The 57,671-nt window shown below is 36.7% G+C and carries 52 protein-coding genes and 3 other annotated features (1 of these 55 running past the window's edge); of the genes, 45 read left to right on the forward strand and 7 right to left on the reverse strand.

The window, feature by feature from the left end:
• Window positions 1–146: 146 nt before the first annotated feature.
• Window positions 147–452, reverse strand: a complete 306-nt coding sequence (locus ACFYKX_RS24455) for a YtpI family protein (RefSeq protein WP_389364508.1) — start codon at window positions 450–452, stop codon at window positions 147–149.
• 268 nt (window positions 453–720) lie between these two features.
• Here ACFYKX_RS24455 and ACFYKX_RS24460 point away from each other — a divergent pair, with 268 nt between their 5' ends.
• Window positions 721–1,653, forward strand: a complete 933-nt coding sequence (locus ACFYKX_RS24460) for a DHH family phosphoesterase (protein WP_389364510.1) — start codon at window positions 721–723, stop codon at window positions 1,651–1,653.
• Between the two features lie 53 nt (window positions 1,654–1,706).
• Here the strand turns inward: ACFYKX_RS24460 and ytrI are convergent, their stop codons facing one another.
• A complete protein-coding gene (ytrI, locus tag ACFYKX_RS24465) occupies window positions 1,707–2,207 on the reverse strand; it encodes a sporulation membrane protein YtrI (RefSeq protein WP_389364512.1) in 501 nt (166 codons plus the stop codon).
• Window positions 2,204–2,542: a YtrH family sporulation protein gene (locus tag ACFYKX_RS24470; RefSeq protein WP_389364514.1), complete on the reverse strand. Its 339-nt coding sequence runs from the start codon at window positions 2,540–2,542 to the stop codon at window positions 2,204–2,206. Before ACFYKX_RS24470 ends, ytrI begins: the two co-directional genes overlap by 4 nt.
• A gap of 284 nt (window positions 2,543–2,826) precedes the next feature.
• On the opposite strand from ACFYKX_RS24470, the gene dnaE reads away from it, so the two are divergent.
• The 8 genes from dnaE to ACFYKX_RS24510 all read left to right on the forward strand — a co-directional run bounded on the left by dnaE (window position 2,827) and on the right by ACFYKX_RS24510 (window position 14,159).
• Window positions 2,827–6,192 carry a DNA polymerase III subunit alpha gene (dnaE, locus tag ACFYKX_RS24475; RefSeq protein WP_389364516.1) on the forward strand — a complete coding sequence of 1,122 codons (3,366 nt, stop codon included), beginning with the start codon at window positions 2,827–2,829 and terminating at the stop codon, window positions 6,190–6,192.
• 150 nt (window positions 6,193–6,342) lie between these two features.
• On the forward strand, window positions 6,343–7,581 hold the full coding sequence (locus ACFYKX_RS24480; RefSeq protein ID WP_389364518.1) for an NAD(P)-dependent malic enzyme: 1,239 nt from the start codon (window positions 6,343–6,345) through the stop codon (window positions 7,579–7,581).
• A 70-nt stretch (window positions 7,582–7,651) separates the two neighbouring features.
• On the forward strand, window positions 7,652–8,218 hold the full coding sequence (locus tag ACFYKX_RS24485; RefSeq protein ID WP_449257608.1) for a FadR/GntR family transcriptional regulator: 567 nt from the start codon (window positions 7,652–7,654) through the stop codon (window positions 8,216–8,218).
• A 362-nt stretch (window positions 8,219–8,580) separates the two neighbouring features.
• Complete coding sequence (gene accD, locus ACFYKX_RS24490; RefSeq protein ID WP_389364522.1) at window positions 8,581–9,450, forward strand: acetyl-CoA carboxylase, carboxyltransferase subunit beta; 870 nt, start codon at window positions 8,581–8,583, stop codon at window positions 9,448–9,450.
• Window positions 9,444–10,421, forward strand: a complete 978-nt coding sequence (gene accA / locus ACFYKX_RS24495; protein ID WP_389364524.1) for an acetyl-CoA carboxylase carboxyl transferase subunit alpha — start codon at window positions 9,444–9,446, stop codon at window positions 10,419–10,421. The genes accD and accA overlap by 7 nt, the downstream gene beginning before the upstream one ends.
• A gap of 378 nt (window positions 10,422–10,799) precedes the next feature.
• Entirely contained in the window at window positions 10,800–11,759 is a 960-nt protein-coding gene (pfkA, locus tag ACFYKX_RS24500) for a 6-phosphofructokinase (RefSeq protein WP_389364526.1), read from the forward strand.
• 123 nt (window positions 11,760–11,882) lie between these two features.
• Window positions 11,883–13,643: a pyruvate kinase gene (gene pyk, locus ACFYKX_RS24505; protein ID WP_389364528.1), complete on the forward strand. Its 1,761-nt coding sequence runs from the start codon at window positions 11,883–11,885 to the stop codon at window positions 13,641–13,643.
• A 129-nt stretch (window positions 13,644–13,772) separates the two neighbouring features.
• On the forward strand, window positions 13,773–14,159 hold the full coding sequence (locus ACFYKX_RS24510; RefSeq protein WP_389364530.1) for an FxsA family protein: 387 nt from the start codon (window positions 13,773–13,775) through the stop codon (window positions 14,157–14,159).
• Window positions 14,160–14,223: 64 nt separating this feature from the next.
• On the opposite strand, the gene ytvI is transcribed toward ACFYKX_RS24510, so the two are convergent.
• Window positions 14,224–15,342 (reverse strand): sporulation integral membrane protein YtvI, encoded by a 1,119-nt coding sequence (gene ytvI, locus ACFYKX_RS24515; RefSeq protein WP_389364532.1) that lies wholly within the window; start codon window positions 15,340–15,342, stop codon window positions 14,224–14,226.
• Window positions 15,343–15,605: 263 nt separating this feature from the next.
• Between ytvI and ACFYKX_RS24520 the strand changes: the two genes are divergently transcribed.
• From ACFYKX_RS24520 to ACFYKX_RS24640, 25 genes are all read left to right on the forward strand, one after another.
• Window positions 15,606–16,067 carry a DUF441 domain-containing protein gene (locus ACFYKX_RS24520; RefSeq protein WP_389364534.1) on the forward strand — a complete coding sequence of 154 codons (462 nt, stop codon included), beginning with the start codon at window positions 15,606–15,608 and terminating at the stop codon, window positions 16,065–16,067.
• A gap of 503 nt (window positions 16,068–16,570) precedes the next feature.
• Window positions 16,571–17,689, forward strand: a complete 1,119-nt coding sequence (gene citZ / locus ACFYKX_RS24525) for a citrate synthase (RefSeq protein WP_389364535.1) — start codon at window positions 16,571–16,573, stop codon at window positions 17,687–17,689.
• A 130-nt stretch (window positions 17,690–17,819) separates the two neighbouring features.
• Window positions 17,820–19,088, forward strand: coding sequence for an NADP-dependent isocitrate dehydrogenase (gene icd, locus ACFYKX_RS24530; RefSeq protein ID WP_389364537.1), 1,269 nt, complete (start codon window positions 17,820–17,822; stop codon window positions 19,086–19,088).
• Between the two features lie 82 nt (window positions 19,089–19,170).
• Complete coding sequence (gene mdh, locus ACFYKX_RS24535) at window positions 19,171–20,109, forward strand: malate dehydrogenase (RefSeq protein ID WP_389364539.1); 939 nt, start codon at window positions 19,171–19,173, stop codon at window positions 20,107–20,109.
• Window positions 20,110–20,246: 137 nt separating this feature from the next.
• Window positions 20,247–20,723: a MaoC/PaaZ C-terminal domain-containing protein gene (locus ACFYKX_RS24540; RefSeq protein ID WP_389364540.1), complete on the forward strand. Its 477-nt coding sequence runs from the start codon at window positions 20,247–20,249 to the stop codon at window positions 20,721–20,723.
• 157 nt (window positions 20,724–20,880) lie between these two features.
• Window positions 20,881–21,597, forward strand: a complete 717-nt coding sequence (locus ACFYKX_RS24545) for a winged helix-turn-helix domain-containing protein (protein WP_389364542.1) — start codon at window positions 20,881–20,883, stop codon at window positions 21,595–21,597.
• On the forward strand, window positions 21,594–23,366 hold the full coding sequence (gene pnpS / locus ACFYKX_RS24550) for a two-component system histidine kinase PnpS (RefSeq protein WP_389364544.1): 1,773 nt from the start codon (window positions 21,594–21,596) through the stop codon (window positions 23,364–23,366). Before ACFYKX_RS24545 ends, pnpS begins: the two co-directional genes overlap by 4 nt.
• 477 nt (window positions 23,367–23,843) lie before the next feature.
• Window positions 23,844–24,803 carry an FtsH protease activity modulator HflK gene (hflK, locus tag ACFYKX_RS24555; RefSeq protein ID WP_389364546.1) on the forward strand — a complete coding sequence of 320 codons (960 nt, stop codon included), beginning with the start codon at window positions 23,844–23,846 and terminating at the stop codon, window positions 24,801–24,803.
• Window positions 24,803–25,747 (forward strand): protease modulator HflC, encoded by a 945-nt coding sequence (gene hflC / locus ACFYKX_RS24560; RefSeq protein WP_389364548.1) that lies wholly within the window; start codon window positions 24,803–24,805, stop codon window positions 25,745–25,747. Before hflK ends, hflC begins: the two co-directional genes overlap by 1 nt.
• A 125-nt stretch (window positions 25,748–25,872) precedes the next feature.
• A complete protein-coding gene (gene polA / locus ACFYKX_RS24565) occupies window positions 25,873–28,503 on the forward strand; it encodes a DNA polymerase I (protein WP_389364549.1) in 2,631 nt (876 codons plus the stop codon).
• Between the two features lie 17 nt (window positions 28,504–28,520).
• Window positions 28,521–29,351 carry a DNA-formamidopyrimidine glycosylase gene (mutM, locus tag ACFYKX_RS24570; RefSeq protein WP_389364551.1) on the forward strand — a complete coding sequence of 277 codons (831 nt, stop codon included), beginning with the start codon at window positions 28,521–28,523 and terminating at the stop codon, window positions 29,349–29,351.
• Window positions 29,352–29,424: 73 nt separating this feature from the next.
• Window positions 29,425–30,060 carry a sporulation membrane protein YtaF gene (ytaF, locus tag ACFYKX_RS24575; protein WP_389364553.1) on the forward strand — a complete coding sequence of 212 codons (636 nt, stop codon included), beginning with the start codon at window positions 29,425–29,427 and terminating at the stop codon, window positions 30,058–30,060.
• A 92-nt stretch (window positions 30,061–30,152) separates the two neighbouring features.
• Window positions 30,153–30,758, forward strand: a complete 606-nt coding sequence (gene coaE, locus ACFYKX_RS24580; protein ID WP_389364555.1) for a dephospho-CoA kinase — start codon at window positions 30,153–30,155, stop codon at window positions 30,756–30,758.
• A gap of 213 nt (window positions 30,759–30,971) precedes the next feature.
• A complete protein-coding gene (locus tag ACFYKX_RS24585) occupies window positions 30,972–32,000 on the forward strand; it encodes a glyceraldehyde-3-phosphate dehydrogenase (RefSeq protein ID WP_389364557.1) in 1,029 nt (342 codons plus the stop codon).
• Between the two features lie 427 nt (window positions 32,001–32,427).
• Entirely contained in the window at window positions 32,428–32,808 is a 381-nt protein-coding gene (gene speD / locus ACFYKX_RS24590; protein WP_389364559.1) for an adenosylmethionine decarboxylase, read from the forward strand.
• Between the two features lie 235 nt (window positions 32,809–33,043).
• Complete coding sequence (nrdR, locus tag ACFYKX_RS24595) at window positions 33,044–33,502, forward strand: transcriptional regulator NrdR (protein WP_389364561.1); 459 nt, start codon at window positions 33,044–33,046, stop codon at window positions 33,500–33,502.
• 166 nt (window positions 33,503–33,668) lie between these two features.
• Complete coding sequence (locus ACFYKX_RS24600) at window positions 33,669–35,075, forward strand: replication initiation and membrane attachment family protein (protein ID WP_389364633.1); 1,407 nt, start codon at window positions 33,669–33,671, stop codon at window positions 35,073–35,075.
• 7 nt (window positions 35,076–35,082) lie between these two features.
• The gene (gene dnaI / locus ACFYKX_RS24605; protein WP_389364563.1) at window positions 35,083–36,012 is read left to right on the forward strand and encodes a primosomal protein DnaI; all 930 of its coding nucleotides are present in this window, start codon (window positions 35,083–35,085) and stop codon (window positions 36,010–36,012) included.
• Window positions 36,013–36,526: 514 nt separating this feature from the next.
• Window positions 36,527–37,402: a putative sporulation protein YtxC gene (locus ACFYKX_RS24610; protein WP_389364565.1), complete on the forward strand. Its 876-nt coding sequence runs from the start codon at window positions 36,527–36,529 to the stop codon at window positions 37,400–37,402.
• A 65-nt stretch (window positions 37,403–37,467) separates the two neighbouring features.
• Window positions 37,468–37,735: a binding site (T-box leader), on the forward strand.
• Window positions 37,736–37,913: 178 nt separating this feature from the next.
• A complete protein-coding gene (thrS, locus tag ACFYKX_RS24615; RefSeq protein WP_389364567.1) occupies window positions 37,914–39,848 on the forward strand; it encodes a threonine--tRNA ligase in 1,935 nt (644 codons plus the stop codon).
• A 123-nt stretch (window positions 39,849–39,971) separates the two neighbouring features.
• Window positions 39,972–40,100: a sequence feature (ribosomal protein L20 leader region), on the forward strand.
• A 145-nt stretch (window positions 40,101–40,245) separates the two neighbouring features.
• Window positions 40,246–40,749: a translation initiation factor IF-3 gene (infC, locus tag ACFYKX_RS24620; RefSeq protein ID WP_389364569.1), complete on the forward strand. Its 504-nt coding sequence runs from the start codon at window positions 40,246–40,248 to the stop codon at window positions 40,747–40,749.
• Window positions 40,750–40,765: 16 nt separating this feature from the next.
• Window positions 40,766–40,966, forward strand: a complete 201-nt coding sequence (gene rpmI, locus ACFYKX_RS24625) for a 50S ribosomal protein L35 (RefSeq protein WP_066050326.1) — start codon at window positions 40,766–40,768, stop codon at window positions 40,964–40,966.
• Window positions 40,967–40,992: 26 nt separating this feature from the next.
• Window positions 40,993–41,352 (forward strand): 50S ribosomal protein L20, encoded by a 360-nt coding sequence (gene rplT / locus ACFYKX_RS24630; protein WP_389364571.1) that lies wholly within the window; start codon window positions 40,993–40,995, stop codon window positions 41,350–41,352.
• Window positions 41,353–41,466: 114 nt separating this feature from the next.
• Window positions 41,467–41,739 carry a DUF1294 domain-containing protein gene (locus ACFYKX_RS24635; protein WP_389364573.1) on the forward strand — a complete coding sequence of 91 codons (273 nt, stop codon included), beginning with the start codon at window positions 41,467–41,469 and terminating at the stop codon, window positions 41,737–41,739.
• 102 nt (window positions 41,740–41,841) lie between these two features.
• On the forward strand, window positions 41,842–42,414 hold the full coding sequence (locus tag ACFYKX_RS24640; RefSeq protein ID WP_389364575.1) for a TVP38/TMEM64 family protein: 573 nt from the start codon (window positions 41,842–41,844) through the stop codon (window positions 42,412–42,414).
• Between the two features lie 39 nt (window positions 42,415–42,453).
• Here the strand turns inward: ACFYKX_RS24640 and ACFYKX_RS24645 are convergent, their stop codons facing one another.
• On the reverse strand, window positions 42,454–42,867 hold the full coding sequence (locus ACFYKX_RS24645; RefSeq protein WP_389364577.1) for a sigma-w pathway protein ysdB: 414 nt from the start codon (window positions 42,865–42,867) through the stop codon (window positions 42,454–42,456).
• A gap of 148 nt (window positions 42,868–43,015) precedes the next feature.
• Between ACFYKX_RS24645 and ACFYKX_RS24650 the strand changes: the two genes are divergently transcribed.
• Both ACFYKX_RS24650 and ACFYKX_RS24655 read left to right on the forward strand, forming a co-directional pair.
• Window positions 43,016–43,510, forward strand: coding sequence for a dUTP diphosphatase (locus ACFYKX_RS24650; protein WP_389364579.1), 495 nt, complete (start codon window positions 43,016–43,018; stop codon window positions 43,508–43,510).
• Window positions 43,511–43,580: 70 nt separating this feature from the next.
• Window positions 43,581–44,666, forward strand: a complete 1,086-nt coding sequence (locus tag ACFYKX_RS24655; protein ID WP_389364581.1) for a M42 family metallopeptidase — start codon at window positions 43,581–43,583, stop codon at window positions 44,664–44,666.
• A gap of 241 nt (window positions 44,667–44,907) precedes the next feature.
• Here ACFYKX_RS24655 and sspI read toward each other — a convergent pair whose 3' ends face one another.
• Window positions 44,908–45,114 carry a small acid-soluble spore protein SspI gene (sspI, locus tag ACFYKX_RS24660; protein WP_389364583.1) on the reverse strand — a complete coding sequence of 69 codons (207 nt, stop codon included), beginning with the start codon at window positions 45,112–45,114 and terminating at the stop codon, window positions 44,908–44,910.
• A 202-nt stretch (window positions 45,115–45,316) separates the two neighbouring features.
• Between sspI and ACFYKX_RS24665 the strand changes: the two genes are divergently transcribed.
• The 3 genes from ACFYKX_RS24665 to pheT all read left to right on the forward strand — a co-directional run bounded on the left by ACFYKX_RS24665 (window position 45,317) and on the right by pheT (window position 49,942).
• Window positions 45,317–46,069, forward strand: a complete 753-nt coding sequence (locus ACFYKX_RS24665) for a TrmH family RNA methyltransferase (protein WP_389364585.1) — start codon at window positions 45,317–45,319, stop codon at window positions 46,067–46,069.
• Between the two features lie 71 nt (window positions 46,070–46,140).
• Window positions 46,141–46,383, forward strand: a binding site (T-box leader).
• Window positions 46,384–46,446: 63 nt separating this feature from the next.
• Window positions 46,447–47,484 (forward strand): phenylalanine--tRNA ligase subunit alpha, encoded by a 1,038-nt coding sequence (gene pheS / locus ACFYKX_RS24670; RefSeq protein WP_389364587.1) that lies wholly within the window; start codon window positions 46,447–46,449, stop codon window positions 47,482–47,484.
• 43 nt (window positions 47,485–47,527) lie between these two features.
• Window positions 47,528–49,942 carry a phenylalanine--tRNA ligase subunit beta gene (pheT, locus tag ACFYKX_RS24675; protein ID WP_389364588.1) on the forward strand — a complete coding sequence of 805 codons (2,415 nt, stop codon included), beginning with the start codon at window positions 47,528–47,530 and terminating at the stop codon, window positions 49,940–49,942.
• A gap of 105 nt (window positions 49,943–50,047) precedes the next feature.
• Here pheT and rnhC read toward each other — a convergent pair whose 3' ends face one another.
• Window positions 50,048–50,986, reverse strand: coding sequence for a ribonuclease HIII (gene rnhC, locus ACFYKX_RS24680; protein WP_389364590.1), 939 nt, complete (start codon window positions 50,984–50,986; stop codon window positions 50,048–50,050).
• A gap of 185 nt (window positions 50,987–51,171) precedes the next feature.
• On the opposite strand from rnhC, the gene zapA reads away from it, so the two are divergent.
• The 6 genes from zapA to ACFYKX_RS24710 form a co-directional block, all read left to right on the forward strand.
• The gene (gene zapA, locus ACFYKX_RS24685; protein ID WP_389364592.1) at window positions 51,172–51,438 is read left to right on the forward strand and encodes a cell division protein ZapA; all 267 of its coding nucleotides are present in this window, start codon (window positions 51,172–51,174) and stop codon (window positions 51,436–51,438) included.
• 8 nt (window positions 51,439–51,446) lie between these two features.
• Window positions 51,447–51,989: a CvpA family protein gene (locus ACFYKX_RS24690; protein WP_389364594.1), complete on the forward strand. Its 543-nt coding sequence runs from the start codon at window positions 51,447–51,449 to the stop codon at window positions 51,987–51,989.
• A gap of 221 nt (window positions 51,990–52,210) precedes the next feature.
• Entirely contained in the window at window positions 52,211–53,926 is a 1,716-nt protein-coding gene (gene polX / locus ACFYKX_RS24695) for a DNA polymerase/3'-5' exonuclease PolX (RefSeq protein WP_389364596.1), read from the forward strand.
• Window positions 53,927–53,954: 28 nt separating this feature from the next.
• On the forward strand, window positions 53,955–56,312 hold the full coding sequence (locus ACFYKX_RS24700; protein ID WP_389364597.1) for an endonuclease MutS2: 2,358 nt from the start codon (window positions 53,955–53,957) through the stop codon (window positions 56,310–56,312).
• Window positions 56,313–56,602: 290 nt separating this feature from the next.
• Complete coding sequence (locus tag ACFYKX_RS24705) at window positions 56,603–57,010, forward strand: DUF350 domain-containing protein (protein ID WP_389364598.1); 408 nt, start codon at window positions 56,603–56,605, stop codon at window positions 57,008–57,010.
• A 330-nt stretch (window positions 57,011–57,340) separates the two neighbouring features.
• Window positions 57,341–57,671: the start of a long-chain-fatty-acid--CoA ligase gene (locus ACFYKX_RS24710; RefSeq protein WP_389364600.1), read on the forward strand. It continues 1,373 nt past the right edge of the window; the window shows 331 of its 1,704 coding nt (coding positions 1–331); the start codon lies at window positions 57,341–57,343; its stop codon lies off the right edge, out of view.

Genomic DNA, 57,671 nt, shown 5'->3' on the forward strand with positions numbered 1-57,671 from the left:
CGGACTAATCTCTTGTGTTCAACATTACAATAAAGTACATGCTTAGTATAAGATTGAACCGCCGTATACGGGTCCGTACGTACGGTGGTGTGAGAGGTCGGAGGTTCGTCACCTCCTCCTACTCGATGTTGTCGTATTTAAGAGTCTTACTTTTTATAAAGTTGTTCAGCTTCTTTTGCAGCATGAGGTAAATAAAACTGATAAGACTTAATTCCACCCCATACGCTTATTCCACCTATAAGAATAAATACGGCTGATACGATATAGGTTACGGTGGAAGGATTTAAGAATAGCTGGTTTAATCCAAAAATACCAACAAATAACCCTAACGCAATACTTGCCTTAGAAGAAATCCATTTCTTTTCGGCAGGAAGTTTAGATCGATAGGCTTTCACTCTATAGAATACATAAAAAACTAAGGATACAATAATGAACATAACAAAAATAGGCATCTGTTTATTCCTCCAAGTTTCGACAATCTCATTATATTGTAACGAGAATGACAAATAAATTCCACTCCCAGTATAACGGTAATTAAATATACCTTTTCCTGAGATTTTTCTTATAATTAAAAATTGGTAGTATGCTTTCTTTTTCTTTTTCCTTTTTTATGATAAAAAGGAATTAAGTAAATTTTGGAGAATACGTAGAAAACACTATACATATATTCTTGAGGTTATTACTGTACAGAATGATATGACAAATGCCAAGGAGTAGATTATGAAAGAAAAAATATTAGAAACAATAAAACAGTATGAAACAATTATTATCCATCGACATGTACGACCTGATCCAGATGCTTACGGTTCACAGGGCGGATTAGCCGAAATCTTAAAAGCTTCATTTCCGGAAAAGAACATATTTACAGTAGGATTAGAGGAATCTTCCCTTTATTTTTTACGGAGATTAGATGAAATTCAGGATGAGGTTTATAAAGGTGCCCTGGTTATTGTAACCGACACAGCGAATCAAGAACGCATCTGTGACGGAAGATACCGTTTAGGGGATAAGCTTATTAAAATAGATCATCATCCGAATGAAGATCCATATGGTGATCTTGTCTGGGTCGATACGGATGCTAGTTCAGTCAGCGAAATGATCTATGAGTTCTTTTTATTTGGTAAAGATAAAGGGTTAGAAATGTCTGATGAAGCAGCGAGACTATTATATGCAGGGATTGTAGGGGATACTGGACGTTTTCTTTATCCAAGTACCACTGAAAAAACGTTCTCTTACGCTGGCGAGTTAATTAAATTTAACTTTTCTAGAACGGAGCTCTATGACTCCATGTATGAATTAGGCCCTAATGTGATAAAGCTTAACGGATATGTCCTACAAAATTTTGAGATGAGTGAAAATGGAGTAGGCTCCATGATTTTGAGAAAAGAATTGCTAGAGGAATATGATATCAAGCCTTCGGATGCATCTTTATTGGTAAGCACACTTGGAAATGTTGCGGGTATGAAGGCATGGGTATTTTTCATAGAAGAGGACGATCAAATTCGTGTCCGTCTACGTTCTAAAGGACCTGTTATAAATGGAATTGCTCGTAATTATAAAGGTGGAGGACACCCACTAGCTGCAGGTGCGTCTATCTATTCATGGGATGAGGTAAAGAGTGTCATGAATGAACTAGAAGAGGCTTGTAAATAAATATACTTTTATGCAAAGGACCCCACTTTCAAATATAGTGGGGTCTCCCTAAATTAGTCTAGTTTGAGGTTAAGCTGAATCGAAATAGTTGTATAAAATACGATCTCTTTTATCTCAAGCCGATATCTCTTGTCGTTTGCTTTAAAGGTTTTATTTTCTATTACTTTCCTAATCAGTTGACGATTTTTAAAAGCAGTATCAATATCCTTTGCTAATAGCATCTCTATATCTTCTTTTATGGCTTCTTCCATTTCATAGGCGGAAAGAGAGTCTAACTTAAATTTATCTCGATTCGTTATCTTCACCTGAATTTCCTGAACTCTTAGTTGCTCTAAGTTCTTTTTGTTAAGTTCTTGGTAATCATTTTGCCAAATATCTTTTTCTTTTTTTAGGTCTCTAATTTCTTCGGCTTGCTTCTGAATTTCTTTGCTATACTCTTCCTGCCATTCTCCGAATACATAAAGAAAAATACACCAACTAATCATTCCGCCAATGGCCATTCCAGCAAAAAGTCGTTGCCAAGCGGGAAGTCGATAATAAGGTGGGATTCTCATGATGATATATGCTCCTGTGTTAACCAGGTTATAAGCAATGCTCCAGTTTGAGCCCCTCCAAGCGCGGATAGGATTAATAAAAATTGTTTGAAAATGTCTTTTGTTTCCCCTTGAAACAAGCCTCTTTCAAAACTATAGACCGTATCAAAAGTGCCACCAATTGCTGCTACAATGGCCCAGATTCTAATAGAAGAAGAGATTCTAAATATCTCTGTTAACGGTGGTTTTCCTGTAAGAAAAGCTGCAAACCCACCTATTAAGGCTCCTCCAAGTAAAACTCCTAATGCGATAAAATAACTATCAAGTAATAAGGGAAAGAAGGGTTGCGGTTTCATGTAATCATCCTCACTGAAAATTATAGCTCCTGATAATACATCTTATGGACAAACCTACACAAATATGTTTTTGTTCGTCCTCAAATCAGAAGAATGTGAATAAGTACTTTCCTATTCAGAAATTAACATAGCTATGACGTTCCCCTAAAAAAACAGAACATATTTTCTTTTTTTTACATGAAGTTCTATAATGAAAATAAACAAAGGTAGACTTGACCTCTTTTTGGAGAATCAATTTTTTCGATATCTAATTAGAGTAAAAGGTTAAAAAGGGTGTGAATTACATGTCATTTGTTCACCTACATGTATATAGTGCGTATAGCTTGCTATCAAGTACATCCTCAATTGAGGAATTAGTGAAAGAGGCTCATACAAAAGGATTTACAGCAATCGCCCTTACAGATCGAAATGTGATGTATGGAACAGTTGCTTTTTATAAAGAGTGTATGAAGTACGGAATTAAACCAATCATTGGATTAACCGTTGATGTGATTAGTGAGATAGACGAGAGTCAGTCTTACCCGCTTGTTCTATTAGCAAGTAACCAAATTGGGTTTCACAATCTATTAAAAATTACGAGTGTTGTTCAGACAAAATCAAAAAATGGCATTCCAGTTAAATGGCTCAGACATTATTCGAAGGGCCTTATTTCTATAACCCCTGGGATAGAAGGGGAAATAGAACAGTTGTTAGAACGGGATGAGTACGAAAAAGCGAAGGAATGTGCTTTGTTATACAAAAAAGTGTTTGATGATCAGCACTTTTATTTAGCCGTTCATAACCATGGTCTAAAAAGGGAAGAAGTAGTGCTAGAAAAACTTCTAGAATTGTCTACTGATTTAAATCTTAAAGCAGTGGCAACAAATGAAGTTTATTATTTACGCCAAAGTGATAGCTTTGCACATGAATGTCTTTTGGCTGTTAAAAATGGAGATAAACTACAGGATGAACACAGGGAAAGGCTTCAAAGTGATCAATTTTTCCTAAAAACCCCTTCAGAGATGGTCGAACTTTTTTCAAATCTTCCTGATAGTCTAGAAAACTCATTACATATTGCAGAAAAGTGTAATGTGATGATAGAACTTAACGATAGAAAACTTCCGAAATATCCTATTGAGAACGGAATCTCAGCAGATGAGTATCTGAAGGAACTATGCTGGAAAGGTTTCCACGAGCGTTATCAAGAAATTACTGACGAAAAAAAGAATAGGTTGGCATACGAATTAGACGTCATAAGTAAAATGACCTTTTCTGACTACTTTCTGATCGTATGGGATTTTATGAAGTACTCAAGAGATAATGGGATTTTAACGGGACCAGGAAGGGGTTCAGCAGCAGGTTCAATGGTTGCCTATGTATTGTACATAACGGATGTTGACCCAATCGAACATCAGCTATTATTTGAACGGTTTTTAAATCCTGAAAGAATTTCAATGCCCGATATTGATATTGACTTTCCTGATCATAAGCGTGATGAAGTGATTGAATACGTAGCGAAAAAATATGGGGAACTTCATGTTGCTCAAATTATCACCTTTGGAACTCTAGCAGCAAAAGCTGTTATACGAGATCTAGGAAAGGTGTTTGGTTTTAATCCAAAGGAAGTCGACATGCTCTCGAGATTCATTCCGTCTAGACTCGGAGTTACCTTAAGCAAGGCTCTAGAGGAATCCAAAGATCTCCAAACCTTTATTTCTCAATCTCCACAACATAAAAGACTCTTCGAAACGGCCCTAAAGCTTGAAGGTCTTCCTAGACACACATCGACACACGCAGCAGGTGTGGTGATATCAGAGGAACCGTTAGTTGACGCAATACCTATCCAGGCAGGTCATAACAACGTATATTTAACACAATATTCGATGGAGCACCTTGAAAATGTTGGCCTTTTGAAAATGGATTTTCTAGGGCTTAGAAATCTATCCCTAATTGAAACGATTCTAGAGTCTATTTATCGAGTAAAAGGTCAAAAGTTGAACATAAAGTCCATTCCATTGAATGACGAGCGGACTTATGAATTATTAAGTACTGGAGAAACGACTGGCGTTTTTCAACTCGAGTCCGATGGTATGAGAAATGTATTAAAAAAATTAAAACCAACTCGCTTTGAAGATATTGTAGCTGTCAACGCCCTGTACAGACCTGGTCCAATGGAGAATATTCCAGTTTTTATTGACCGAAAACATGGAAGAGAGAAAATCATCTATCCTCATCCTGACTTGAAAGAAATTTTGGAAAACACATATGGAGTCATTGTGTATCAAGAGCAAATTATGCAAATTGCTTCCAAAATGGCGGGCTTTTCTCTAGGAGAAGCAGATCTGTTGAGAAGAGCGGTATCGAAAAAGCAAAAGTCTGTGCTTGATAAGGAAAGAGAACATTTTGTAAATGGAGCATTAGGAAAGGGATATGATCAGAATACTGCAAGTGAAATATATGACTTGATCGTTAAGTTTGCAAATTACGGCTTTAATAGAAGTCATGCCGTGGCTTATAGCTTTATTGCTTATCAACTAGCCTATCTAAAAGCGCATTACCCTCTCTTCTTTATGTCTGCTCTTTTATCCTCTGTAGTTGGAAATGAGGAGAAGATTTCTCAGTATATTCGTGAGTTAAAAGAGATGGATATCTCAATCCTCCCACCATCTATTAATCAAAGCGGGTATACTTTCTTAGTTGAAAAGAAAGCTATTCGGTATAGTTTGTCTGCCATTAAGGGAATAGGGATAACTGCCTTAAGAGAAATATTTTCAGCTCGTAAACAAAAGAAGTTCGAGGATATGTTTGATTTTTGTTTAAGAGTATCCCATAAAGCAGTGAATCGAAAGTCAATGGAAATGCTCATTCACTCAGGAAGTTTTGATGAATTCGGAGAAGATCGTGCTGTTCTATTAGCAAGCATTGATGTTGCCATAGACCATGCACAGTTAGTAAATCCTGATGATTCTAACCAGGGCGATTTATTTTCTGATGATGAATTTTTTCTAAAACCTAAATATGTCACAGTTGACCCTATTAGAACAGAGGATAAGCTAGCTTTTGAAAAGGAAGCGCTTGGGTTATATCTATCAGATCATCCTGTTTCCGTCTACAAAAAGGTAATAAAATCAATAGGTACGAAACATCTATCAGAACTGTCCACAAGTTCCTCGCACGCGAAAGTGGTTGGATATATATCAGATGTCCGGAAGATTCGTACGAAGAAAGGTGATTCTATGGCTTTCTTAGTCATTAGCGATCAAAGCGGTGACATAGAAGCTGTGGTCTTCCCTACTGTTTTTAAAAGGATATCTAATCTTATTGAAAAAGGTAATATTCTTTTACTAGAGGGGAAGGTAGAGGATAGAGAGAGCAAGCCTCAACTTATTATCAACCATCTAAAAGAAATGAAGGATGTTCTTAAAACAGTTCAAAAGCATCAAGGAACATTGTATATAAAAATTGAAAAAGAAAAGGAAACGGCAGATAACTTAAATGTACTGAAGGAATTATTGCAAAAAAATCACGGTCAGGTAGATGTGATCTTATACTACGAAAGTTCAGAGAGAACTGTGCGTTTAGGGGAAAAAGATAGGGTCGTACTTTCAGATGAATTCCTAAGAAGTTTAAGGGAGATACTTGGGGACAATAATGTAATATTCAAGCAATAAATCTTTACAAGTTTATAGGATATGTTATATTTGTCTAAGAGAATAACGTGGTCTGACCACTAGATGTATTTTGTAAAATTCCTTAAGGCCTATGGTAAAATAACGATCGTTTTACGTAGAGAGCCATCCATAATATGAGGAGTGAATAACTTGACTTTACGTGAAGAAGCATTACATATGCATAGAGTTAATAAAGGAAAATTAGAATCTAAGTCAAAGGTTCAAGTAAGAAATGCTAGGGAACTAAGCTTAGCATACTCACCTGGAGTTGCTGAGCCATGTAAAGAAATATACGACAAGCCTGAAACTGTATTTGAATATACGATGAAAGGCAACATGGTTGCAGTAGTTTCTGATGGTACTGCTGTACTAGGTTTAGGAAATATTGGGCCCGAAGCTGCACTTCCAGTTATGGAAGGAAAAGCCGTGTTATTTAAAAGCTTTGCTGGGGTAGATGCGTTTCCTATCTGTTTAAATACAACAGATATAGATAAAATCGTGGAAACAGTGAAATTATTAGAACCTACTTTTGGTGGGGTAAATCTAGAGGATATTGCTGCACCAAATTGTTTTGTGATAGAAGAACGGTTAAAGAAGGAAACCAATATCCCAATTTTTCATGATGATCAGCATGGTACGGCTATTGTTACCGTTGCAGGCTTGGTAAATGCCTTGAAAATTGTCGGTAAAAAGATGAATGAAATTAAAGTTGTTGCTAATGGTGCAGGAGCAGCAGGAATTGCCATTATCAAATTACTATACAGCTACGGTGTTAGAGATATTATTATGTGTGATACGAAGGGCGCGATTTATGAAGGACGCCCTAAAGGAATGAACGACATTAAAGATGAGGTTGCAAAATTTACGAATAGGGATAACCAAGAAGGTAGTTTAGAGGATGTTATTAAGGGTGCAGATGTATTTATTGGCGTTTCCGTCGCAGGAGCATTAACGGCTGAGATGATAAAAACCATGAATAATGATCCTATTATTTTTGCAATGGCCAATCCTACACCTGAAATTATGCCTGAAGAAGCTAAGGGAGCAGGAGCGAAAGTAGTCGGTACTGGTCGTTCAGATTTTCCAAACCAAGTCAACAATGTATTAGCATTCCCTGGTATCTTCCGTGGAGCACTAGACGTTCGTGCAACCCATATCAATGAAGAAATGAAAGTAGCGGCTGTTGAAGCCATTGCAAGTTTAATTGGTGAAGAGGAATTAAGTGAGGATTATGTTATTCCAGGACCATTTGATCCAAGAGTTGCTCCTGAAGTGGCAGCAGCTGTTGCGAGGGCGGCAATGGAAACGGGTGTTGCTCGCATAAAGGTGGATCCTGAAGAAGTAAAAGATAGAACAAGTAGGTTAGCTATTATTGGGAAAAGCGAGTGATTTTTAAACTGTGCATTCACTTCAAAAGGGTTCTAAAGTTTATATAGAAATTGTAAAGCAACTGAGAACAATGATTGAAGAAGATGGCTTAAAGCCTGGTGATAAAATTCCCTCAGAACGAGAACTATCCGAGCGCCTTATTGTCGGGCGCTCCTCCGTTCGAGAGGCTTTACGTGCCCTTGAATTACTAGGATTAATTGAAACGAGACGCGGAGAAGGTACTTTTATAAGGGATTTTCGAGGAAATCAACTCGTACAATTGCTTAGCACATTTATTCTTCAAGACCAAAAAGCAAAGAAGGATGTTACCGAAACAAAAAATTTAATAGAGTTAGATTGCTTACAGTTAGCCATTCAAAGGGATTATGAGGAAGATGAGCTAGTACAACTAAGAAGCTGGGTTGAAACTAACGAGTTCTCAGATGAAGAATTCTTCACAAGAATAGTGAATTTGGCGGATAATCATTTGTTTTATAGGATTTGGATAATTTTAAATGATTATTATAAAGCTCTTAACCTTCAAGAAGTCTCAATAGATAAACAAGTGTATCTTCAGTTAATTGATGCTTTAATGAGTAAAGAAGAGGTAGAGGTCAAGAAGGTCTTTAAGAAAATGAGGAATTTGTCGAATGGTTAACGACAAAATTATACAGTTTTTCTAAGGCTATTATTCTAATATAAATAAGGACAACTTTTTAACAACCTAAATACTTTAGGTTATAGTTTTTTATGTAGTGGTCAGACCACCTTAGTAGATTCTTAGAATAATGACAGACAACATATTGAGCACAAGCATTTATGGACTGAAATGGTTTCCAGAACTAAGGCTTTTTCTAGAAGCAAAGTTTAACTTAGTTATTAAAAGGTAAAACTTGAAGGCTAGCTAAATGCCCAAAAACATAAATGTTGAATTTACATTCCAATTGGGAAGTGTCTGCGAATAAGATATCGATTATCTTAGGAAGTTGTGCTTTTTTAAAACAATGGGGAGGTTTCACCTTGCTAAAAGAGCTATTTACAAAACAAAAAAAGAAAAAATATGCAACGATACCATCTGAAGCTGCAAAACAAGATGTCCCAGAAGGCATTATGGCGAAGTGCCCAAACTGTAAAAAAATCATGTATTCTAAGGAACTAAAGAAAAACCTTAAAGTTTGTATTCACTGTGGATATCATCACTCCATGAATTCAAAGGAAAGGCTTGAAAGTTTTTTAGATGAGGGAAGCTTTCAGGAGCTAAATGCTGGCATGATCTCTGAAAATCCTTTGAATTTTCCAGATTACATTGAAAAACTAGAAAAAGATAGACAGAAGACGCAAATCAACGAGGCGGTTGTTACTGGCTTAGGTCAAATCAATGGATTTAGTGCTGTCGTTGCAGTAATGGATTCAACCTTCCGTATGGGAAGTATGGGGTCTGTTGTAGGTGAAAAAATAACTAGAGCCATTGAAAAAGCTGGAGAACTATCGGTTCCTTTTATCATCTTTACAGCATCTGGTGGAGCAAGAATGCAAGAAGGTGTTCTTAGCTTAATGCAGATGGCAAAGACGAGCGTGGCCTTAAAAAGGTTTAGTGACCAAGGTGGACTTATTATTTCTATTATGACCCATCCGACTACAGGCGGTGTCTCTGCTAGTTTTGCTTCCTTAGGTGATTATAATATTGCGGAACCAGGTGCTTTAATTGGGTTTGCAGGTAGGAGAATTATCGAGCAAACTATTCGAGAAGAACTTCCGGAGGATTTCCAGACATCTGAATTTCTACTAAAACATGGTCAATTAGATGCTGTCATTTCAAGAACAGATCTAAAAGAAAAAATTACTATCATCCTTGACGTACATCAACCTGGAGGTGAACTAGATTGGTAGGAGAGTTAGAATTAGAAAAGCCAATTATCGAACTTAGAAAGAAAATTGCTGAACTTAAGGAGTTCACGGAAACTACAGATGTGGACCTTTCTACAGAGATAGAAAAGTTGGAAACTCGTTTAGAGAAGTTAGAAAAAGATATATATGAAAATATTAAGCCGTGGGACCGAGTTCAAATTGCCCGTCATCCTAATCGTCCTACTACTCTAGATTATATCTCTTATCTTTTTACTGATTTTATTGAGTGTCATGGTGACCGAACTTATGGTGATGATGAGGCAATTGTTGGCGGAATTGGAAAATTTAAAGGTCTACCTGTTACGATCATTGGCCACCAACGTGGAAAGGATACGAAAGAAAACATCCGGAGAAATTTTGGTATGCCACATCCTGAGGGATATCGTAAGGCTTTAAGGCTAATGAAACAAGCTGACAAGTTTCGTCGACCGATCATTTGTTTTATTGATACGAAAGGGGCATATCCGGGCAAAGCTGCCGAGGAAAGAGGGCAAAGTGAAGCCATTGCTAAAAATTTATTTGAAATGGCAAGCCTCAGTGTTCCTGTAGTATGTATTGTGATTGGTGAAGGCGGTAGCGGTGGTGCGTTAGCTTTAGGTGTAGGGAACCATATCCATATGCTTGAGAACTCCACTTACTCCGTAATCTCTCCTGAAGGAGCTGCAGCCATTCTTTGGAAGGATGCTTCCCTTGCTAAGAAAGCAGCGGAATCCATGAGAATCACTGCACCGGATTTAAAAGAACTGGGAATCATTGATGAGATTATACCAGAGGTAAAAGGCGGAGCACATAAAAACGTTAAGGAACAAAGCGAGAGCATTGAAATGATTTTACTGGATTCGCTGAAAGAATTACGACAACTTTCTGAAGAGGAATTAGTTTCTCATCGTTATGACAAATATAAAGCAATGGGAAAATACTCGTTCTTAAATGAATACATCGGGGTCAACTAAAGACGTGCTATCATAAAGCACGTTTCTTTTGTTCTATCAATAAAATTGAAATTTATGAATAATTTTTAAGGGATTTTTGTGTAAAAATTCAAATCATTCCTAATTAAACCGCTTCCAGTTAACGGATAATTGCGTCTATTAACGATTCACCATGATAAAGTTGAGAAGCACCTTTTCTTCATGTTATTTTAGAAATATTCCAAGGTTTTATGTTTATAATAAAAGTGTTGTAGATAAAAAAGCGTGTAAAACTTTAAAACGTTTTGCTTGTTCTGTCTTCTAAGAGACACTTATCTTACTTAAAGAAATACACTTTTAATGATTCTGACAAAACAATTTTACATAACTCAATTATACTAATAACATGAGGTGATTCTTTTGAAGAAAATTGGTGTATTAACGAGTGGAGGAGATTCTCCAGGAATGAATGCTGCAGTACGTGCAGTTGTTCGTAAAGCTATTTTTCATAATTTAGAGGTATATGGTGTATATGGTGGATATGCTGGTCTAATTAGCGGAAACATTAAAAAGTTAGAACTTGGTTCAGTAGGTGATATTATTCACCGAGGTGGAACTGTGTTATATTCAGCAAGATGTGAAGAATTCAAAACAGCAGAAGGTCAAAAGAAGGGTATTGAGTCGCTAAAAAAACATGGAATTGAAGGTCTTGTTGTAATTGGTGGAGATGGCTCTTACCGTGGTGCAAAAGCATTAACTGAGCATGGATTCCCTTGCGTTGGTGTTCCAGGAACGATCGATAACGATATTCCAGGAACTCAGTTTACTATTGGTTTCGATACAGCCTTAAATACTGTTATTGATGCAATTGATAAAATTCGTGATACTGCAACTTCTCATGAAAGGACTTTTATCATTGAGGTAATGGGAAGAGATGCAGGTGATATTGCACTTTGGGCCGGATTAGCTGGTGGTGCCGAAACGATTTTAATACCTGAGGAAAACTATACAATTGATGATATTGTTGGTCCATTAATTAAAGGACATGAGCGTGGTAAAAAGCACAGTATAATCATTGTAGCTGAAGGTGTCGGTAGTGGAGTTGAAATTGGTAAGCAAATCAAGGAGGCAACCAATTTTGATACACGTATTTCTGTACTTGGACATATGCAACGTGGAGGATCTCCAACAGCTGCTGATAGGGTTTTAGCTTCTCGCCTAGGGGCAAGAGCAGTTGAACTTCTTATTGAAGGAAAAGGTGGACGTGCTGTTGGAATTGAAGAAAATAAGCTAGTTGATTATGACATTATTGAGGCACTAGCACAACCGCATGTAATTGATAAAGGAATGTTAAAGCTTTCTAAAGAATTGTCTATCTAATTCAATAAATAGTTATTGATTGTTGATTTATGCTCTAACTACTAGGAGTCTTATCTTTCAAAATTGACTATGATAAAAACGATGGATTAGAAGGAATGTAAATATATCTGGGGGTTACATGATATGCGTAAAACGAAAATCGTATGTACCATTGGTCCGGCTAGTGAAAGTGTTGAGAAGCTTACCCAATTAATAGAAGCTGGAATGAACGTTGCACGATTAAACTTTTCTCATGGTGATCATTTGGAGCACGGCCAACGTATTAAAAATATACGAGAAGCTGCCCAAAAGACAGGAAAAACAGTTGCCATTTTACTGGACACTAAGGGGCCAGAAATACGTACAAACAATATGGAAAATGGTGCAATTGAATTAACTTCAGGAGAAAATATCATTGTCTCTATGGAAGAGGTACTTGGGACAACCGAGAAATTTTCAGTTACATATACAGGACTGATTGATGATGTTCATCCTGGATCTAAGATTCTGTTAGATGATGGGCTCATTGGACTCGAAGTCATTGAAATCGATAAAGCTAAGAATGAAATTCATACGAAAATTTTAAACTCTGGGACATTGAAAAATAAAAAGGGTGTTAATGTACCGGGAGTATCAGTGAATTTACCTGGTATTACTGAAAAGGATGCACAGGACATCTTATTTGGTATCGAACAAGGTATCGACTTTATTGCTGCTTCATTCGTACGTCGTGCATCTGATGTTCTAGAAATTCGTCAGCTACTAGAAGAGCATAATGCAACACATATCCACATTATCCCTAAAATCGAAAATCAAGAAGGAGTAGACAAAATTGATGAGATTTTAGAGATATCAGATGGTCTAATGGTTGCACGTGGAGACTTAGGAGTAGAAATCCCTGCTGAAGAGGTACCTCTTGTTCAGAAAACATTAATTAAAAAATGCAACGAGCAAGGGAAGCCGGTTATAACAGCTACACAAATGCTTGATTCCATGCAACGAAACCCAAGACCAACTCGTGCTGAGGCAAGTGATGTTGCAAATGCTATTTTTGACGGAACGGATGCGATTATGCTTTCTGGTGAGACAGCTGCAGGGAGCTACCCAGTAGAAGCAGTTCAAACGATGCACAACATAGCATCTCGGGCAGAAACAGCATTAGACCATAAGAGAATCTTGTCAAACCGTAGTAAGGATAGTGACCACAACATTACGGATGCAATTGGACAGTCAGTTGCTCATACTGCGTTAAACCTAGAAGTAAATGCGATCATTGCGCCAACTGAAAGTGGGCATACAGCACGTATGATCTCTAGATACCGTCCGAAAGCTCCAATTGTAGCGGTTACAGCAAATGAATCAGTATCAAGACGTCTACAACTTGTCTGGGGTGTTTATCCGCAATTAGGACAAAAGGCAACAACGACAGATGACATGCTAGATATATCCGTACAAGAAAGCATAAATAGTGGAATTGTGTCACATGGAGACCTTGTAGTCATTACGGCAGGAGTTCCAGTTGGTGAAGCTGGAACGACTAACCTTATGAAAATACATGTTGTTGGCGATGTAATCATCAAGGCTCAAGGAATTGGAAGGAAATCAGCTTATGGCAAAGTGGTGGTAGCAAAATCAGCTGAGGAAGCTTTGAAGAATGTTACAACAGGGTCCATTTTAGTTACTATAGGATCTGACGCTGAGATGGTACCAGCTATCGAAAAATGTAGTGCTTTAATCACAGAAGAGGGTGGACTAACAAGCCACGCGGCTGTTGTTGGACTCAATCTAGGAATTCCAGTAATCGTAGGAGCAGAAAATGCAACAACGCTCTTAACAAATGGCCAAGAGATTACAGTTGATGCACAACGTGGAGTTATTTATAATGGGCATGCAAGTGTCCTTTAATATGCTTTAGTAGGGAAGGGGATGAACCTCTTCCTTTTCTTATACCTTTACAAAATTACTGAGAATTGCTGAGACCACTTTTCATACACTATAATATAGGACAAGATAGAAGTTTAAGGGGGTTACGGAGTGCGCTATATTTTATTGCTATTGATTATTGTACCTGCAGCGGAAATAGGAGTTTTGTTACTCTCAGGTAGAACACTTGGTATTTGGACCACGATCACTTTAATTATTATCACAGGTATTGCAGGAGCTTATCTAGCGAAAAATCAAGGCCTTGAAACCATTCGGAAAGCTCAAAGGCAATTACAGTACGGGCAAATGCCAGGAGAAGTTATTCTAGATGGCATTTGTATCTTGATTGGTGGGACACTTTTGTTGACTCCAGGTTTTATTACGGATACCCTCGGATTTCTTTTATTGGCGCCCCCAACTAGAAAACCTTTTAAGGTTCTATTAGTAAAAGCCTTTAGGAATTGGATTGAAAAAGGAAATGTAACCATTATTAGATAAAATGTAAAAAACGTCAGTCCAGGAACGGACTGACGTTTTTATTATGGAGGTAAAATTAATTAGACTATTCTTCTTCTTTCCCTTTAATAAAACCCCAAAGATCTCTGAATACATTGGCTCTGTGTAGGGTTGAAATGATGACAAGTGTTACAGGACCCACGATTAATCCTAGAAACCCAATAAGTTTAAATCCTACAAACAAAGCAACTAGAGTAGCTAACGGGTCAAGACCGATATTTGAAGAAAGTACTTTAGGCTCCATAACTTGGCGCTGAACGAGGACTATGATGTATAGGACCCCTAACCCTATTGCTAAACTCATTTCTCCGATAATGGCTTCATAAATAATCCATGGTACAAAAATTAATCCGGTACCTAAGTATGGAATGATATCCACTAATCCTGTGACTAAGGCAATTGTAACTGCATAATCTACCCGTAATATCAGCAGCCCAATAAGAATAATAATGGTCGTAATAGAAATTAGAGTTAGCTGAGCCTTGATGAATCCGAATAGTGCTTTTTTTAAATCCTCAGTAACAGTTTTGCTACTTGACATAGCCCTACCTGGAAGTAACTTTCCTCCGAGTTTTGAAAGTCTATACCAATCCTTACTTATAAAAAAGGTTGCTAGTAAAGAGAATATTAAAACAGTGGCTGCATTTGGAAACCATGACAATATGTTTGGAATATTTTCGAAGAAATTCTGAACAAATTGTCCAACATTTGTTCCGACTGTTTTACCAACATTTTCAATATTGTTAATAATGGTGTCTTGTTGACCAGTACCGAGGGTATTAAAAAATCCTGTTAACTGATTGTAGAATGGTATGATTTGAGCGGCAAAGTACTGTTCAAGATAATCAATTAGTTTATCTAGATGATTAGGTACTACTTCAGCAAGATATTCTGCCCCAGAGACTAATTCAGCAACTAGTAAAGTAATTAAACCAGCAAAAATGGCAAAAATAAAGGAAAGACTCAATAAGACAGCAAGTGTTCTAGGCATTTTTGACTTTCTCTCTAGGAAATTCACAAGAGGATTGATCAAAAAGGCAATGGCTAAACCAATGATGAAAGGATATGTAACTTTAGATAAATAGAATATAGAAATTAAGGAAGCTAGTACTACTCCAATGACGAAAAAAAATCTAACAGTTCTATATATGTATACAGGATTCAATAGGAAACCCTCCTTCTATAACAGGCATACTTATGAATATTTCTATATTTAGTTATATATTCTTTTCTAGGTATAACCTTATTTTACCTGCGTAAAAGTAAAAATCAGCTCTAGGTTTTTACGATTCTGCACTCATTAGTTTATTAATAACCTATACACTGTTATAAGATCATTGAAACCTTTCATTATTTGAAAAAGCTTTTCTCGAGAAAAAACGCTTTCGTTATGGTAATATAATATTAGAGAGGAAGGATGAATAGTCCTTGATCTTTGAACCCATTATTTTTTTATTATTATTGTTGATAATTGGATTACTAGCGAAAAACTATTCATTAATTATTGCGGTAGCTATTCTGCTTTTTTTAAAAGTTATTGGATTTGAGTCAAAGTCCTTCTCCTATATTCAGTCAAAGGGTATTAACTGGGGAGTTATCGTTATAACAATAGCGGTACTAGCACCAATTGCAAGTGGAGAAATAGGGTTCAAAGATTTAACAAATGCGTTCAAGTCACCGTATGCATGGATAGCCCTTATATCTGGTATGGTGGTTGCAATTCTTGCAAAAGGAGGCATTACTCTTTTAGCTAAGGATCCGCACATAACAACAGCATTAGTCCTTGGGACAATATTAGCCGTATCTCTATTTAAAGGGATTGCTGTAGGGCCATTAATTGGTGCAGGAATTGCTTATGTTGTCATGAGAATCGTGGAATTTTTTCAATAATTTTCTTTTGCTAGTTCTGAATCAAGTATTCCAATTATAAATAAGTTTCATAATAAGAAACGTAGGGCTATATTTTTGTAAGAAAATAATAATTTTTTCACATTTTGAGTGCTTTTCGTTCACAAAAGTCTGATAATTGTTTATAATAGGACTTGAAAGCGTATCCTTTTTATTGTATAAGTCGCAAGAACTCGATTATACGGATTAGCTCTCAGGTAATTGTACAATTCGTACAATTGTCATTCCTGTATTATATTATTTATGAGAAAATAACTTTAAAGTAAAATGAAAGCATTTTCTTTTTTTTGTGGTCACTTGAGCAACCGCTCAGGTAAACCAAAAATTTTTGGTCTGTTGCTCGGCTATGTGCCGACTTTAAACGGCCTATGGGCCATAGATTTTTCAGGCTTTAATCTGAATAAGTTGATTCTATCTTCAACTTAAAACTATTATTTACAGACAATGGGTATGGGGAAATTTAAATTGCAAAGGAGAGGTTCAGTATGACAGTAACACGCGGTCTAGAAGGGGTAGTAGCTACAACTTCCTCCATCAGTTCAATCATCGACGATACACTAACTTATGTAGGTTATAATATTGATGATTTAGCTGTTAATGCAAGTTTTGAAGAAGTCATCTATCTTTTATGGCATAGAAAGTTGCCAACTCAATCCGAGTTAGAAAAACTAAATAAGTTATTAGCAGAAAATGCTGAATTACCTAAAGAAGTATTAGATCATTTTAAAATGTACCCGATTGACAAAGTTCATCCAATGGGTGCTTTACGTTCGGCTGTATCGTTATTAGGTCTTTACGATGAAGATGCAGACAAAATGGATGCAGAATCAAATTACTTAAAAGCGGTTCGTTTACAAGCAAAGATTCCGACCATTGTAACGGCATTTGCTCGTGTGAGAAAAGGCCTAGAGCCAATTGCTCCACGTACAGATTTAAGCTTTGCAGCTAACTTTTTGTACATGCTAACAGGCAATGAGCCAGAAGCTATCGCAGTAGAGGCGTTTAATAAAGCTTTAGTATTACACGCTGATCATGAGCTAAATGCTTCAACATTCACAGCTCGCGTATGTGTTGCTACATTATCAGATGTGTATTCTGGTGTAACAGCTGCAATCGGTGCTTTAAAAGGTCCTTTACATGGTGGAGCTAACGAAGCAGTTATGAAAATGCTTTCTGAAATTGGTTCTCCTGATAATGTTGAATCATATATTCGTGAAAAGTTAAATAATAAAGAAAAAATCATGGGCTTTGGTCACCGCGTATATCGCCAAGGAGACCCTCGTGCTAAACACTTGAAAGCTATGTCTGAAAAGCTTACTAAGCTAACAGGTGAGCCAGAATATTATGAAATGTCTACAAAGATTGAAGCAATCGTAACTGGTGAAAAGAATTTACCGCCGAATGTTGATTTCTATTCTGCTTCTGTATATCACAGCTTAGGCATCGACCATGATTTATTTACTCCAATCTTCGCGGTAAGCCGTGTTTCTGGATGGTTAGCTCACATTCTTGAGCAGTATGAAAACAACCGCCTAATCCGTCCACGTGCTGATTACACAGGCCCTGGAATGCAGACTTACGTTCCAGTTGATCAAAGAGGATAAGAAATTTTTAAAAAATATAAAAAGAGCATTTTACTTTTAGTAAAAAAATTGTTCTAATAGAAATGCGGGAAAAGGTTAGAGGTCTAATGCCACTAACCTTTGATTCTGATTAATGGAAGGGGATATTACAATGCAAGGTGAAAAAATCACGGTTACTAATGGAGTACTAAATGTACCAAACAATCCAATTGTTCCTTTTATTGAAGGAGATGGAACAGGTCCAGATATTTGGGCTGCTTCAGTTAGAGTTTTAGATGCTGCAGTAGAAAAAGCTTACAAAGGTGAGAAAAAAATCGTTTGGAAGGAAGTTCTTGCTGGTGAAAAAGCTTTCAACCAAACTGGTGAATGGCTACCTGCTGAAACTCTTGAGTTAATCAATGAGTATCTAATCGCTATTAAAGGACCTTTAACAACTCCAATCGGTGGAGGAATCCGCTCTCTAAACGTAGCATTACGTCAAGAGTTAGATCTTTATGTATGCTTACGTCCAGTACGTTGGTTTGAAGGTGTACCTTCTCCAGTAAAACGTCCACAAGATACAGATATGGTAATCTTCCGTGAAAATACTGAGGATATCTATGCTGGTATCGAGTACGCTAAAGGTTCAGATGAAGTGAAGAAATTAATTTCTTTCTTAAAAGATGAAATGGGAGTTAACAAAATCCGTTTCCCTGAAACTTCTGGTATTGGTATTAAGCCTGTATCTGAAGAAGGAACTTCACGTCTAGTACGTGCTGCAATTGAATATGCTATTAAAGAAGGCCGTAAATCGGTAACTCTTGTACATAAGGGTAACATCATGAAGTTTACTGAAGGTGCTTTCAAAAACTGGGGTTATGAGTTAGCTGAAAAAGAATATGGTGACAAGGTATTCACATGGGCTGAGTACGACCGCATTAAAGATGCAGAAGGTACTGATGCAGCTAATAAAGCTCAAGCAGATGCTGAAGCAGCTGGCAAAATCATTGTTAAAGATGCAATTGCTGATATCTTCTTACAACAAATTTTAACTCGTCCACGTGAGTTTGATGTAGTTGCTACTATGAACTTAAATGGAGACTACATTTCTGATGCACTAGCTGCTCAAGTTGGTGGAATTGGTATTGCTCCAGGAGCGAATATTAACTACGTTACAGGACATGCAATTTTCGAAGCAACTCACGGAACTGCTCCGAAGTATGCTGGATTAGATAAAGTTAACCCTTCTTCTGTAATCCTTTCTGGTGTTCTATTACTTGAGCACTTAGGCTGGAACGAAGCAGCAAACTTAATCGTTAAATCAATGGAAAAATCAATCGCTTCTAAAGTTGTAACTTATGACTTTGCACGTCTAATGGATGGTGCTACAGAAGTGAAATGTTCTGAATTCGGTGACGAACTAATTAAGAACATGGATTAATAAGCTTTTATCCTTTAGGCTGACTCCGTTAAAAGAGTCAGCCCACTTTTCATAAAATTAGAACTTAGGGAGGAAATTGTTTATGTCAATGAAACGTAAAAAGATTTCCGTAATTGGTGGAGGCTTCACTGGAGCGACAACTGCATTTTTACTAGCTCAAAAAGAGCTTGGGGATGTTGTATTAGTTGATATTCCGCAAATGGAAAACCCTACAAAAGGTAAAGCTTTAGATATGCTTGAAGCAAGTCCAGTTCAAGGTTTTGATTCAAATATTACCGGGACTTCTAACTACGAAGATACGAAGGATTCAGATATCGTTGTCATTACTGCAGGTATTGCACGTAAACCGGGAATGAGCCGGGATGACTTAGTCCAAACAAACCAGAAAATTATGAAGAGTGTTGCTGGGGAGATTGTAAAATACTCTCCAAATAGTTTCATCGTAGTATTAACCAATCCAGTCGATGCAATGACATACACCGTTTTCAAAGAATCTGGTTTTCCTAAAAATCGTGTAATTGGTCAATCTGGGGTTCTTGATACTGCACGTTTCCGTACGTTTGTTGCTCAAGAGTTAAATCTATCAGTGAAAGATATTACTGGTTTTGTGTTAGGTGGGCATGGTGACGATATGGTTCCTTTAGTACGCTATTCGTATGCTGGAGGTATCCCTTTAGAAACGTTAATTTCTAAGGAAAGACTAGAACAAATCGTTGAACGAACTCGAAAAGGTGGCGGCGAAATCGTTAACCTATTGGGGAATGGAAGTGCTTATTATGCACCTGCAGCATCTTTAGTTGAAATGTGCGAAGCTATCTTGAAAGATCAACGCCGTGTACTCCCTTCCATCGCTTATCTTGAAGGAGAATATGGTTATGATGGAATTTACCTTGGCGTTCCAACCATCCTAGGTGCTAATGGAATTGAAAAAGTAATTGAACTAGAACTAACTGCTGACGAAAAAGCAGCATTAGATAAGTCTGCTGACGCGGTTCGTAACGTAATGGATGTTTTGGCTTAATTAAAAATAACATGGTTAAGAATTCGGGGATCTCCTCGAATTCTTTTTACTAAAATGTATTGGACTGAAAGAATGGCAGTCTATTTATTTCATCAAAAATGAAACCGGTTACAATACTATTTGGAGGTACCATATTCATGTTACTAGGCAAAAAAAGAAAACTTGGTAGAAAGATTGAAGAAATTTCAGTAGGTGAAAAACTTTCATTAACCGAAAAAATTGAAGACAAAGATCTGCTATTATATTTGGGGTTAACAAATGATGCAAATCCACTCTATATTCAGCATGACTATGCATCACAAACACCCCATAAAAAACCGATTGTTCCTAGCATTATGCTAACTGGAATTATTTCTTCGGCTGTATCAAAGTATATGCCAGGTCCTGGTAGTCATATCTTAAAGCAAGATATAGATTTTATAAAACCAGTGTATCATTACGGTACGGTTCAATTTTTATTTGAGGTGTTAGAAGTAAATAGAAGCAATCACACCATTCAAATTAATGTGAAGGGTACCAATGAAGATGAGGAACTTGTAATTGAAGGGAAATTATTAGTTTGCCCACCATACCGTTTGGAAGGAATGGATGGAAGAGCACTGGACAACTTTTAAAATAGGCAATTTACTATAATGAACGAGCAAGGAGATGTACATGATGTACGTCTCTTTTTGCGTTGAAATCTGTTAATATTAAACAAAGGCAGTTTATATTATAATAAGTTTATGGATACAGGGGTTCCAGGGGTAATCTTATATAACGGAGGCTTTTATGGAAAAAAAGGTACTAGTTGTAGATGATGAGCAATCGATTGTAACATTGCTTCAGTACAATTTGCAGCAGGCTGGCTTTCATGTGCTCACTGCGATGGACGGAGAAGAAGGGAAGAATCTAGCTATATCTGAAAAACCTGATCTGATTATTTTGGACTTAATGCTACCAAAAATGGACGGTATTGAAGTGTGTAAACAGCTTCGTCAGCAAAAAGTCACAACACCTATATTAATGTTGACGGCAAAAGATGACGAATTTGATAAAGTACTTGGACTAGAATTGGGTGCGGATGATTACATGACAAAACCCTTTAGTCCAAGAGAGGTCATTGCTCGTGTAAAAGCCATCCTAAGAAGAACACAGATTCAATCAGAGGTAATGGATAGTGATGAAGAGGATATTGATTCAATCCGAATTGGAGAGCTTAAAATATATCCAGAGCAATATGAGGCGTATTTTTCTAATAATCTATTGGAGCTTACACCAAAAGAATTCGAGTTATTGTTATATCTAATCAGACATAAGGGTCGTGTTTTAACTAGAGACCAATTACTTAGTGCTGTTTGGAACTATGATTTTGCCGGAGATACGAGAATTGTAGATGTTCATATTAGCCACCTAAGAGAAAAGATTGAACAAAATACAAAGAAACCTACTTATATTAAGACAATCCGTGGACTAGGTTATAAGTTGGAGGAGCCTAGGGGAGAATGACCAGATTCCGAACCAGACTTCTTTTTGCTATCATAACTCTAATTTTTGCCGTGTTGATTGGATTGGGATTGTTGCTCGGGCAGCTATTTAAAAGCTATTATTTAAATTCGTTTGATACGCGCTTGAAAAAAGAAACGAGTGCCATCTCTGCGTATATTGAAGAACACGGTGGGATTAAAGAACTAGATCAAACATCTGTTCAGAAGTTTAGTGAGCTACTTGAGACTAGAATAACGGTTATAGATGTAGAAGGAAAAATACTATTAGATAGTGGTTATATCGAAAGTTCAAGTACCAAACGCCACCAACAAATTATTGAACAGATTTATACAAAAAAAATAAATAACCAAGAAGAAGTAATAGAGGTTGGAGGGGGTCACAACCTTCATTACTACTGGGATGAAGTCTCTGCTAATGGTAAAAATGAAGGTTATGTTGTATTAAGTATTAAGTTAACGGAAATTCAAAAGGTCTATCGTCAAATCTGGTGGTTACTTATTTTTAGCCTCGGGATAGCTCTAGTAGTCATTATTTTGTTAGTTACTAGAATTACTACACGCTACACGAAACCAATTGAAGCAGCAACTAAGGTAGCAATAGAGTTAACTAAGGGTAACTATAGGGCGAGAACCTATGAGGACCATGTGGACGAAACGGGTATGTTAAGTGTTTCCATCAATGTTCTTGCTAGAAACCTGCAGGAAATGATGAAGGCACAAGAGATTCAGCAGGACCGACTAGGAACACTCATTGAAAATATGGGAAGTGGCTTAATTTTAATTGATAGTAGAGGTTATATAAATTTAGTTAATAGAGCTTACAAAGAAATATTTAATGTTCATTCTTCTGATTTACTGAATAAGCTCTATTACGAAGTCATGGATCAGAAAGTGATTACCGACTTAGTTGAAGAGATTTTTATGACCGAGAAAAAAATTAAAAGGCAAATGGTCATTCCTATATCCATTCAAATGCGCCATTTTGAAGTATATGGTGTGCCTATTATTGGCACAAATGATGTTTGGAAAGGAATCCTTTTAGTTTTTCATGATATTACAGAGTTAAAAAGACTTGAACAAATGAGAAAAGACTTTGTAGCAAACGTTTCTCATGAATTAAAAACTCCTGTCACGTCAATCAAGGGATTTTCGGAAACACTGCTTGATGGTGCCATGGAGGATAAAACAGCTCTAAAGGATTTCTTAACGATCATCTTAAAGGAAAGTGATCGACTACAGTCATTAATTCAAGATTTATTAGACTTATCTAAAATTGAACAACAAGGGTTTGCACTTACTGTACAACGTTTTAACCTTGTGGAGTTATTAGAAGAAGTGATACCTATTCTAGCTGGTAAAGCAGAACAAAAACAAATTGAACTCTTAGTAGATTCAAATCTGAGGGAACTTTTCGTAGAGGGTGATATTTATCGCATTAAGCAGATATTTATTAATCTTGTTGTGAACGCCATTTTATACACCCCTAATGGAGGTCAAGTCGTGATCTCATTAGAGGAACAAGAGAATAAAGTGATTACAAAAGTGAAAGATACGGGGATCGGAATTGAAAAAGAGGAGATTCCAAGGATATTTGAACGGTTCTACCGGGTGGATAAGGCTAGAAGCCGAAATTCAGGGGGAACGGGACTAGGTTTAGCAATTGTAAAACATTTAGTAGAAGCGCATAAAGGCCATATTACAGTGGAAAGCACTGTCGGGAATGGCACAACTTTTATCATTGAACTTTATAAAAAGTTTCCGAAAAAGTAAAAGCTGAAATCTACTATCTGTTCTAAAAACTCTTAAGTTTACATTAACTTTACAACATGTTTATAGTAACTTAATATTCACTTGCTAAAATCATAGGTGAAAACCCCTTCATCCAAGGAACTAGATAGAAAAGGTGAAAGCAGACCCCGCTTTCACCTTTTCTCATTGTTCCCCGAAAACATAAAATAGTAAATGCTAAGCTATGTATCCCAGGTCTAGTCCCAGTATCCCTTACTTAGTAAGATCCCCCTCCTAAGAGAAATCATTTTACGATTAAGAAAAGTTAATATTGAATCGCTAACGCTCTTAGTGTTTCCTTTCATACGGAGGGAGTCCATTTGATACGTTGATAGGCGTGAGTATGGGCTTTTAATGGCTTATGGGCACTTTACATAAAAAAACAATATTTTTTCGAAACCTTTCGTATTATTTATCGTATGTAATGTATAACTATTTTCATCAAAGGAAGGAGAACACATGATTAGTTTAAAACGCATTTATACAATTATCGGTCTTGTTTTTCTAATTGTTGTTTTGAGCCTTGTTGCGTTTACTACTTGGTATACGGTAGATGAGTCAGAACAAGCCGTCATTTTAACATTCGGGAAAGTTGAGGAAGGAATTAATGAGCCAGGGTTACATTTCAAACTTCCATGGCCGATTCAAGAAGTAGAGAAGTTATCGAAAGAAACATTCAGTCTACAATTTGGTTACGAAGAAAAAGATGGGGAAATTGTAGAGTTTGATGACGAAACAAAAATGATCACAGGGGATGAAAACATCGTACTCGCTGACTTAGTTGTACAGTGGAAAATTACGAACCCAGCAACGTATCTTTATAATGCTGAAAACCCTGAAGAAATTTTACACGATGCGACCTCTGCATCTTTAAGAAGTATTATTGGGAGCTCCAAAATTGACGATGCTTTAACAAGTGGTAAAGCGGAAATTGAAGCACAGGTCCGTGATTTACTTACAACACTAATTGGTAAATACGATATTGGGATTTCTATTCTCGCTGTAAAACTTCAGGATGTTGAATTACCAAACGATGAAGTTAGAAAAGCATTCACGAATGTAACCGATGCGAGAGAAACGATGAATACAAAAATTAACGAAGCTAACAAATATAGAAATCAGCGTACGAATGAAGCTCAAGGGGAAAAAGATGCGATGATTTCAAGAGCACAAGGGGATAAAGCAGCACGTGTTGAAATCGCACGTGGGGATGTAGCTGTATTTAATAAGCTATACGAAGAATATAAAAATAACCCTGATATTACAAGACAGCGTTTAGTGATTGAAACACTTGAACAAGTGTTACCTGGTACAGAGATATACATTATGAATGATGATGGAAATACTCTTAAGTATTTCCCAATACGACCACTCGATAAAGAACAACCTAAGCCGCAATCGGAAGGGAGTGGAAACTAATGAGTGAAAATGGAAATGGAAACGTTATTGATATGAACGAAAGAACGAGTAATGGCTTTAAGTGGAGTGGCTATACAAAAATCGGGATCTTTTTGGTACTTCTAATTGCCATAATCGCATTAGTTTTTGCGAACCTTTTCATCGTAAAAGAAGGAGAATTTAAGGTAGTTAGACAGTTCGGGGAAGTTGTTCGCATCGAAAGTACTCCAGGACTAAGCTACAAAATTCCGTTTATTCAAAGTGTATCGACATTACCCAAATACCAAATGACCTACGATGTCTCTGAAGCAGAGATCAATACGAAAGATAAGAAGCGTATGATTATCGATAACTATGCGGTTTGGAAAATTGTAGACCCGAAAATGATGATCTCCAACGCTAGGACACTAGAGGGTGCAGAGGCACGTATGGAGGAATTTATCTACTCTGTTGTTCGTTCTGAACTGGGCCAATTAAACTATGATGAAATCATAAATGATGAAAAGTCGTCTAGGGGGTCATTAAACGATCGTGTAACAGATTTAGTAAACGAATTACTCTCTCAGGATAATTACGGAATCACTGTTACCGATGTTCGTATGAAAAGAACAGATTTACCTGCAGAAAATGAACAGTCGGTATATACTCGTATGATTTCTGAGCGTGAGTCAAAGGCTCAGGAATATTTATCTATGGGGGATGCTGAAAAGAATCGTATTGAAGCAAATACGGATCGTGAAGTAAAAGAGGTATTAGCAAAAGCGCAAGCAGATGCAGAAACCATCCGTGCAGAAGGGGAAGCTGAGGCAGCTAGAATCTATAATGCCTCTTTCTCTAAAGATCCTAGCTTCTATTCTATGTTTAGAACACTTGAATCCTACAAGAAAACCATCAATGGTGAAACCGTGATTGTATTGCCATCTGATTCTCCGTATGCTCGTTTATTAATGGGGTATACCGAGTAATACAACAAGCCGTTATTTTCCTTTCTGATTATTCTCATGATAGAATAAAGAAGGAAAATAACGGTTTTTTTATTTGATTAAAAATATAATATTAGGTTGAAAAATAAACAAAAGGAGGATTCTTTTTGAAAAAGAAATTAGTACTTATAGATGGAAATAGTATTGCATATAGAGCATTTTTTGCACTCCCACTTTTAAATAATGATAAAGGGATTCATACAAACGCAGTTTACGGGTTCACCATGATGCTTTTAAAAATACTTGAAGACGAAAAACCAACTCATATCATGGTTGCTTTCGATGCAGGTAAAACCACATTTCGTCATAAAACATTTAGTGAATATAAAGGTGGCCGTCAGAAAACTCCACCAGAACTTTCAGAGCAGTTCCCATTTATTAGAGAATTATTAGACTCATATGGGATTTCACGATATGAGCTAGAAAATTACGAAGCTGATGATATTATTGGAACCTTGTCTCTTAAAGCTGAGGAAGATGGCTATGAAGTAAAAGTCATTTCAGGAGATAAAGATTTAACACAATTAAGCTCAAATTCTACAACCGTCTCTATTACTCGTAAAGGGATTACAGATATTGAAGAATACACTCCTGAACATATAAAGGAAAAGTATGGCCTAACACCTGAGCAAATTATAGACATGAAAGGTTTAATGGGAGATGCCTCAGATAACATCCCAGGTGTTCCAGGTGTAGGAGAGAAAACAGCCATTAAGCTATTAAAAGAGTTTGGTACGCTAGAAGAGCTTCTAGAGTCTATCGAAAAAGTTAGCGGGAAAAAGCTCCAAGAGAAACTTGAAGAATTTAAGGATCAAGCTCTAATGAGTAAAGAGCTAGCTACTATAACTAGGGAAGCCCCAGTGAATGTTGAATTAAGTGAGTTTGAATATGAAAGCTATGAGAAGGAAAAAGTAGTTCGCTTATTTAAAGAGCTAGGCTTTAATTCACTTTTGGAAAAACTTGGTGATACGGCTATAGATGAAAGTGCTGATTTAGAAGAGATTGAATACACCATCATCGATGAAGTTAGATCTGATATATTTGCCGATCAAAATGCGTTTTACTTAGAGGTATTAGAAGATAACTATCATTATGCACCTATCATTGGGTTGGGGCTGGTAAACGATCAAGGAAACTTTTTTATCCCGACCGATAAGGCCATGCAATCAGAGGTGTTTAAAAACTGGGCAGAAGATGAAACAAAGAAAAAAATGGTTTATGACGCTAAACGAACTGAGGTTTCCCTTAGACATCATGATATTCATTTAAGAGGTGTCGAATTTGATTTGCTATTAGCTTCTTATATTATAAATCCTGCTGAATCAGTTGAGGATGTTGCTACAATTGCCAAACGGCATGGCTTTTCAAATGTTCAATCAGACGAAGCTTTTTATGGTAAAGGGGCAAAGCGTCATGTGCCAGAGCAACAATTATTAGGAGAACATATAGTCAGGAAAGCAACTGCCCTTTATGAACTAAAGGACAAGCTTGATAGGGAATTAAAAGATAATCAACAGTATGCGTTATTCCATGAACTTGAGATGCCCCTGTCTCTAATTCTAGCTGACATGGAGTCAACAGGAATTAAAATGGATTTAGGAAGACTCCGCAACATGGGAGAGGATATAAATAGGCAACTAATGGAAATCGAAAGCCGGATTTATGAGCTTGCAGGAGAAGCTTTTAATATCAATTCTCCTAAACAGCTGGGTGTCATTTTATTCGAGAAGTTAAAGCTACCTGTTATGAAAAAAACAAAGACAGGGTATTCAACGTCCGCTGATGTACTAGAAAAGTTAGAGGAAGACCATGAGATTATTAGAGAAATTCTTCACTACCGACAACTAGGAAAGCTTCAATCTACTTATATTGAAGGATTGCTTAAGGTAGTTAATCCAGAAACAGAGAAAGTACATACTCGATTTAATCAGGCTCTAACTCAGACAGGAAGGTTAAGCTCAACGGATCCTAATCTGCAAAATATTCCGATTCGATTAGAAGAAGGTAGGAAGATTCGACAAGCATTTGTCCCTTCAGAAAAAGATTGGGTTATCTTTGCAGCGGATTATTCACAAATCGAACTTCGTGTCCTTGCCCATATTGCTGGTGACGAAAAGCTAATCGATGCGTTCAAGAAGGATCTAGACATTCATACTAGAACGGCAATGGATGTATTTGGTGTGTCTGCTGAGGATGTTACATCCAACATGCGTCGACATGCAAAAGCAGTTAACTTCGGAATCGTATATGGAATTAGTGATTACGGTTTATCTCAAAGCATCGGAACAACTCGAAAAGAAGCCGGCAAATTTATTGAACGATATCTAGAAAGTTACCCTGGTGTCAAAGTGTACATGGAAGACATTGTCCAAGATGCGAAACAAAAAGGATATGTATCAACCCTTTTACAACGAAGAAGATATATCCCTGAAATAACAGCAAGAAACTTTAATGTAAGAAGTTTTGCAGAGCGGACAGCCATGAATACACCTATCCAAGGAAGCGCAGCGGATATTATAAAAAAAGCGATGATTGATATGGCTGATAGACTGGTTAAAGAAGGGTTAAAAACAAGATTATTACTCCAAGTTCATGATGAACTAATTTTTGAAGCTCCTAAAGACGAGCTAGATAAGCTAAAAGAAATTGTACCTGATGTTATGGAACATGCAGTTGAATTAAAAGTTCCTTTAAAAGTTGATTTTTCATATGGTCCAACATGGTTTGATGCCAAATAACAGCTGGAGGTATAGAAGTGCCTGAACTACCAGAAGTTGAAACAGTCAGGAGAACTTTAGAAGCACTGGTTTTAAACAAAAAAATAAAAAAGGTGTCTGTCTTTTGGCCAAAGATGGTAAAAATGCCAGATGAAGTGGAACAATTTAAAGATGCATTGGTCGGTCAAACCGTAGTAGAAATTGGGAGACGTGGCAAATTCCTTGTGATTTACACGAGTGAATATGCTTTGGTTTCTCATCTACGTATGGAGGGAAGATATGGTTTATTTCAACACGACCAACCTGTTGAACCTCATACACATGTCATTTTTGAATTTACAGATGGAACAGAACTACGGTACAAGGATGTACGAAAGTTTGGTACGATGCATCTTTTCGCAAAAGGAGAAGAGTTTAGTGTTCTGCCCTTATCGCAGTTAGGTCCTGAACCGTTTTCTAATGAGTTTACGATTGAACAGTTAACAAAGAAGTTAAAAAGCACAAAAAGAAGTATTAAAACGGCCCTATTAGATCAAAAGATTGTAGTTGGATTAGGGAATATCTATGTAGATGAAGCCCTATTTCGTGCCAGAATTCATCCAGAAAGAATGGCGGATTCTTTAACAAAGAAAGAAACTGAGAGACTTTACAAGGAAATTGTTGATACCTTAAGTGAAGCAGTTGAAAAAGGTGGTAGCACAATCCGTTCGTATGTTAACTCTCAAGGACAGATTGGAATGTTCCAATTGGAGTTATTTGTTTATGGAAGAAAAGGGGAGGAGTGCAAAGTATGTGCTACACCCCTAGAAAAGATTGTTGTAGGTGGCCGAGGAACTGTATTTTGCCCTAAATGTCAAAAAAGAAAATAATGTATGGTATTAACAATGGATGGGCTTCTTTCATAAACTATCTTAGTTTATTGATAGGAAGGAGCACCATCCAATGGAATATACAGTCTCACTACTTCTACTTGCCTTGGCAGTTAGCTTAGACGGTTTTAGTGTTGGGTTCACTTACGGTCTAAGAAAAATGCAAATTCCTTTTAAATCAATTACTATCATAGCGTTGTGCTCAGCTATTACGCTAATGATTGCGATGGGTATTGGACACCTTATTGAAACATTACTTTCCCCACAGCTTGCAGAAAGTATTGGGGGGATTGTACTTGTGATTTTAGGAGGGTGGGTCCTTTATCAATTTTTTCGTCCTGAAAAATCGAAAGAGATCCTCCCGCATGAAAAAACAATTGTAAATTTTGAAATTAAATCTCTTGGATTAGTGATTAACATTCTAAAAAAACCGATGTCAGCGGACTTTGATAAATCAGGAACCATTACTGGAATTGAAGCGTTTATGCTAGGGTTGGCCCTATCGTTAGATGCCTTTGGAGCAGGAATCGGAGCAGCTATGTTAGGATTTTCTCCAGTGTATTTAGCGGTTACGGTAGCGGTTATGAGCTCATTGTTTGTGACGATTGGAATGAAAGTTGGCTCTATATTTTCCCGAACCAATTGGGCAGGGAAGTTTGGGTTTATTCCTGGTATTCTGCTGATTATTATCGGTATTTGGAAGGTCTAATTGCTTTTAAGTGTGGACTTAAGACTTTACCTTATGAACTTTTTAGAGCAACAATTCGTCCATGAAATTATCTATGAAGGGAAAAGTATAGAATGGCGCTTGTTCTAGGACTTACTGGAGGAATAGCCTCCGGTAAGAGCACTGTCTCAAATTTGTTAAAAGAAAAAGGGATAACAGTTATTGATGCGGACCTTGAAGCACGTAATGCGGTAGAAAAAGGTGAGGAGGCGTATCAAGAAGTCGTTCATTACTTCGGCGAGGAAATCTTAATGGAGGACGGCTCCATTGATAGAGCAAAGCTAGGTGCCATCATTTTTAATGATAAAGAAAAGAGGTTGGTTCTAAATAAGATTGTTCACCCAGCCGTTCGTAAGAGAATGCTTGATAAGAAAGAAAGAGCTATAGAAAATGGGGAAGCCATCGTCGTTTTAGATATCCCTCTTTTGTTCGAGAGTAATCTCTCGTATTTAGTGGACAAAGTGTTGCTTATATATGTAGACAAAGACACACAATTAAAACGGTTAATAGAGAGAAACAATTTTAGCGAGGAAGAGGCTAAGGCAAGGATCGATTCTCAAATGCCATTATCAGATAAAGTGAGTTTAGCAAATTTTGTCATAGACAATAATGGGTCGATTGAAGAAACCAAATTACAGCTGAATCAGCTACTTAATAAATGGATAGAAAAAATGAATTAAGCTAAGAGGCCTTAAATAGCCTCTTTTTTTGTTGTAATTAGTAGATATCATTTAGTTTTAGCCTATTAGCACACTTTTAAAGTTAGAATGAGTTCAGAATTGTTAAACATTTAAAAATCAGCAAATTAATCATCACAAATCTATACCAATATGTTATACTAATTGTAACAGTAAGTTTATTAAGTATAACATTTATCCGGAGGGAGCCGTATAATGAAGGCTAAAATTGCGATTAACGGATTTGGTAGAATTGGACGAATGGTATTTAGAAAGGCCATTCTTGAAGAAAACTTAGAAATCGTTGCCATTAATGCAAGCTATCCTGCAGAAACGTTGGCACATTTAATAAAGTATGACACAAATCACGGAAAGTTTGATGGTGAAGTGGTTGCTGAAGACGGAGCTCTTGTTGTTAATGGGGAGCGTGTAAAGTTACTAAGTAACCGTAATCCTGAAGAACTTCCTTGGAAAGAACTTAATATAGATATCGTAATCGAAGCGACTGGTAAATTTAATTCTCGTGACAAAGCTAGTCTTCATCTTGTTGCTGGTGCTAAAAAAGTAATCTTAACGGCACCTGGTAAAAATGAAGATGTAACGATTGTTATGGGTGTAAATGAAAGCGCATTAAATATTGAAGAGCATGATGTGATTTCAAATGCGTCTTGTACAACGAATTGCTTAGCTCCAGTAGCAAAAGTATTAAATGATCAATTCGGTATTGAAAATGGATTAATGACAACTGTTCACGCATACACAAATGATCAGAACAATATTGATAATCCTCATAAGGATTTACGCAGAGCTCGTGCATGTGCTCAATCCATTATTCCTACATCGACTGGTGCAGCTAAAGCGTTAACTTTAGTATTACCTGAACTAAAAGGAAAATTACATGGAATGGCGTTACGTGTTCCAACTTCAAACGTATCATTAGTTGATCTAGTGGTTGATTTAAAAAGAGAAGTGACAATTGATGAAATTAATGATGCATTCACTACTGCAGCGCAAGGTTCATTACATGGCGTTCTTGATATTACAGATGAGCCATTAGTTTCAATTGATTTTAATACAAATCCGCACTCAGCTATTATTGATGGGTTATCTACAATGGTTATTGGTGCAAACAAAGTAAAAGTATTGGCTTGGTATGATAACGAGTGGGGTTATTCTTGCCGTGTAGTAGACTTAACGAAATTTGTTGCTCAAGAGCTTTTTAATAAAACAACGGTAAATGTTTGATAACATTTCCAAAAAGGCTTATAAACCTCTCGAGGTTTGTAAGCCTTTTTTCCGTGACTATTTTTTCTAAAATAAAATGTTATATATTGCCCGTTCGAATTAAGGATAAACGTATTGCTATGAGTAAAGTCTATTCATGTATTCCCCTTTAGAAAAAGTATTTCGGGAGTTTTTCTTGTCTATTTAGCTACAAGCTTGGGTTCACCCTTTAACTAAATATTTTACAAAAAAAATTTTATTCGATGTGTTGCAAAAAAAATATAAACAAAGTATACTATTCCTCGTGAACTTCTTGAAATTTGGAAAGTATATCTACTTAAAGGGTTAGGACCTCTCTGGACTAACTTTCCCCCGTGGTAGTTATAATCCAGAAAAATAGGGAAGTTCAGTAATAGTAGTAAAAATGGTTAAAGGGGGAAATTTGAATATGGAAACAATGGGTCGTCATGTTATCTCAGAATTGTGGGGTTGCGATTTCGAAAAGTTAAATGATCTAGATCAAATTGAAAGAATTTTTGCTGATGCTGCATTAAAATCTGGTGCAGAAATCCGCGAGGTAGCTTTCCACAAATTTGCACCACAAGGTGTAAGTGGAGTAGTAATTATTTCAGAATCACATTTAACGATTCACAGCTTCCCAGAACATGGTTATGCAAGTATTGATGTTTATACATGCGGAGACATGGATCCTAATATTGCTGCAGATTATATCGCAGAAGCATTAGGTGCACAAACTCGTGAGAACATCGAAATTCCACGCGGTATGGGTCCAGTTCAAGTTAAGCAAGCACAAGCTAAAGCTCTATAATACTTGTTATCAATTAAAATTAAAACCGAGAGGTGTATGTCTATACACCTCTTTTTTATTTTGTAAAATAACTCATCTATATATACATAAACGAACGGGTGAATTTCTACGTATTAAAAATTCACATAAAAGCAAAGTAGACAAGACTTGTACTCACATTCGCTTTTATATAAGATATTAGTAGATGATTGAATAGGATTACGTGGATTTTTAAACCGGAATCGGAGCTGATTGTATGAAATGTCCTTCTTGTCAAAATAACAGTACCCGTGTACTTGATTCCCGTCCTGTGGATGACTCACGGTCTATCCGTCGTAGAAGAGAATGTGAGAGATGCTCTTTTCGCTTTACCACGTTTGAAAAGGTTGAAGAAATACCATTAATAGTGGTGAAGAAAGAAGGAACTCGTGAAGAATTTAACCGAGATAAAATTCTAAGAGGTCTTATTAAAGCATGTGAGAAACGACCTGTTGCTTTAAAGGAACTTGAGGACATCACCTCGGAAGTAGAAAAAGAACTCCGCAGCAATGGTGTTTCTGAAATAAAGAGCGAGGTTGTCGGAGAGATGGTCATGGACCGTTTAGCAAAAATTGATGAGGTTGCCTATGTAAGATTTGCATCCGTATATCGTCAATTTAAGGATATTAATGTTTTTATTGATGAATTGAAAGAGTTATTAAAAAAAGAATTATAAAAAAGTTACTAATTAATCATACCAGGATTGATAAAGGCTAAAGGTAAAGCTTTGGCTTTTTTTTGTAGGTGGGCGAATATAAAGGAACAAAGAGAACTTTACCATTTTTATTCATGACAATTTTTGTTTTTATTTAAAGTATTTCAAGAGGAAAGGTTTGAACGTTATGACCCAACATTGGCAAAAGCTTCAGCCGGGGGATCGTTATGTAGTTTCAGCCAATGGTCTTCTACACGATTATGATAGGAGAGTCTTAATATCTTTATACCAGCCACTAGTAGGGTTAGATTCTTCTGGCTTGTATATGACTCTCTGGTGTGAGTTAGAAGAAAATAGACTTGCTTCCTCATCTGCTTTTACACATCGTAACCTTATGACCATGACTAGCATTAATTTAAAAGATATATATGCAGCAAGGCTTAGGTTAGAAGGTATCGGTTTGCTCAAGACCTATGTGAAAGAAACAGAGGGGGAGCGGTTGTTTATCTATGAATTACAACCACCTGCTTCACCTGAGGACTTTTTTAACGATGGATTGTTAAATATATATCTATATCGAAAAATAGGGGAAACCCAATATTTACGTCTAAAGAAAGCTTTCAGTGAAAAAGTGGTCTCCAAGTCGAGCTTTAGTGAAGAAACAAAAGCGTTCGAAGAAGTTTATGAGTCTATTTCTCCAGATGCATTGCAAGAGAGCATGAAATCAGAACAAGCATTAGAGAGTGAGGACATGCAGTTAGTGGGGAGAGGGAATACCCCGGATATTACGAAAAATGCAGAATCGTTTATTGATATTGATTTTATTATAAAAAACTCAAGTATGATACCAGCGGAAATGTTTACTCCTAAACTAAAAAGAGCTATCGGCATTTTATCATTTGTCTATGGAGTAGATGCTGTACAAATGAAAAATATGGTTTTAGATGCGTTTGATCCTAGCAGTGAACAGGTTAAAGTCGATGAGTTGCGTATTATCGTTAGAAATTGGTATCAAGTGCATAACCAAAATAAACTTCCATCCTTAGTGGATAAAATCCAGCCACCCATTTTGAATTCTTTGCAAGAGGCACCTAAAAACGAAGAAGAAGAACATGTTTACTATCTAGAAACTACATCTCCTAGACAGTTGTTGATAAAGCTATCAGGTGGAGCCGAGCCATCCGTAGGAGATTTAAATATTATTGAAGAGATTATGGACAAACAAAAATTAACACCTGGTGTTACGAATGTTTTGATTGAATATGCATTGATTAAGAATGATATGAAACTAACGCGAGCTTACCTCCAAAAGATTGCTAGTCATTGGGCGCGGAAGAAAATTGTCACAGCCAAAGAGGCTATGGAATTAGCTAGAAGTGAAAATCAGAAATACCAAGACTGGACAAATCGACCTTCTAAGGCGAGCTATGGGAACAAAAAATCTGTTAGAAAAGAAGCTATTCCGGATTGGTACAAAAATCAGAAGGATGAGGCATCAAATATTGAGGCTTCGAATAGTGAAGATACCTTTGATTTTGAATTAGAGAAACGAAAACTAGAGGAAGAGTTAAAAGAGTTTAAGAAGGAGAGGTGAACTGTGTATGAAGAAAATTGATGAAACAATAAGAAGACTAGCTAATAGCAAGGACTTTCAAAGTCGTTATGAAACCCTAAAGAGAAATATCATTAATGATCCATATGTAAAAGATTTTCTAAGTAAAAATAAAGAAGTCATTACTAGTAATATGGTTGACAAAAGTTTGAATAAACTGAATGAGTATATCTCGCAAAGTAAAGAGTGTGAAGGTTGTACAAGCTTAGAAAGCTGTAAGAATATGCTTCAAGGTTATACCCCTTTATTGACGGTAAGTGGTAATTCGATTGATATTTATTATGAAAAATGCCCTCGAAAAGTTGTATCGGATGAGAGGAAGAAGCAGGAGCGTTTGATTAATAGTATCTATGTGCCTAAGGAAATCCTTAAAGCTTCTCTTGGAGATATAGAAATTGATAAAGGCCGAATAAAGGCAATTCAGTACGCCAAAGACTTTGTCAGGAACTATTCTTCAGAAGAAAAGCAGAAAGGTCTTTATTTACACGGAGCCTTTGGTACAGGTAAATCCTTTCTGTTAGGTGCCATTGCGAATGAATTAGCGAAAAAGCAAGTAGCTTCACTAATTGTATATGTACCTGAATTTTTTAGAGAGATGAAAAATTCAATCGGTGACAATAACTTAAACGTTAAATTGGACCTCATAAAAAAAGCGCCCATATTAATGCTAGATGATTTAGGTGCCGAGACAATGAGTAGCTGGGCAAGAGACGAAATTCTAGGAACGATCCTTCAATTTAGAATGATGGAGGAATTGCCTACTTTTATAAGCTCAAACTTCAATTTTCAAGACTTGCAACATCATCTCACCTATAGTCAGCGCGGTGAGGAGGAAGAAATAAAAGCTGCTAGAATCATGGAACGAATAAAATTTTTGACGATTCCAGTTTTAGTAGAAGGACCAAACAGAAGAAAATAGAGTAGCAAAGAACCCGTTGAGCATTAGCTTGACGGGTTTTTCATTGCGTAAATGTCTTTTGAATTTTTCCCCTACTAACTCATTTTACGAAAAAAGAAAAAGTAGTTTTTGGGCGATACTTCTAATTTGTCCAAGTCCCCCATATACATGAAATCAGAGATAAAAAAGTTAAGCTTAAGTGCCCTGTCAAACTGAAGGATATTATACTATTTGCATTTTTTATACCTTTACCTAAGGTTCTACCTTAGTCGGATATAAGTTCAAGATCGTTGAAGTATAGTAAAAGTTTTTGGCTGGAGTGACTTTAGGACCTCCTTATATAAAGGTTCTTTTCGTATGCTTTGTTGCTACTAATATACTTTAAACGGATTATGGTGCTGTTTTCTTTATTTAGGAGAAGAAAGGATGCCCCTGAAGCAGTTTATACAAATAGCAACAATCTAAGCGAAAACAGCCTAAACAAACAAAGAACGGGATAGGCGCTAAGCAAGAACATCCATAAGGGGGGATTTGGTTGATTGAAATCATTTTCCAAAATATAGGGGATGCAAAAAGATTTCATCATTTTTTACAGATGAGCTTAATATCCTCTGATTTACGAAATCATGATATTCTTCTTTTTGAAGACCAACATAAAGTAAGCGTAAAGATGGAGCGTATTAACCAAGAACATATGAGTCTAGTAAAAAAATCTTTTTATCACTTTATCATTGAAATTAAACAAAATGATTGGTTTAGAATGATCCTAGAAGACCATTATTATTACAAAGATCCTGAAGAGCAGGAACAAATATTAGATATTATTCAATCTATACTTGAGGGGAATCGAATTGATTTAGTGAATTTAATTGATGATCTAGAACAGGATCAACGATTAGAAGAAGTGATTGATCAAATGTTTAATGAAAATGTGTCTTTTTCATTTGACTCTTTTGTTCGATTTAGAATGAGACCTTTTATGGATCAGTTGGAAAAATATGTAGAGATTTCTATTGATGAGTATAAAATGGAACAGGATTACCAGATGTTTATCCAAACCTTGAGGGATTTTTTAACTGGTAGAAAATCCAAATTTAGTCATCTACACCTACTAATGAATGATGAAGTGTGCTTTTATGATGACCAATTTTACGAAATTAAAAGAGCAGATTTGTTTAAAATGATTGATAGGAAGCTTCTATCCAATCATCCCGTTTATGTTGATTCGGTTACGATTGCTCCACTGCTGTCTATTGCACCGTCTGTCATATATTTATATACAGATGATTTAGAGCAGCCATTAGTTAGAACCATCCGTAATATTTTTGAAGAACGTGTCGTTGTAAAGTCTATGAACAGTTTTTATGAAAATGTCCCTTTAAATACGTATACAGCTGATGAAAAAATGTAATAGAATGCCCTTGATTTTCCCATTTCAACAAACTATAATAACCTACATAACAAATTAAATGACATCAAAAAGTTATGATGAGGATATGGGTATTCCTTTACGGTTCAAAGAGAGGGAAGGCAAGGCTGAAACCTTCCTAACACGAATAGAATGCTTACCACCTTTAAACTTCAACCAGGAACCATTAGTGTGCCTTAGTCAGCATAGCTAAATAAGTATTGGTTGACGGAACATTTCCGTTATCATTCAATCTAAAGTCACTTTTATTTGAAATTTCTTAAAAGTGAGAATTAGGGTGGAACCACGTGTTATTAACAATAACTCGTCCCTTTCATAGGGACGAGTTTTTTTATTTTTTGCTTTGTTGCTTTTCTCTGTATGCAGATAGACGTGTCTTAAGTGAAATCAACAGACAAGTCTTAACAGAGCCTGTTTTTTTAAAAAATTGAGATATGTAGCCTTTCATTAACCAGAAAATAGAGCTACGCTTATAATTTAAGGAGGAAAAATCATGTCAGACGTTGTTAAATTATCGTTTCCAGATGGAGCCGTAAAGGAGTTTCCTAAAGGAACGACGACTGAAGATGTTGCTGGTTCTATTAGTCCAGGACTAAAGAAAAAAGCACTTGCAGGAAAATTAAATGGCCAAATGGTGGATCTTCGTCGTCCAATCAATGAGGATGGCTCCATAGAGATTGTTACTCAAGGAAGCGCTGATGCACTTGAAGTCTTGCGCCATAGCTCGGCTCACTTACTTGCACAAGCCATCAAGCGTTTACATAAAAACGTAAAACTTGGGGTTGGTCCAGTAATTGAGGGTGGTTTCTACTATGATGTTGATGTAGAAGAAGCATTAACACCTGAGGATTTACCTTTAATAGAAAAAGAAATGAAGAAAATCATTAATGAAAATATTGAAATCGTTCGTAAAGAAGTAAGCCGTGACGAGGCGGTTCAAATCTATAAAGAAATTGGTGACGAGTACAAGCTTGAACTAATTGAAGCTATTCCAGCTGAGGAAACAGTAACATTGTACGAGCAAGGCGATTTCTTTGATTTATGTAGAGGAGTTCATGTTCCATCCACAGGAAAGTTAAAAGAATTCAAATTATTAAGTATTGCAGGAGCATACTGGCGTGGAGACAGCGACAATAAAATGCTTCAACGTATTTATGGAACTGCATTCTTTACAAAAGAAGAACTACAAGAGCACCTACGCTTACTTGAGGAAGCTAAAGAGCGTGACCACCGTAAAATTGGTAAAGAGCTTAACTTATTCATGAACTCACAGAAAGTTGGACAAGGATTACCATTATGGCTTCCAAAAGGAGCGACAATCCGTCGCATTATTGAGCGTTACATTGTAGATAAAGAAGAAAGACTAGGCTATGACCATGTATATACTCCAATCATGGGAAGCGTGGATTTATACAAAACTTCTGGGCATTGGGACCACTATCAAGAGAATATGTTCCCTGTCATGGAAATGGACAATGAGCAGCTTGTTCTTCGTCCAATGAACTGTCCTCATCATATGATGGTCTATAAAAACGGCATTCACAGTTATCGTGAACTTCCAATTCGTATTGCGGAGCTGGGAACGATGCACCGATATGAAATGTCTGGGGCCTTATCTGGATTACAGCGTGTTCGTGGGATGACTCTTAATGATGCCCACATTTTTGTTCGTCCAGATCAGATCAAGGAAGAATTTAAACGTGTGGTACGCTTAATCCTGGAAGTATATAAAGATTTTAACTTAGAAGAGTATTCATTCCGTCTGTCATACCGTGACCCTCAAGATAAAGAGAAGTACTATGATGATGATGAAATGTGGAATAGAGCACAAGGAATGATCAAGGAAGCGATGGACGAGCTGAGCTTAGACTACTACGAAGCAGAAGGTGAAGCAGCATTCTACGGTCCGAAGCTTGATGTAATGGTTAAAACAGCTTTAGGTAAGGAGGAAACATTATCAACTGTTCAGCTTGACTTCTTATTACCAGAGCGATTCGAATTAACCTACGTTGGAGAAGATGGAAAGCAACACCGCCCAGTCGTTATTCACCGCGGAGTAGTGTCTACAATGGAACGTTTCGTTGCATTCTTAATTGAAGAGTATAAAGGTGCATTCCCAACATGGTTAGCACCAGTTCAAGTTCAGGTTATTCCAGTATCTCCTGATGCTCACTTTGATTATGCAAAAGAAATCCAAGAACAGCTTCAAAGTGAAGGATTCAGAGTTGAGCTTGATGACCGTAACGAAAAAATTGGTTATAAGATTCGTGAAGCTCAAATGCAAAAGACTCCATATATGCTTGTAGTTGGTGACAACGAGGTAACAGAGAAAGCTGTTAATGTTCGTAAATATGGGGAGCAGAACTCAGAAACTGTTTCTTTTGAAAGCTTTGTTTCAGCATTAAAACAAGAGGTTCGTCGATCATAATTAAAAAGTGGTTGCAAAACTTCTGTATCTTTGATACAATTCATTTCGTTGTGATAAAAGTGTTCGTTTGACAGGACATCATGATTTGTGATATATTAGTTTAGGCAAATTGAATACGAGTTTGAGGAAAAGAAGAAGCACCCGCTTCTCACCTGATTGACGCAAAGAGCTGTTAGCAGGTTTACGAACAATTTTTTTACTTACTTTGTTTTCGTAAAGTGTGGGTGTTTTTGCCCGCACTTTTTTGTTTGTAAAAAACTTATTTCACTTACTTGCGATTCAACTTTGAGTCAATGTTGTAATAGGGATCGGTGCACTTTTAACTTACTATCTATATTCTTGGCCCAAACGTTGTGTTCGTACAAAACCTTGGAGGTGTCTAACTATTAGCAAAGACATGTTGTTGAACGAGGGTATTCGTGCCCGTGAAGTTCGTCTAATTGACCAAAACGGCGAGCAGTTAGGGATTAAATCTAAAAACGAAGCACTTGAAATTGCTGCACGTGTAAATCTTGATGTTGTTCTTGTTGCTCCGAATGCTAAGCCGCCAGTAGCTCGTATTATGGACTACGGAAAGTTTAAATTCGAACAACAGAAGAAAGAAAAAGAAGCACGTAAGAATCAAAAAATTATTAACGTAAAAGAAGTTCGTCTTAGCCCAACTATTGATGAGCATGACTTTAATACAAAGTTACGTAACGCAATTAAGTTCTTGGAAAAAGGCGATAAAGTAAAAGCATCGATTCGCTTTAAAGGTCGTGCAATTACTCATAAAGAAATCGGTCAACGTGTTTTAGATCGTTTCGCAGAACAATGTAAAGAGGTTGCTACAATAGAATCTCATCCGAAAATGGACGGAAGAAGCATGTTCATGATGTTAGCCCCTAAAACTGATAAGTAATGAGGAGGATTCCCAAATGCCAAAAATGAAAACTCACCGTGGCGCTGCAAAGCGTTTCAAGAGAACAGGATCTGGTAAACTAAAGCGTTCACACGCTTACAGAAGCCACTTGTTTGCTAACAAATCTACAAAACAAAAACGTAAACTTCGTAAAGGAACTCTTGTTTCTTCTGGAGATTACAAACGTATCCGTAACTTATTAGTAAACCTTAAGTAATATTCCGAATACAGGAGGGAAAATAAATGCCACGTGTAAAAGGCGGTACAGTTACTCGCAGACGTCGTAAAAAAGTTTTAAAATTAGCTAAAGGTTATTTCGGTTCGAAACATACTTTATATAAAGTTGCAAATCAACAAGTAATGAAATCATTACAATATGCTTTCCGTGATCGTCGCCAGAAAAAGCGCGATTTCCGTAAGCTTTGGATTACTCGTATCAACGCAGCTGCTCGTATGAACGGTCTTTCTTACAGCCGTTTAATGCACGGTTTAAAAGAAGCTGGTATCGAAGTAAACCGTAAAATGCTTGCTGAATTAGCAGTTGCTGACGAAAAAGCATTTGCTGAATTAGCAACAGTTGCTAAGCAAAACTTAAACAAATAATTTTACGTTTTCTTTAGCACAATAATTGACTTCTTGTCATTTAAAAGCCATTCTCTAATAAGGGGATGGCTTTTTTGCATAAAGTAGAATTTAAATTATTATTTAGGAGTCAGCATGATTACATATCTATTGTTTATATACCTAGTTTTAGTCAATTTAATCGGTTTGTATTTAATGTACACGGATAAGAAACGCTCCATGCTAAAACAATATCGAATTAGTGAGAAGACGTTATGGCAAACTGCCATTCTAGGTGGCGTCTTAGGAGTCACAGTAGGAATGAGACTCTTTAGACATAAGACGAAGCATCCTCATTTTAAGTGGGGTCTTCCGTTGCTTTTAATAATAGAGGGTGGAATAATTTATTTCTTTTTACTCATTTATTAAATATGCTAACACAGTGGATATAAATGTTTTTGTCATATCCCCTATTAAAACTCTATAAGCTTTAATAACATCAGAAGAATTGAGCAAAAGAGGGTGATAGGGATGGATGAAGAGTTAGCAATGCTCTTTGTCATGGTAGAAGCTGGAGGAATATTTGCACCCATTGCATTTATATTATTTCATTTTCTTAGACAATTTTTATTTATACCAGTTGCTGTTATTTGTATTGCTGGAGGAGTTTTATTTGGAACGGTTGGAGGAACGATTTATTCAATTATAGGCTTACTGTTAAGTAGTTTCTTGTTCTTTATATTAATTAAAAAAATGCCAAAGACACATGAAAAACTTTCAAGGGTAAAGAAGAAATGGTTTGGAGAGTACAGAAACTTAACTGTTAGTCAGGTTGCCATATTAAGACTTGTCCCGTTCGTTCATTATCATTTACTTAGCTTTTGTCTTTTAGAAAGACATACTAGTTTTAGAGACTATATGAAGGCTTCTTTTATAGCGAATTTACCTTTAGCATTCTTCTACACAGTATTTGGTCAATTTATTAGTAGCTTTACCCCGTCAATGATTGTGATTATTCTCTTCTCATTAACCATTCTCCTATATGTATTAAGGGAGAAAGTAACGATTATAAAATGGAAAGAATTTTTTAAAGCTACTGCATAAAGGTAGAAAAAACGTTCGGGAGATTTCCCCGAACGTTTTTTAACGATCCTTAAATGGTAGATCATTTTGATGGTTCTTTTTTAAAAATTCCTTTACAGGACTTTTCCAATCAATTTTCGCATTTGGATAAGCCTCTTGTATTTTCTGCTCAATAAATAGGAAGTCATCCCTCACCATCCCGTTTAAGGCAGCTACACTATGAGGCCAAACAAAAATGGAGACAATCTCAAAGGAGTTTGCAGTTGTTCCTAGATATTTCTCCCCCTCAAACAAAACTCCTTTATGGGTAATCATAAAGTTTTTTCTAACATTATTTCGATCGTCTAGAAAGAAAAACTTCTTTTGGTCGTGCGCGAGCTCCAATTTTCGTTTTGGATTTAGCAAGTATTTAATAAGACGGTAGACCAAAAATATAATAAAAACAAATAATAGAAAGCGTAGAAGCCACATCATTACAAGCTCCCCCAAATACATTTTTCCTTATTTACGAATGAAAGAGAGAAAAGTTTCAATTTCTTTTTATATTTTTCTCTTTTTTTCATCATTATGTTTTATTATAAATGACATACATAATTAGACAAAAAAGATTGGGTGAAAATACATGAATTTACAAAAATTATTTGAAATGCAAAAAGGATTAGATCAACACATTGAACAAAATCATAATCTAGAGAATGAGAATCTATTTGACCGAAAAGTGCTTGCGTTATTAGTAGAAATTGGAGAATTAGCTAATGAAACAAGGTGCTTTAAGTTTTGGAGTGTAAAGCCCTCATCACCACAAGCTACAATTCTAGAGGAGTTTGTGGATGGTATCCACTTTATGTTATCTCTTGGGATTGAAACGGGTTTGAGTGAGGTAGATCTGCCCTCACAAAAACAATCTGAGACAGAAGTATCTATGAATGAACAGTTTCTAAAGGTTTTTGGTCGAATTAACGATTTTCGTACTACTAAATCTCGTGAACATTTTGAAAGAATGATTCAGGATTATATGATGTTAGCAAATTTATTAGGATTTTCAAATGAAGATATTGAACAGGCATATATATCAAAGAATGAAGTAAATTATAAAAGGCAGCAGGAAGGCTATTAGCAGAATTTTTGTACATTTTATAAATGATTCGGTATAATAAAAATGAATACATATTAAGGGAGTCGAAATAATGGCAAATTTAGATGAAACATTAACGATGTTAAAAGATTTAACAGATGCTAAGGGGATTCCTGGTAACGAGCGTGAACCAAGAGAAGTCATGAAAAAATACATAACTCCATTTGCTGATGAAGTGACAACTGACGGACTTGGCAGTTTAATTGCTAAAAAAACTGGTAAAGCCGGTGGTCCTAGAGTAATGGTAGCTGGTCACTTAGATGAAGTAGGCTTCATGGTTACAAACATTGATGATAAAGGATTCATCAAGTTCCAAACAGTTGGAGGCTGGTGGTCACAAGTTATGCTGGCTCAACGCGTAACAATTGTGACTAACAAAGGCGATGTTACAGGAGTAATTGGTTCGAAACCGCCTCATATCCTACCTCCGGAAGCTCGTAAAAAGCCAGTAGATATTAAAGATATGTTCATTGATATCGGTGCTTCTAGCCGTGAAGAAGCTGCGGAGTGGGGAGTTAAACCTGGTGATATGGTAGTTCCTTATTTCGAATTTACGGTTATGAACAATGAAAAGATGTTATTAGCTAAAGCTTGGGATAACCGCATTGGTTGTGCAATTGCGATCGATGTATTAAAACAACTTAAAGGCACTGAGCATGCTAATGAAGTGTATGGTGTTGGTTGTGTACAAGAAGAGGTAGGCTTACGTGGTGCTCGTACTTCTGCAGCTGTAATCGAACCTGATATCGGTATCGCTGTTGACGTAGGAATTGCTGGGGACACACCGGGAATTTCTGAGAAAGAAGCATTAAGCAAGATGGGTAAAGGCCCTCAGATTATTCTTTATGATGCATCAATGGTAGGTCATAAAGGTCTTCGTGACTTTATTACAGGTGTAGCGGATGAATTAAACATTCCTTACCAATTTGATGCAATTGCTGGTGGAGGAACAGATGCTGGTTCAATCCATCTATCACATAAAGGTTCTCCGTCAATTGCCATTACGATTGCAACTCGATATATCCACTCTCATGCAGCTATGCTTCATCGTGATGATTACGAGAATGCAGTAAAGCTTATTGTTGAAGTGATTAAGCGTCTTGACAGAGAAGCTGTAGATAAAATTACGTTCGAATAGGCTTCATATACTGATTTTAAACAGATTAAGATGCTGTTTTCTCATAACGGAAGAAAGATCCCACGAGAATCCGTCTTGTGAGGATACGAAAAGCAACATTCTTTGCGAAAACAGCCTTTGAATAAAGCAATTAACACCTTGGCTAGTTATAGCTAAGGTGTTTTTAATGAAAACTAAAAAAAGCTGCCCTTTTAGTGAGGGCAGTTATCATCAAAGAGTTAATAGTATAAAATAGAACTTATTATTTCAAACCACTTTCAAGTGTTCCAAGCATTTCAACTCGCTTTTCTTCTGATGCATTGTTCCAGATTACTTCAAAAAGAACACCTAATCCCGGAAGCATTTTCTCTTCTCCATTTTGAATCGCATCAACAATCGTTTCTCTAAGTTCAGATTGTGAGTTTCCAGAAACATTTTGAAGAACAGCGTTTCTTATGTTTATATTCATAAATAACACTCCTTTATTTGAATTCTTCTTTTTATATGTTTTCTAATTTTGGATTTATTATGTATTTTATTAAATGAATTTCAGGCGCATTTTTTTATCAAGCCGTAACACATTGTGAACTGGTTTAAGTTACGCTATAATAAGAAAATTGAATGATAAAGGGCTCTTTTCTAAGAAGTTCCTAATAAAAGGAGAGACGGTGTTGAAACACATTCACTCTGCAAAAAATCCACAAGTGAAACATTGGAAAAAGCTTTTAACAAAAAAAGAACGTGATAAATCAGGGACATTCATCGTAGAAGGGTACCATTTGGTTGAAGAAGCTCTTAAAGCTAACAAGATATTGGAGCTGATTGTTGGGGATCAGGTCGAACTTCCTCAAAAGTGGAATTATGGTGAAGTTCCAGTTACGACTGTAACATCTGAAATCATCAAAGAATTATCTGATACGGAAGCACCACAAGGCGTTTTTGCCATTTGCGAACAAGAAAAGGTTCTAGCTTCAAATCAAGTAGGTAAAACTTACTTATTAATTGATTCTGTACAAGATCCAGGTAATTTAGGAACGATGATTCGTACTGCAGATGCTGCAGGGATAGATGCTGTCATCGTTGGGAACGGAAGCGTAGATACATATAACCAAAAGGTACTAAGGTCCGCTCAAGGAAGTCATTTTCACTTACCTGTTTTAAAAGGAAACCTTCGAGAATGGGTTGAGAAATTTCGCTCTGAGGACATCCCGCTATATGGAACCGCTTTAGAAAATGGACATATATATACAGAAATTGAACCGACAGATCGTTTTGCACTAATCGTTGGTAATGAAGGAAGCGGTGTAAGCAAGGAGTTATTAGAGGAAACTAACAAAAACCTTTATATTCCTATCTTCGGAAAAAGTGAGTCATTAAATGTTGCAGTAGCAACAGGAATTTTGCTATATTACTTACGTGGTTAAAAATAGTCTAGTCCTCATTGAAACTACCGGGGATGTGTACTATAATCGAAGTTAATTGTAAAATTACATATTTAAAAACAATGACGGAGAAGAGTAACTTACCGGGTTCTTTTTTAGGGAGAAAATGCCTTAGACTGAAAGCATTTTTATAGAATAAGTAAGTGAAGTTCACCTCTCGAGTTGGCATCGGGACCATTCATTCCAGAATGTAAAGATGCATCGGCAGTAGCCGTTATCTTAATGAAGTGAGCATAAAGTGTTTTTACTTTCATGCTAATAAGGGTGGTACCGCGAATCAAAACCTCGTCCCTTTCAGGGATAGAGGTTTTTTATTTTGGGAAAATTTAAGTACTTTAAATTTAAGGAGGAATTTAAAAATGCAAGACCGCTTAAAAGAGCTTCAACAAGAAGCGCTAAGTAGTATTAATCAAGCAAATGATTTAAAAGAATTAAACGATATTCGTGTATCTTACTTAGGTAAAAAAGGGCCCATTACTGAAGTATTAAAAGGGATGGGAAAGCTTTCTGCTGAAGAACGTCCAAAAATGGGTGCACTAGCGAACGAAGTACGCGATGCTATTTCTGCAGCAATCGAGGAGAAGCAAGAAATCTTGGAAAAAGAAGCCATCCAAAAGAAATTAGCTTCAGAATCGATCGATGTTACTCTTCCGGGGCGTCCTGTAACGACTGGTAACCATCACCCGCTTACTAGAATTATTGAAGAAATTGAAGATTTATTCATTGGAATGGGTTATTCCATTGCAGAAGGTCCTGAGGTCGAAAAGGACTATTATAACTTTGAAGCGTTAAACTTACCAAAGGGTCACCCAGCACGTGATATGCAAGATTCATTCTATATTACAGAAGAAATTCTACTGCGTACTCATACTTCACCGATGCAAGCTAGAACGATGGAGAAAAACCAAGGAAAAGGCCCAGTTAAAATTATTTGTCCTGGTAAAGTGTATCGCCGTGATAACGATGATGCCACTCACTCACATCAATTCATGCAAATTGAGGGGCTTGTCGTTGATGAGAATGTCCGTATGAGTGACTTAAAAGGTACATTAGATTTATTTGCGAAAAAAATGTTTGGAGAAGATCGAGAAATTCGCTTACGCCCGAGCTTTTTCCCTTTTACTGAGCCATCAGTTGAAATGGATATATCGTGTAAGATTTGTAATGGAAAAGGCTGTAGTGTATGTAAAGGTACTGGATGGATTGAAATTCTAGGTGCTGGAATGGTTCATCCAAATGTACTTGAAATGGCTGGATATGATTCGAAGAAATATACAGGCTTTGCATTTGGAATGGGACCTGAGCGTATTGCGATGTTGAAATATGGTGTAGATGATATTCGCCATTACTATACAAATGATATTCGTTTCTTAAAGCAATTCTCAATTCACGAATAAAAGTTAAGGAACCTAGTTGTAGAATAAAAAAGGAGGATATATAATGTTTGTTTCATATAAATGGCTGCAGGATTATGTTGATCTATCAGGAATTACTGCAGAAGAGCTTGCAGAAAAAATAACGAAAAGCGGAATTGAAGTTGAAGGGGTAGAAGTCCTAAACGAAGGCATGAAAGGCCTAGTAGTGGGTCACGTTTTAGAGCGTGAACAACATCCAAATGCTGATAAGCTTAACAAGTGTTTAGTGGATGTTGGCGAGGAAGAGCCTGTCCAAATCATTTGTGGTGCTCCAAATGTAGACAAAGGTCAAAAAGTAGTTGTTGCTAAAGTCGGGGCAGTTCTTCCAGGTAATTTTAAAATAAAAAAAGCGAAGCTACGTGGAGAAGAGTCACACGGTATGATTTGTTCTTTACAGGAGCTAGGAATTGAAGGGAAACTTGTAGCGAAAGAATTCTCAGAAGGAATCTTCGTATATCCCAACGATGCAACTGTTGGTGAAGATGCGCTTGCTCTTCTAAACAGGGATGATCAAGTTCTAGAATTGGGCTTAACACCAAACCGCTCAGATTGCCTAAGTATGTTAGGTGTAGCATACGAAGTAGCAGCTATTTTAGGAAGAGAAGTGATACTTCCTAAGCCAGAGGTTACGACTGTCTCTGAACAGGCATCCAATTATATTGATGTAAAAGTAGATGCTAATGAAGATAACCCTCTTTATGTCGCAAAAGTTGTGAAGAACATTAAAGTAGGACCTTCTCCGTTATGGATGCAAACGAGATTGATGTCAGCGGGAATTCGCCCACATAATAACGTAGTTGATATTACGAACTACATTCTATTAGAGTATGGTCAACCATTACATGCATTTGATTACGACCGTCTAGGTTCAAAAGAAATTCTTGTACGTAGAGCTCATGACGGTGAAACAATCGTAACTCTTGATGATGCTAAGCGTGAATTAACTTCTGACCATTTAGTTATTACGAACGGGAAAGAAGCTGTTGCTTTAGCAGGAGTTATGGGTGGCGCAAATTCCGAGGTTCAATCCGACACGACCAGTGTTCTTATTGAATCTGCTTATTTCAAAGGTGCAACTGTAAGAAAAGCATCTAAAGATCATGGATTAAGAAGCGAAGCTAGTACACGCTTTGAAAAAGGTGTCGACCCTAATCGAGTACGGGAAGCAGCAGAAAGAGCAGCTGAACTTTTAGCATTATATGCTAACGGGGAAGTGTTAGAAGGATCTGTTGTTGCGGACACATTAACTATTGAAGAAAAAGTTGTTTCTATTTCGTTAGAAAAAATTAATCGAGTTCTTGGTACTGAAGTTAGTATGAATGAAGTGGAAGATATCTTTAAACGCCTTCAGTTTGGCTATAAAGCGGATAATGGTGTTATTACAGTGACGGCTCCTACTCGTCGTGGGGATATCACGATTGAAGAGGATCTAATTGAAGAAGTAGCTCGGATTTATGGCTATGACCGTCTACCAAAGACATTACCAATCGGCTCATCTACTCCAGGTGCACTAACGCCATATCAGCAGAAACGCCGTATTGTCCGTAATTATCTTGAAGGTGTTGGTTTATATCAAGCGGTTACTTATTCATTAACAAGTGAGGGCAAAGCAACTCAATATGCACTTGAAAAGCGTGAACCGATTAAGCTTGCTATGCCAATGAGTGAGGATAGAAGCATGCTTCGTTTGAGTATACTTCCTCAACTATTAGAAGTCATGAAGTATAATTTAGCACGTCAAAATGATAACCTTGCATTATACGAAACAGGGGCGGTATTCCTTGCAACGGAGGCCGAAGAGCTTCCTGAGGAGCGTGAGCACCTTTCAGCAGCTATCACAGGTTTATGGCAACAGCACCCTTGGCAGGGCGAGAAGAAAGCTGTAGATTTCTTTGTCTTGAAAGGTGTTTTAGAAGGGATGTTTGCTAAACTTGGCCTTACAAGTGCAGTTGAGTATCGTCAAGGAGAAGTTAATGGTTTACATCCGGGTAGAACGGCAGAAATCTATCTTTCTGGATCTAAAATTGGCTTTATTGGTCAAGTTCACCCTGCTGTTCAAAAGGATTTAGATTTAAAGGAAACATATGTATTTGAATTATCTCTAAAAGAAGTATTTGAAGCAGAGGTTGCTCCATTACAGTATGAAGCTATCCCTCGTTATCCGTCCATCACGCGCGATATTGCATTAGTTGTTGATAAAAATAAAGCAGCATACGAATTGCAACGTATCATCGTTGAAGCAGGCGGGTCCCTACTAAAAGAAGTACATGTATTTGACTTATATGAAGGAGATCGTATGGAAGAAGGGAAAAAGTCAATTGCCTTCTCACTTAAATACTTTGACCCTGAAAAGACATTAACGGATGAAGAAGTAACGAAAGCACATGACAAGGTATTAAATGCAGTGAAAGAAGAAGCTGGAGCTGTATTAAGAGGATAATAAGAAAGGGACTCGTCTGGATACTGAACCCCAAAAGTTAGAGTAGCAATCTAACTTTTTGGGGTCTGTACCCTGAGTCCCTTTTTATGTTATTGAAGCTAAGTACTACTTTCTCAATAAATTAAATGCCTTATCCGTATTAGCAAAGTGCAATTTTACAAATTGAGGTAACACTTCTTTTCCTTTTGCTTTTATCAGTTTAGCTGCAGCAACATCTACTTGTGCTCCTGCTCCCTTAGGTAGTGTAAACCCTGCTCGTGCAGATAGTTTTTCAAAGTGACGAACAAATGCATATCTAGCTATGATTGAAGCAGCTGCTACCGAAAGATGAATACCTTCAGCCTTTGTGCTAAAAAAAACATTTTCTCTTTGAATGTTTTTTTGACCCTTTAGGTACTGATAGTAAATCTCTTCCTTTGCAAATTGATCAATAAGAATAGCATCTGGTTTATCCGGAGATATTTTTTCTAATACATGTTTTATGGCCTGATTATGTAACAAAGCCTTTAGTTTTCCCTGTGACATACCAGATTTCTGCAATTCATTATATTTTTCATTATGCAATGTTAACAAACTATGTGGGACGATATCCTTTATTTGTTTGGCAATTTCAATGATTTTATCATCTGTTAAATTCTTCGAATCTTTTACCCCTAATTCCTTTAAAAGTGGGATATCCTCTTTTTTTACATAGGCAGCGACAACCGTAATTGGGCCAAAAAAATCACCAGTACCAACCTCATCTGATCCAACAACTGATAAAGTTTCAAAATTAGGCGGCAAGTTAGTTGCCTTGGAAATGGATCTTTTTTTACTAGTTGCTCTAGTAGCTGTTGCCTCCTGCTCTCCCCATCGATTAGCCTCTGTTGAACTGCCTCCGCCCTGAAATAACACCTTACCCGACTTATATGCCGTTATCGTACAATTTGTTGTTTTAGCAGAGAAAACCCCTCCTGGAGGTACTTTATCTGATAGATTTGCTTGGTAGAATGATTTCATCTTCTCAATATCATGACTACTCACTTTTAAAACAATATTACTCATATAACAATCTCCACCTTTATTAATAGGTTTACAGTAGACCACCTGTTTACCTTGATGTCATCTAAAAAATTTGTAATTACCGTTATACAATTATTGCCTAATCAGCATATTTTGACATCCTTTGACTTCCCACTCTTAATAGGTTCATGTTATGATAGTGATTAGGATTTCTAAGAATGGGGGCAATGGGGTTGTCAGAACCAGAAAAAAAGCGCACAACTGTTGATATTTACGGACAACAATATATCATTATGGGCTTAGAAAGCTCTAGTCATGTTAGGCTTGTGGCCTCAATGGTTGATGATAAGATGCGTGAAATTAGCTCTAGGAATCCTTCACTTGATACCACTAAATTAGCCGTGTTAACTGCTGTTAATGCAGTTAACGATTATATTAAGTTAAAAGATCGATTAGAACGGCTTGAAAGTGAATTAAAACGCGTAAAGGACTGAAAAAAGTCATGCTAGATCTCGCCATTTTTATTATTCTTATCTTTGGATTTTTAGTAGGTTTAAAACGAGGTTTTATCCTCCAACTAATTCACCTAACCGGATTTATTATTGCTTTTATTGTTGCGAATATGTACTATGAAAACCTATCGACAAAGCTTACACTTTGGGTACCATACCCTAGCTTTGGGGATGATTCAACTTTGAAACTACTATTTGATAATGGGAATTTAGAAGATGCCTACTATCGCGCCATTGCATTTGTCGTGATTTTTTTTACGGTAAAAATTGTTCTTCAAATCATTGGAAGTATGCTTGACTTTGTTGCCCACTTACCAATTCTAAAAAGTCTTAATATTTGGGCTGGTGGAATTTTAGGGTTCATAGAAGTATATCTTATCACGTTTATTTTATTATACATAGCAGCACTTCTTCCAATAGAAGCGATTCAAGGACCATTAACAAGTTCAACGTTAGCACAATTTATTGTTGAGCATACTCCGTTTTTCTCAGAGCAAATTAAAGAGCTTTGGATTGAATACGTCGCATCCTAACTTCTCTCTTTAGAGAAGTTTTCTTTTTAGTGTGGTTATAAAACGGGAGTGTTACCTACAAATTTTCTGAAAATGAATTCAACCGTCTTAGAATGGTTAATGACCCCTTCAGGGAACCAATTTAACAAAACTTTTTCATATGTTGATACGTATAGAGAAAAAGGTAATCCTAATAAATAGACTTTTATAACGAAAATGTTTTCAATGGAAGGTGTATTTTTTTGAGTGTGAATAAAAAAGACGTGATTCGCTTACTAGAAACGATAGCCGTGTTTCTAGAATTAAAAGGTGAAAATACATTTAAAGTGGCAGCATTTCGAAAAGCAGCCATTGCATTAGAAGCTGATGATCAAAGCTTGACTGATATCAAGGACTTTACAGTTTTTCCTGGGATCGGGAAAGGAACAGCGGCTGTTATTGAAGAATTTATCTTAGAGGGGAAATCAACGGTCTTAAAAGAACTTCAAGAGGAGGTTCCTAAAGGCTTAATTCCCCTTCTACAGCTGCCAGGTCTCGGTGGGAAGAAAATTGCAAAGCTTTATAAGGAACTAGGGATAGAAAGTATTACCGACTTAGAGCAGGCTTGCCTTGATGGAAAGGTAAGAAGTCTTGCTGGATTCGGTCAAAAAACAGAAGAAAAAATACTGTCATCGATTAAGAATGCTGGCGCAAGACCAGATAGGCTACCACTTGCCTATATGCTTCCTATTGCCGAATATATCGAACATCTCTTAGAAAAGATGGACGATATAACAAAGTTTTCTCGAGCAGGTAGTCTAAGAAGAATGAGAGAAACAATCAAAGACCTAGATTTTATCATCGCGACAGAAAATCCTTCCTCAGTTAAAGGGCAGCTTTTAAAAATAGAAAAAATAAAAGAGATTGTAGCTTCTGGGGATACGAAGGTTTCCTTAACGTTAGAATTTGATTATGATATTTCGGTTGATTTCCGCCTAGTTGAACCAAAGGAATTCGCTACAACTCTACATCATTTTACTGGATCAAAAGATCACAATGTCAGAATGAGGCAGCTGGCAAAAGAACGTGGAGAGAAAATAAGTGAGTATGGGGTAGAGGTTATCGAAACAGGAGAAATTCTCACTTTTTTAAGTGAAGAAGAATTTTATCATCATTTTGGATTACCATTTTTTCCTCCAGAAATTAGAGAGGATGGTAGCGAAGTAGAAGATTATTCGGAAGAGATGGATTTAATTTCTCTTGAAGATATAAAAGGCGATCTACATATGCATTCTACCTGGAGTGATGGGGCTCATTCAATTGAGGAAATGATTGCTGCTTGTCGTTCTAGAGGATATAGATATATGGCTATTACCGATCACTCCCATTATCTTAAAGTTGCAAATGGTTTAACACCAGAGCGCTTGAGAAAACAGAGAGAAGAAATAAAGAGACTAAATGAACAATTTGATGATATTACGATTCTGTCAGGAGTAGAGATGGATATTTTGCCAGATGGCAGTTTAGATTATGATGATGAGCTTTTAGGAGAATTAGATATTGTTATTGCATCTATTCATTCTTCTTTTTCCCATCCAAAAGAAAAAATTATGGAACGACTGAAAAGTGCATTAATAAATGCTCATGTCGATATTATTGCTCATCCAACAGGGAGACTAATAGGCAGAAGAGAAGGCTATGACGTAGACATTGATATGCTTATTCAATTAGCGAAGGAGACGAATACAGCACTTGAACTAAATGCGAATCCTAATCGCTTAGACTTAAGCTACGAGCATATAAGAAAGGCACAAGATGCAGGTGTAAAAATCGTCATCAATACAGATGCACATAAAATGGACACGTTAACACATATGGACATTGGGGTGTCAGCAGCCAAAAAAGGCTGGATTAGAAAATCTTCAGTCCTAAACGCGCTAGAAACTCAGGATTTACTACAATTTTTGCATAATAGATAAGATTTAGATTGTAAAGGGGGGCATCTCCATGCAACAACGAGTTATGAGGGTTTTAGAATTTGATAAAGTGACGGAACAGCTCTTAGACCATGTCTCTTCATCACTTGGGAGAGATAGGGTCAAAAATTTGATTCCTTCTACAAGCTTTGAAGAAGTAGTTAGGATGCAGGCAGAAACTGATGAGGCTGCTACCATTTTACGAATAAAAGGAAACGTCCCACTCGGTGGGATATTTGATATTCGTCAACATATAAAACGATCAGTTATTGGTGGGATGCTGAGTCCGCAAGAATTAACCCAAGTAGCAAGCACGATTCATGCTAGCAGGATGATACGTAAATTTATTGAGGATATTGCAGAAGAAGAAATAACCATTCCTATCTTAGTTGAATATGCAGATCGGATCATCGTTTTAGCGGACCTAGAAGAGGCAATTAGAATGGCCATAGATGACAACGGAGAAGTGCTGGATTCAGCAAGCGAAACGTTAAGATCATTAAGAACTCAGCTTAGAACAAGGGAGTCAAGGGTAAGAGAAAAGCTTGAGAGTATGATTCGTTCTTCAAATGCTCAAAAAATGCTCTCTGATGCAATTATAACGATACGAAATGATCGGTTTGTTATTCCAGTGAAGCAGGAATATAGAGCCCATTATGGTGGGATCATCCATGATCAAAGTTCTTCAGGTCAAACGTTATTTATTGAGCCTCAAGCCATCGTGCAGCTTAACAATGAGTTACAAAGTATACGCGTAAAAGAACAGTTGGAAATTGAAAGAATCCTCATTTTGCTATCAGGAAAAGTAGGAGAATCTCAATTTGAACTTGAAACCATTGTTGAAGTATTAGGTGATATTGACTTCATGTTTACAAAAGCACGATATGGTGCACGTATTAAAGGGTCAAAGCCTGAAATAAATAATGAAGGCAGAATTCATCTAGTGAAAGCGAGACACCCTCTAATTCCGATAGAAGAAGTGGTACCCAATGATATTGTGTTAGGGAAAGAATACTCGACCATTGTCATTACGGGTCCAAATACGGGAGGAAAAACAGTCACGCTTAAAACGGTTGGACTTTGTACGTTAATGGCCCAAGCTGGTTTGCAGGTGCCTGCTCTAGATGGCTCTGAGATGGCTGTTTTTGGTGCAGTATTTGCTGATATAGGGGATGAGCAATCCATTGAACAAAGCTTAAGTACTTTCTCGTCCCATATGGTCAATATTGTAGATATATTAGAACATGTTGATTTTGAAAGCTTAGTTCTGTTTGATGAACTTGGAGCAGGAACTGACCCACAAGAAGGGGCTGCTTTGGCCATTTCAATTTTAGACGAGGTTTATAAAAGAGGAGCAAGGGTTATTGCTACAACTCATTATCCTGAACTTAAAGCATACGGCTATAACAGAGAAGGTGTCATCAATGCGAGTGTTGAGTTCGATGTAGATACACTGAGCCCAACCTACAAGCTCCTTATTGGTGTTCCAGGTAGAAGTAATGCGTTTGAAATATCAAAACGATTAGGGCTACGAGAGAAGGTTATTGAGACAGCACGTTCGTATGTGAGTGCAAATAGCAATGAAGTTGAAACAATGATTGCAGCCCTAGAAGAAAGTAAGCGTCAAGCTGAAAGAGAGAGAGAAGAAGCCCAGGACTTCTTAAAACAATCGGAAAAGCTTCATAAAGATCTTCAGAAGGAAATTATGGAGTATTATGAAAAGAAGGATTCCCTTCAAGAAAAAGCTAAGGAAAAAGCAGCCAAAATTGTAGAGCAGGCAAAAGAAGAAGCAGAAGAGATTATACGTGAGCTTAGAAAGCTTAGAATGGAAAAACATGCTGAAGTAAAAGAGCATGAGCTAATAGATGCAAAAAAACGCCTTGAAGAAGCTGCGCCTAAAATAGATATAACAAAGAAACAGCCGAACATGGTCCAAAAAAAGCAATCACTAAAGCCGGGGGACGAGGTCAAAGTGATTACATTTGACCAAAAGGGTCACTTAATTGAAAAAGTATCAGATAATGAGTGGCAGGTTCAAATCGGAATCCTTAAGATGAAGGTTAATGAGAAGGATTTAGAGTTTATTAAAAGTCAAAAAGTGGTCGAGACAAAACCGATGGCCACTGTTAAGGGGAAAGACTTTCATGTTAATCTTGAACTAGACTTAAGGGGAGAGCGCTTTGAGGATGCCTTGTTAAGAGTTGAGAAATATATTGATGATGCGCTTTTAGCTGGTTATCCCAGAGTTTCCGTTATTCACGGAAAAGGAACAGGTGCCTTAAGGCAAGGTGTACAAGAATATTTAAGAAACCACCGTTCTGTCAAAAAGATTCGCTTTGGGGAAGCTGGTGAAGGTGGTTCTGGAGTTACTGTTGTAGAATTTAAATAAGGGCTTTTTTCGTAAACTTTGTTTATATTAAACACTATATACTGTCTTTTTAACCAATTATCGTGCTGTTTTCTTGATTTTGGTGAAGAAAAGATGCCACGAAGAGCAATAAAATCTGTGTTGGATACAGTATGCGGTTAGCATGAATCTATGCGATAACAGCCTAAATAAAACATATTATTTAGCAGTAGAATGTAAAACATGTTCCTGAAGACTTCAAGTTAATTCGTGAACTATAAAGATAAAATAAAGTGATTTGTGAATGAGAATAAAAAACGGGGAGAAAATCTATGAACCAATTTTGGGAGAATGATTACGTTCAAACAGCTGCCTACTGTAGTGTAGTAATTCTTTGTGTGGTCCTGTTTTTGGCCGTTTTTGAACTAGTAACAAAGTATAACAATTGGGAAGAAATAAAAAAAGGGAATATGGCTGTTGCGATGGCGACTGGTGGGAAAATATTTGGGATTGCCAATATTTTTCGACACTCGATTTTACAACATGATACTCTTTTTACCATGATCGGTTGGGGAGTTTTTGGATTTGTGCTATTACTAGCAGCCTACTTTGTTTATGAATTTTTAACACCAAGATTTAAAATTGATGAAGAAATTCAAAAGAATAACCGTGCTGTAGGCTTTATTTCAATGGTGATTTCAATTGGTTTATCCTATGTCATCGGTGCAGGCATTTCGTAAGGAGAGAATAGATAGTGGAAAAATTGGCAAAAATACTACTTTTGCTTTGTGGACTGTTTGTTGTGGTTGGTTTGGTGTACTTGCTCTTTTTAGCTTAAAAATTAAATGAAATATCTGGAATCCTATATTTGTAAAATAATTTAAATCAAAATCACCGCGGGAAGATCGTGGTGATTTTTTCTTTGGGTATCGAAATATATAGGGTTGTCCAAAATTTCTTCTTTAGAAAGATAAAATTTATTGTAATTGTCATAAAAAGTTCACTATATTATAATAAAAAAAGAACAGTATGAATGTTCCGAAAATTACTTACACTAGGAGGGTCGAAATATGTCAGAATTACAGCCTTGGCTTAATATGTATCCTGAAGAAATACCAGCAACCTTGGAGTACACGAATGAGTCTGTTCAGCAGTATTTAATTAATGCCGCAAAAGATTACCCAAATAAGATTGCCATACACTTTATGGGGAAGGAAATGACCTATAAGGAACTTTATGATTCTTCTTTAAAATTGGCAGGCTATTTACAAAGTATTGGAATCGAAAAAGGTGACAGAGTTGCCATTATGTTGCCAAACTGTCCCCAATCAGTCATTAGCTATTATGCAATCTTAATGGCAGGTGGAGTTGTTGTTCAAACAAATCCACTGTATATGGAAC

Origin of the sequence: Cytobacillus spartinae, assembly GCF_042865285.1 — a bacterium.
GTDB classification, from domain to species: domain Bacteria; phylum Bacillota; class Bacilli; order Bacillales; family Cytobacillaceae; genus Robertmurraya_A; species Robertmurraya_A spartinae.

Bases quoted from the DNA above. Each gene is read 5' to 3' on its own strand.
- ACFYKX_RS24455 (WP_389364508.1), bottom strand. From the start codon at position 452: ATGCCTATTTTTGTTATGTTCATTATTGTATCCTTAGTTTTTTATGTA.
- ACFYKX_RS24460 (WP_389364510.1), top strand. From the start codon at position 721: ATGAAAGAAAAAATATTAGAAACAATAAAACAGTATGAAACAATTATT.
- ytrI (WP_389364512.1), bottom strand. From the start codon at position 2,207: ATGAGAATCCCACCTTATTATCGACTTCCCGCTTGGCAACGACTTTTT.
- ACFYKX_RS24470 (WP_389364514.1), bottom strand. From the start codon at position 2,542: ATGAAACCGCAACCCTTCTTTCCCTTATTACTTGATAGTTATTTTATC.
- dnaE (WP_389364516.1), top strand. From the start codon at position 2,827: ATGTCATTTGTTCACCTACATGTATATAGTGCGTATAGCTTGCTATCA.
- ACFYKX_RS24485 (WP_449257608.1), top strand. From the start codon at position 7,652: ATGATTGAAGAAGATGGCTTAAAGCCTGGTGATAAAATTCCCTCAGAA.
- pyk (WP_389364528.1), top strand. From the start codon at position 11,883: ATGCGTAAAACGAAAATCGTATGTACCATTGGTCCGGCTAGTGAAAGT.
- citZ (WP_389364535.1), top strand. From the start codon at position 16,571: ATGACAGTAACACGCGGTCTAGAAGGGGTAGTAGCTACAACTTCCTCC.
- icd (WP_389364537.1), top strand. From the start codon at position 17,820: ATGCAAGGTGAAAAAATCACGGTTACTAATGGAGTACTAAATGTACCA.
- mdh (WP_389364539.1), top strand. From the start codon at position 19,171: ATGTCAATGAAACGTAAAAAGATTTCCGTAATTGGTGGAGGCTTCACT.
- ACFYKX_RS24540 (WP_389364540.1), top strand. From the start codon at position 20,247: ATGTTACTAGGCAAAAAAAGAAAACTTGGTAGAAAGATTGAAGAAATT.
- ACFYKX_RS24545 (WP_389364542.1), top strand. From the start codon at position 20,881: ATGGAAAAAAAGGTACTAGTTGTAGATGATGAGCAATCGATTGTAACA.
- pnpS (WP_389364544.1), top strand. From the start codon at position 21,594: ATGACCAGATTCCGAACCAGACTTCTTTTTGCTATCATAACTCTAATT.
- hflK (WP_389364546.1), top strand. From the start codon at position 23,844: ATGATTAGTTTAAAACGCATTTATACAATTATCGGTCTTGTTTTTCTA.
- hflC (WP_389364548.1), top strand. From the start codon at position 24,803: ATGAGTGAAAATGGAAATGGAAACGTTATTGATATGAACGAAAGAACG.
- ytaF (WP_389364553.1), top strand. From the start codon at position 29,425: ATGGAATATACAGTCTCACTACTTCTACTTGCCTTGGCAGTTAGCTTA.
- coaE (WP_389364555.1), top strand. From the start codon at position 30,153: ATGGCGCTTGTTCTAGGACTTACTGGAGGAATAGCCTCCGGTAAGAGC.
- ACFYKX_RS24585 (WP_389364557.1), top strand. From the start codon at position 30,972: ATGAAGGCTAAAATTGCGATTAACGGATTTGGTAGAATTGGACGAATG.
- speD (WP_389364559.1), top strand. From the start codon at position 32,428: ATGGAAACAATGGGTCGTCATGTTATCTCAGAATTGTGGGGTTGCGAT.
- nrdR (WP_389364561.1), top strand. From the start codon at position 33,044: ATGAAATGTCCTTCTTGTCAAAATAACAGTACCCGTGTACTTGATTCC.
- ACFYKX_RS24600 (WP_389364633.1), top strand. From the start codon at position 33,669: ATGACCCAACATTGGCAAAAGCTTCAGCCGGGGGATCGTTATGTAGTT.
- dnaI (WP_389364563.1), top strand. From the start codon at position 35,083: ATGAAGAAAATTGATGAAACAATAAGAAGACTAGCTAATAGCAAGGAC.
- thrS (WP_389364567.1), top strand. From the start codon at position 37,914: ATGTCAGACGTTGTTAAATTATCGTTTCCAGATGGAGCCGTAAAGGAG.
- infC (WP_389364569.1), top strand. From the start codon at position 40,246: ATGTTGTTGAACGAGGGTATTCGTGCCCGTGAAGTTCGTCTAATTGAC.
- rpmI (WP_066050326.1), top strand. From the start codon at position 40,766: ATGCCAAAAATGAAAACTCACCGTGGCGCTGCAAAGCGTTTCAAGAGA.
- rplT (WP_389364571.1), top strand. From the start codon at position 40,993: ATGCCACGTGTAAAAGGCGGTACAGTTACTCGCAGACGTCGTAAAAAA.
- ACFYKX_RS24635 (WP_389364573.1), top strand. From the start codon at position 41,467: ATGATTACATATCTATTGTTTATATACCTAGTTTTAGTCAATTTAATC.
- ACFYKX_RS24640 (WP_389364575.1), top strand. From the start codon at position 41,842: ATGGATGAAGAGTTAGCAATGCTCTTTGTCATGGTAGAAGCTGGAGGA.
- ACFYKX_RS24645 (WP_389364577.1), bottom strand. From the start codon at position 42,867: ATGATGTGGCTTCTACGCTTTCTATTATTTGTTTTTATTATATTTTTG.
- ACFYKX_RS24650 (WP_389364579.1), top strand. From the start codon at position 43,016: ATGAATTTACAAAAATTATTTGAAATGCAAAAAGGATTAGATCAACAC.
- ACFYKX_RS24655 (WP_389364581.1), top strand. From the start codon at position 43,581: ATGGCAAATTTAGATGAAACATTAACGATGTTAAAAGATTTAACAGAT.
- sspI (WP_389364583.1), bottom strand. From the start codon at position 45,114: ATGAATATAAACATAAGAAACGCTGTTCTTCAAAATGTTTCTGGAAAC.
- pheS (WP_389364587.1), top strand. From the start codon at position 46,447: ATGCAAGACCGCTTAAAAGAGCTTCAACAAGAAGCGCTAAGTAGTATT.
- pheT (WP_389364588.1), top strand. From the start codon at position 47,528: ATGTTTGTTTCATATAAATGGCTGCAGGATTATGTTGATCTATCAGGA.
- rnhC (WP_389364590.1), bottom strand. From the start codon at position 50,986: ATGAGTAATATTGTTTTAAAAGTGAGTAGTCATGATATTGAGAAGATG.
- zapA (WP_389364592.1), top strand. From the start codon at position 51,172: ATGGGGTTGTCAGAACCAGAAAAAAAGCGCACAACTGTTGATATTTAC.
- ACFYKX_RS24690 (WP_389364594.1), top strand. From the start codon at position 51,447: ATGCTAGATCTCGCCATTTTTATTATTCTTATCTTTGGATTTTTAGTA.
- ACFYKX_RS24700 (WP_389364597.1), top strand. From the start codon at position 53,955: ATGCAACAACGAGTTATGAGGGTTTTAGAATTTGATAAAGTGACGGAA.
- ACFYKX_RS24705 (WP_389364598.1), top strand. From the start codon at position 56,603: ATGAACCAATTTTGGGAGAATGATTACGTTCAAACAGCTGCCTACTGT.